This is a genomic window from Pseudoalteromonas sp. R3 (assembly GCF_004014715.1).
GTDB lineage: Bacteria > Pseudomonadota > Gammaproteobacteria > Enterobacterales > Alteromonadaceae > Pseudoalteromonas.
Genome location: NZ_CP034835.1, coordinates 3,112,751 through 3,170,421, shown reverse-complemented (window position 1 = coordinate 3,170,421; position 57,671 = coordinate 3,112,751). Strand labels below are relative to the sequence as shown.

53 protein-coding genes and 2 pseudogenes (2 of these 55 running past the window's edge) are annotated in these 57,671 nt (G+C 47.7%); 29 read left to right on the top strand and 26 right to left on the bottom strand.

The genetic code is table 11. From position 1 onward, the window contains the following. From ELR70_RS18990 to ELR70_RS18910, 17 genes are all read left to right on the top strand, one after another. A protein-coding gene (locus ELR70_RS18990) for a flagellar basal body rod protein FlgF (RefSeq protein ID WP_054015567.1) crosses the window boundary here: on the top strand, positions 1 to 317 show its end. Its footprint begins 448 nt before the window's first position; only the last 317 of its 765 coding nucleotides appear in the window; the start codon falls outside the window, past its left edge; it ends in the stop codon at positions 315 to 317. 18 nt (positions 318 to 335) lie between these two features. After that, complete coding sequence (gene flgG, locus ELR70_RS18985; RefSeq protein ID WP_054015568.1) at positions 336 to 1,124, top strand: flagellar basal-body rod protein FlgG; 789 nt, start codon at positions 336 to 338, stop codon at positions 1,122 to 1,124. A 15-nt stretch (positions 1,125 to 1,139) separates the two neighbouring features. Next, complete coding sequence (gene flgH, locus ELR70_RS18980; protein ID WP_054015569.1) at positions 1,140 to 1,829, top strand: flagellar basal body L-ring protein FlgH; 690 nt, start codon at positions 1,140 to 1,142, stop codon at positions 1,827 to 1,829. 11 nt (positions 1,830 to 1,840) lie between these two features. Further along, the gene (locus ELR70_RS18975; protein ID WP_054015570.1) at positions 1,841 to 2,935 is read left to right on the top strand and encodes a flagellar basal body P-ring protein FlgI; all 1,095 of its coding nucleotides are present in this window, start codon (positions 1,841 to 1,843) and stop codon (positions 2,933 to 2,935) included. Positions 2,936 to 3,038: 103 nt separating this feature from the next. Beyond that, positions 3,039 to 4,022, top strand: coding sequence for a flagellar assembly peptidoglycan hydrolase FlgJ (flgJ, locus tag ELR70_RS18970; protein ID WP_054015571.1), 984 nt, complete (start codon positions 3,039 to 3,041; stop codon positions 4,020 to 4,022). A 1-nt stretch (position 4,023) separates the two neighbouring features. After that, positions 4,024 to 6,036 (top strand): flagellar hook-associated protein FlgK, encoded by a 2,013-nt coding sequence (flgK, locus tag ELR70_RS18965; protein WP_054015572.1) that lies wholly within the window; start codon positions 4,024 to 4,026, stop codon positions 6,034 to 6,036. 2 nt (positions 6,037 to 6,038) lie between these two features. Then, positions 6,039 to 7,274 (top strand): flagellar hook-associated protein FlgL, encoded by a 1,236-nt coding sequence (gene flgL, locus ELR70_RS18960; RefSeq protein ID WP_054015573.1) that lies wholly within the window; start codon positions 6,039 to 6,041, stop codon positions 7,272 to 7,274. A gap of 379 nt (positions 7,275 to 7,653) precedes the next feature. After that, positions 7,654 to 8,616, top strand: coding sequence for a flagellin (locus ELR70_RS18955; protein WP_046003948.1), 963 nt, complete (start codon positions 7,654 to 7,656; stop codon positions 8,614 to 8,616). A 527-nt stretch (positions 8,617 to 9,143) separates the two neighbouring features. Then, positions 9,144 to 10,109 carry a flagellin gene (locus ELR70_RS18950; protein ID WP_054015574.1) on the top strand — a complete coding sequence of 322 codons (966 nt, stop codon included), beginning with the start codon at positions 9,144 to 9,146 and terminating at the stop codon, positions 10,107 to 10,109. Between the two features lie 163 nt (positions 10,110 to 10,272). Beyond that, complete coding sequence (locus ELR70_RS18945; RefSeq protein ID WP_054015575.1) at positions 10,273 to 11,235, top strand: flagellin; 963 nt, start codon at positions 10,273 to 10,275, stop codon at positions 11,233 to 11,235. 82 nt (positions 11,236 to 11,317) lie between these two features. Then, the gene (locus ELR70_RS18940; protein WP_054015576.1) at positions 11,318 to 11,749 is read left to right on the top strand and encodes a flagellar protein FlaG; all 432 of its coding nucleotides are present in this window, start codon (positions 11,318 to 11,320) and stop codon (positions 11,747 to 11,749) included. A gap of 24 nt (positions 11,750 to 11,773) precedes the next feature. After that, the gene (gene fliD / locus ELR70_RS18935; RefSeq protein ID WP_054015577.1) at positions 11,774 to 13,180 is read left to right on the top strand and encodes a flagellar filament capping protein FliD; all 1,407 of its coding nucleotides are present in this window, start codon (positions 11,774 to 11,776) and stop codon (positions 13,178 to 13,180) included. 9 nt (positions 13,181 to 13,189) lie between these two features. Next, positions 13,190 to 13,618, top strand: coding sequence for a flagellar export chaperone FliS (fliS, locus tag ELR70_RS18930; protein WP_054015578.1), 429 nt, complete (start codon positions 13,190 to 13,192; stop codon positions 13,616 to 13,618). After that, positions 13,593 to 13,904, top strand: a complete 312-nt coding sequence (locus ELR70_RS18925) for a hypothetical protein (protein ID WP_235577098.1) — start codon at positions 13,593 to 13,595, stop codon at positions 13,902 to 13,904. The genes fliS and ELR70_RS18925 overlap by 26 nt, the downstream gene beginning before the upstream one ends. Positions 13,905 to 13,922: 18 nt before the next feature. Further along, positions 13,923 to 16,004 carry a 6-hydroxymethylpterin diphosphokinase MptE-like protein gene (locus tag ELR70_RS18920; RefSeq protein ID WP_054015580.1) on the top strand — a complete coding sequence of 694 codons (2,082 nt, stop codon included), beginning with the start codon at positions 13,923 to 13,925 and terminating at the stop codon, positions 16,002 to 16,004. Between the two features lie 5 nt (positions 16,005 to 16,009). Beyond that, complete coding sequence (locus ELR70_RS18915; RefSeq protein WP_054015836.1) at positions 16,010 to 17,338, top strand: DUF4910 domain-containing protein; 1,329 nt, start codon at positions 16,010 to 16,012, stop codon at positions 17,336 to 17,338. Positions 17,339 to 17,340: 2 nt separating this feature from the next. Beyond that, complete coding sequence (locus tag ELR70_RS18910; protein ID WP_054015581.1) at positions 17,341 to 18,717, top strand: FAD-dependent oxidoreductase; 1,377 nt, start codon at positions 17,341 to 17,343, stop codon at positions 18,715 to 18,717. Here ELR70_RS18910 and ELR70_RS18905 read toward each other — a convergent pair. The 22 genes from ELR70_RS18905 to ELR70_RS18795 form a co-directional block, all read right to left on the bottom strand. Further along, positions 18,714 to 19,703 carry a GNAT family N-acetyltransferase gene (locus ELR70_RS18905; protein ID WP_054015582.1) on the bottom strand — a complete coding sequence of 330 codons (990 nt, stop codon included), beginning with the start codon at positions 19,701 to 19,703 and terminating at the stop codon, positions 18,714 to 18,716. The genes ELR70_RS18910 and ELR70_RS18905 overlap by 4 nt on opposite strands. Beyond that, positions 19,693 to 20,370, bottom strand: coding sequence for a class I SAM-dependent methyltransferase (locus tag ELR70_RS18900; RefSeq protein WP_054015583.1), 678 nt, complete (start codon positions 20,368 to 20,370; stop codon positions 19,693 to 19,695). Before ELR70_RS18900 ends, ELR70_RS18905 begins: the two co-directional genes overlap by 11 nt. 30 nt (positions 20,371 to 20,400) lie before the next feature. After that, positions 20,401 to 21,144, bottom strand: coding sequence for a nucleotidyltransferase family protein (locus ELR70_RS18895; RefSeq protein ID WP_054015584.1), 744 nt, complete (start codon positions 21,142 to 21,144; stop codon positions 20,401 to 20,403). A 1-nt stretch (position 21,145) separates the two neighbouring features. After that, the gene (locus tag ELR70_RS18890) at positions 21,146 to 22,615 is read right to left on the bottom strand and encodes a PfkB family carbohydrate kinase (RefSeq protein ID WP_054015585.1); all 1,470 of its coding nucleotides are present in this window, start codon (positions 22,613 to 22,615) and stop codon (positions 21,146 to 21,148) included. Then, positions 22,605 to 23,810, bottom strand: coding sequence for a DegT/DnrJ/EryC1/StrS family aminotransferase (locus tag ELR70_RS18885; RefSeq protein WP_054015586.1), 1,206 nt, complete (start codon positions 23,808 to 23,810; stop codon positions 22,605 to 22,607). Before ELR70_RS18885 ends, ELR70_RS18890 begins: the two co-directional genes overlap by 11 nt. Beyond that, the gene (locus ELR70_RS18880; RefSeq protein ID WP_054015587.1) at positions 23,807 to 24,775 is read right to left on the bottom strand and encodes a Gfo/Idh/MocA family oxidoreductase; all 969 of its coding nucleotides are present in this window, start codon (positions 24,773 to 24,775) and stop codon (positions 23,807 to 23,809) included. Before ELR70_RS18880 ends, ELR70_RS18885 begins: the two co-directional genes overlap by 4 nt. A 3-nt stretch (positions 24,776 to 24,778) precedes the next feature. Then, entirely contained in the window at positions 24,779 to 26,101 is a 1,323-nt protein-coding gene (locus tag ELR70_RS18875; RefSeq protein WP_054015588.1) for a hypothetical protein, read from the bottom strand. Beyond that, positions 26,101 to 26,595, bottom strand: a complete 495-nt coding sequence (locus ELR70_RS18870) for a WbuC family cupin fold metalloprotein (protein ID WP_054015589.1) — start codon at positions 26,593 to 26,595, stop codon at positions 26,101 to 26,103. The genes ELR70_RS18875 and ELR70_RS18870 overlap by 1 nt, the downstream gene beginning before the upstream one ends. After that, complete coding sequence (locus tag ELR70_RS18865) at positions 26,595 to 27,614, bottom strand: TylF/MycF/NovP-related O-methyltransferase (protein WP_054015590.1); 1,020 nt, start codon at positions 27,612 to 27,614, stop codon at positions 26,595 to 26,597. The genes ELR70_RS18870 and ELR70_RS18865 overlap by 1 nt, the downstream gene beginning before the upstream one ends. Continuing rightward, positions 27,611 to 29,098, bottom strand: a complete 1,488-nt coding sequence (locus ELR70_RS18860; RefSeq protein ID WP_200908209.1) for a hypothetical protein — start codon at positions 29,096 to 29,098, stop codon at positions 27,611 to 27,613. Before ELR70_RS18860 ends, ELR70_RS18865 begins: the two co-directional genes overlap by 4 nt. A gap of 31 nt (positions 29,099 to 29,129) precedes the next feature. Continuing rightward, entirely contained in the window at positions 29,130 to 29,837 is a 708-nt protein-coding gene (locus ELR70_RS18850; RefSeq protein WP_054015592.1) for a formyltransferase family protein, read from the bottom strand. Positions 29,838 to 29,844: 7 nt separating this feature from the next. After that, the gene (locus tag ELR70_RS18845) at positions 29,845 to 30,567 is read right to left on the bottom strand and encodes a methyltransferase domain-containing protein (protein WP_054015593.1); all 723 of its coding nucleotides are present in this window, start codon (positions 30,565 to 30,567) and stop codon (positions 29,845 to 29,847) included. A gap of 23 nt (positions 30,568 to 30,590) precedes the next feature. Beyond that, positions 30,591 to 31,625: a zinc-binding dehydrogenase gene (locus ELR70_RS18840; RefSeq protein WP_054015594.1), complete on the bottom strand. Its 1,035-nt coding sequence runs from the start codon at positions 31,623 to 31,625 to the stop codon at positions 30,591 to 30,593. A 1-nt stretch (position 31,626) separates the two neighbouring features. Next, positions 31,627 to 32,631, bottom strand: coding sequence for a phosphotransferase (locus ELR70_RS18835; protein ID WP_235577099.1), 1,005 nt, complete (start codon positions 32,629 to 32,631; stop codon positions 31,627 to 31,629). After that, the gene (locus ELR70_RS18830) at positions 32,613 to 33,221 is read right to left on the bottom strand and encodes an HAD family hydrolase (RefSeq protein ID WP_054015595.1); all 609 of its coding nucleotides are present in this window, start codon (positions 33,219 to 33,221) and stop codon (positions 32,613 to 32,615) included. The genes ELR70_RS18835 and ELR70_RS18830 overlap by 19 nt, the downstream gene beginning before the upstream one ends. Continuing rightward, positions 33,218 to 34,138, bottom strand: coding sequence for a transketolase C-terminal domain-containing protein (locus ELR70_RS18825; RefSeq protein WP_054015596.1), 921 nt, complete (start codon positions 34,136 to 34,138; stop codon positions 33,218 to 33,220). Before ELR70_RS18825 ends, ELR70_RS18830 begins: the two co-directional genes overlap by 4 nt. Next, positions 34,135 to 34,938 (bottom strand): transketolase, encoded by an 804-nt coding sequence (locus ELR70_RS18820; RefSeq protein WP_082353203.1) that lies wholly within the window; start codon positions 34,936 to 34,938, stop codon positions 34,135 to 34,137. Before ELR70_RS18820 ends, ELR70_RS18825 begins: the two co-directional genes overlap by 4 nt. A 7-nt stretch (positions 34,939 to 34,945) precedes the next feature. Next, positions 34,946 to 35,638: a class I SAM-dependent methyltransferase gene (locus ELR70_RS18815; protein ID WP_235577100.1), complete on the bottom strand. Its 693-nt coding sequence runs from the start codon at positions 35,636 to 35,638 to the stop codon at positions 34,946 to 34,948. Continuing rightward, positions 35,616 to 36,605, bottom strand: coding sequence for a GDP-mannose 4,6-dehydratase (locus tag ELR70_RS18810; RefSeq protein ID WP_054015598.1), 990 nt, complete (start codon positions 36,603 to 36,605; stop codon positions 35,616 to 35,618). Before ELR70_RS18810 ends, ELR70_RS18815 begins: the two co-directional genes overlap by 23 nt. Then, positions 36,598 to 37,209 (bottom strand): SIS domain-containing protein, encoded by a 612-nt coding sequence (locus ELR70_RS18805; RefSeq protein WP_054015599.1) that lies wholly within the window; start codon positions 37,207 to 37,209, stop codon positions 36,598 to 36,600. The genes ELR70_RS18810 and ELR70_RS18805 overlap by 8 nt, the downstream gene beginning before the upstream one ends. Next, positions 37,206 to 38,153: an SDR family oxidoreductase gene (locus ELR70_RS18800; protein WP_054015600.1), complete on the bottom strand. Its 948-nt coding sequence runs from the start codon at positions 38,151 to 38,153 to the stop codon at positions 37,206 to 37,208. The genes ELR70_RS18805 and ELR70_RS18800 overlap by 4 nt, the downstream gene beginning before the upstream one ends. Positions 38,154 to 38,247: 94 nt before the next feature. Further along, positions 38,248 to 38,973 carry a glycosyltransferase family protein gene (locus ELR70_RS18795; protein WP_128064674.1) on the bottom strand — a complete coding sequence of 242 codons (726 nt, stop codon included), beginning with the start codon at positions 38,971 to 38,973 and terminating at the stop codon, positions 38,248 to 38,250. Between the two features lie 272 nt (positions 38,974 to 39,245). Here ELR70_RS18795 and ELR70_RS18790 point away from each other — a divergent pair, with 272 nt between their 5' ends. From ELR70_RS18790 to ELR70_RS18770, 5 genes are read left to right on the top strand one after another with little or no spacing between them, the layout of a single operon-like run. Further along, positions 39,246 to 40,355, top strand: coding sequence for an FkbM family methyltransferase (locus ELR70_RS18790; RefSeq protein WP_054015602.1), 1,110 nt, complete (start codon positions 39,246 to 39,248; stop codon positions 40,353 to 40,355). 38 nt (positions 40,356 to 40,393) lie between these two features. Further along, positions 40,394 to 41,479, top strand: a complete 1,086-nt coding sequence (pseI, locus tag ELR70_RS18785; protein WP_128064673.1) for a pseudaminic acid synthase — start codon at positions 40,394 to 40,396, stop codon at positions 41,477 to 41,479. Next, positions 41,430 to 41,681: a phosphopantetheine-binding protein gene (locus ELR70_RS18780; RefSeq protein ID WP_054015604.1), complete on the top strand. Its 252-nt coding sequence runs from the start codon at positions 41,430 to 41,432 to the stop codon at positions 41,679 to 41,681. Before pseI ends, ELR70_RS18780 begins: the two co-directional genes overlap by 50 nt. Then, positions 41,678 to 43,276: a hypothetical protein gene (locus ELR70_RS18775; RefSeq protein ID WP_054015605.1), complete on the top strand. Its 1,599-nt coding sequence runs from the start codon at positions 41,678 to 41,680 to the stop codon at positions 43,274 to 43,276. Before ELR70_RS18780 ends, ELR70_RS18775 begins: the two co-directional genes overlap by 4 nt. Next, positions 43,269 to 44,786: a class I adenylate-forming enzyme family protein gene (locus tag ELR70_RS18770; protein ID WP_054015606.1), complete on the top strand. Its 1,518-nt coding sequence runs from the start codon at positions 43,269 to 43,271 to the stop codon at positions 44,784 to 44,786. Before ELR70_RS18775 ends, ELR70_RS18770 begins: the two co-directional genes overlap by 8 nt. A gap of 11 nt (positions 44,787 to 44,797) precedes the next feature. Here the strand turns inward: ELR70_RS18770 and ELR70_RS18765 are convergent, their stop codons facing one another. From ELR70_RS18765 to pseB, 3 genes and pseudogenes are all read right to left on the bottom strand, one after another. Next, the gene (locus ELR70_RS18765; RefSeq protein ID WP_054015607.1) at positions 44,798 to 45,934 is read right to left on the bottom strand and encodes a Gfo/Idh/MocA family oxidoreductase; all 1,137 of its coding nucleotides are present in this window, start codon (positions 45,932 to 45,934) and stop codon (positions 44,798 to 44,800) included. Between the two features lie 5 nt (positions 45,935 to 45,939). Further along, the gene (gene pseC / locus ELR70_RS18760; protein WP_054015608.1) at positions 45,940 to 47,130 is read right to left on the bottom strand and encodes a UDP-4-amino-4,6-dideoxy-N-acetyl-beta-L-altrosamine transaminase; all 1,191 of its coding nucleotides are present in this window, start codon (positions 47,128 to 47,130) and stop codon (positions 45,940 to 45,942) included. A gap of 17 nt (positions 47,131 to 47,147) precedes the next feature. Continuing rightward, positions 47,148 to 48,148, bottom strand: a pseudogene (gene pseB / locus ELR70_RS18755) (UDP-N-acetylglucosamine 4,6-dehydratase (inverting)). A 224-nt stretch (positions 48,149 to 48,372) separates the two neighbouring features. Between pseB and ELR70_RS18750 the strand changes: the two are divergent. Next, positions 48,373 to 49,158, top strand: coding sequence for a flagellin (locus ELR70_RS18750; RefSeq protein ID WP_054015610.1), 786 nt, complete (start codon positions 48,373 to 48,375; stop codon positions 49,156 to 49,158). A 360-nt stretch (positions 49,159 to 49,518) separates the two neighbouring features. Beyond that, positions 49,519 to 50,961 carry a sigma-54 dependent transcriptional regulator gene (locus tag ELR70_RS18745; protein ID WP_054015611.1) on the top strand — a complete coding sequence of 481 codons (1,443 nt, stop codon included), beginning with the start codon at positions 49,519 to 49,521 and terminating at the stop codon, positions 50,959 to 50,961. Positions 50,962 to 51,105: 144 nt separating this feature from the next. Here the strand turns inward: ELR70_RS18745 and ELR70_RS18740 are convergent, their stop codons facing one another. Next, positions 51,106 to 51,720 (bottom strand): DNA-3-methyladenine glycosylase I, encoded by a 615-nt coding sequence (locus ELR70_RS18740; protein ID WP_054015612.1) that lies wholly within the window; start codon positions 51,718 to 51,720, stop codon positions 51,106 to 51,108. 183 nt (positions 51,721 to 51,903) lie between these two features. Between ELR70_RS18740 and ELR70_RS18735 the strand changes: the two genes are divergently transcribed. The 5 genes and pseudogenes from ELR70_RS18735 to fliG all read left to right on the top strand — a co-directional run. Continuing rightward, positions 51,904 to 53,016, top strand: coding sequence for an ATP-binding protein (locus ELR70_RS18735; protein WP_054015613.1), 1,113 nt, complete (start codon positions 51,904 to 51,906; stop codon positions 53,014 to 53,016). Further along, positions 53,013 to 54,424: pseudogene (locus tag ELR70_RS18730) on the top strand (sigma-54 dependent transcriptional regulator). Before ELR70_RS18735 ends, ELR70_RS18730 begins: the two are co-directional and overlap by 4 nt. 230 nt (positions 54,425 to 54,654) lie before the next feature. Continuing rightward, positions 54,655 to 54,996 (top strand): flagellar hook-basal body complex protein FliE, encoded by a 342-nt coding sequence (gene fliE, locus ELR70_RS18725; protein WP_054015615.1) that lies wholly within the window; start codon positions 54,655 to 54,657, stop codon positions 54,994 to 54,996. Between the two features lie 20 nt (positions 54,997 to 55,016). Beyond that, positions 55,017 to 56,738 (top strand): flagellar basal-body MS-ring/collar protein FliF, encoded by a 1,722-nt coding sequence (gene fliF / locus ELR70_RS18720; protein WP_128064672.1) that lies wholly within the window; start codon positions 55,017 to 55,019, stop codon positions 56,736 to 56,738. Then, positions 56,731 to 57,671, top strand: partial view of a flagellar motor switch protein FliG gene (gene fliG / locus ELR70_RS18715; RefSeq protein ID WP_054015617.1) — the 5' portion only. 100 nt of this gene lie beyond the right edge of the window; 941 of the gene's 1,041 nt are visible here — the first part of the coding sequence; it begins with the start codon at positions 56,731 to 56,733; the stop codon falls past the right edge of the window. Before fliF ends, fliG begins: the two co-directional genes overlap by 8 nt.

Here is a 57,671-nt window from a genome sequence, read left to right as displayed (position 1 = left end):
AGGGTGCACCTGCCAACTTTTTGGAAGTGGTCGACCGATTGAAGATTATTAGCGCAGACAATAGCAAACTTGAAAAAGGCAATGACGGTTTGTTCAGACCAAAAGAAGAGCTACTAGAAGATGGAGTGTGTGGGTTTTGTGAAATCTCCCCTACCGCCAAGGTAATGAGTGGCTATCTGGAAATGTCTAATGTAAATCCAGTTCATGAGATGGTGGACATGGTAAACCTTCAGCGCCAGTTTGAAATGCAGATGAAACTGATGAAAACAGCTGAAGAAATTGATGAGCGACACACTTCGCTCCTGCGTATCGTTTAAGAGAGTGAGGTAAAGATTATGAACCCAGCATTATGGATCAGTAAAACCGGCTTAGATGCCCAGCAGACTGATATATCAGTTATTTCAAATAACCTGGCGAATGCTAGTACGGTCGGCTATAAAAAGAGCCGCGCGATATTTGAAGACTTACTCTATCAGAATATTAACCAACCCGGTGGGCGCTCCTCTCAGGATACCGAACTGCCATCAGGTTTGATGCTAGGCGCCGGTGCCAAAGTCGTGGCAAACCAAAAAAACTTTTCGCAAGGTAATATGCTGAGTACAGAGAACTCATTGGACTGGATGGTTCAGGGACCGGGATTCTTTGAAATTCAGATGCCTGACGGCACAATCGCATACACGCGTAATGGTCAGTTCACCACAGATGAAGAAGGTCGTATTGTGACTTCTGGTGCAGGTTTCCCGTTACAGCCGGAAATGAATGTGCCGGATAACGCCAATTCCATCACCATCTCCCAAGATGGTGAAGTGTCTGTCAGTATTCAGGGTGAAGCGGCTAACACGGTCATCGGCCAGTTAGTGATTAGCGATTTCATTAACCCGTCAGGTCTTGAGCCGATTGGCCAAAACCTTTACACCGAAACGGCGGTTAGTGGTGCACCGGTACAAGGCAACCCTGGCGTTGAGGGGCTTGGCTCAATTGTGCAAGGGGCATTGGAAACATCTAACGTTAACGTAACTGAAGAACTGGTCAATCTGATAGAAACGCAACGAGTTTACGAAATGAACTCTAAAGTGATCAACTCAGTCGATGAGATGCTTAGTTACATTAATCAACAGCTTTAATTGATTGGGGGTAGTATGGATAAGTTACGTACAATTGGCCTGATAGCGGCAGGCTGTATAGCACTGAGTGGTTGTACAACGACGCAGAATAAAGATGTTAAGCGGGACGATCCTTACTACGCGCCCATGTACCCAGAAGCGGAGGCTGCGCCAGTCGTGCCAACAGGCTCGTTGTTTAATGCCTATGCCAACGATCTGTATTCAGACAAAAAGGCACTTCGAACAGGCGATATTATTACGGTTGTGCTGCGAGAGTCGACGCAGGCTTCAAAGGCTGCAAATTCCAAGCTGGATAAAGACAGTGAAGTGAATGTTGATCCCATACTTGGTTTAGGGGGCGCAGCAGTCAACTGGGGAAGCAAAAGTATTCAGTTGGATGCTGGCTCAAACTCGTCCTTCCAGGGCGACGCGCAGGCCAACCAGTCAAATAGTCTGATTGGTAATATTTCTGTCAATGTGATGCGAGTTTTACCAAATGGTAACTTAGTGATCCGAGGCGAAAAGTGGCTAACACTGAACACCGGTGAGGAATTCATCCGTCTTGAAGGCCTGGTCAGGCCGCAAGATGTCAATGCTGATAATACGGTGGAGTCAAATCGTATCGCCAATGCGCGTATTCAGTATTCAGGAAAAGGTGATACTCAGGAAGTACAAAGTGCAGGCTGGCTGACCAAGTTCTTTATGAGCGCCATCATGCCATTTTGAGGTAAAAGACGATGAGATTATTCAACATGCTTGTTCTGGCCGTGTCACTTGTTACAAGCCAGTTTGTACATGCAGAGCGGATCAAAGATGTAACTATGGTTGAGGGCGTACGCTCAAACCAGTTAGTTGGCTATGGTCTGGTCGTGGGTTTACCGGGAACTGGCGAACAAACGCGCTTTACCGAGCAAAGCTTTAAAGGCATGCTGAATAGCTTTGGCATTACCATGCCCGCCAACCTCAAGCCTAAAATTAAAAATGTCGCAGCGGTCGCCGTGCATGCTGAGTTACCCGCGTTTGTAAAGCCTGGTCAAACAATTGACGTTACCGTGTCTTCTATAGGTAGTGCCGGGAGCCTGCGTGGCGGGACTCTGTTACAGACCTTCCTTAAAGGGGTAGATGGTAATGTCTATGCCATTGCACAGGGCAGTATGATTGTAGGTGGTTTAGGGGCAGAAGGGTTAGATGGGAGCCGTGTGGTCATTAACACGCCAACGGTAGGGCGGATCCCAAATGGCGGTACTGTTGAGCGTGCAGTCAGAAGTCCGTTTACGCAGGGCGATCACATTACGTTTAACCTTAACCGCCCGGATTTTACTACGGCGAAACGCCTGGCGGATACTATCAATGATCTGGTTGGCCCGCAAAGTGCGCAGGCTATGGATGCGGCATCTGTACGAGTTATAGCTCCGCGCGATCCATCACAGCGTGTTGCCTATCTATCGACCCTGGAGAATTTAGAGTTCACTCCAGCAGATACCTCAGCCAAAATTATCGTTAATTCACGCACCGGTACTATTGTCATTGGTAAAGAAGTGAAATTGCAACCAGCGGCCATCACCCATGGTGGACTAACCGTGACCATTGCGGAGCAGGTGAATGTGTCTCAGCCACAGCCTTTGTCTGATGGAGAAACGGCTGTTACGCGTCAAAGCATTGTCGATGTTGACCAAGATGATTCTCGTGCGTTTGTATTTGACCCCGGTTCAAGCCTGGATGACTTAGTGCGTGCAATCAATGCTGTGGGAGCAGCACCAGGTGATTTGATGGCGATACTTGAAGCGCTAAAAGAAGCTGGCGCGATACATGGTCAATTAGTCGTCATCTGATGCTTCTTTTATAATCAAACAGTTAGCCCCGTTTTACGGGGCTTTTTTATTGGCTCAATAATTGCATTGTAATTGGTTATGTATATTGATGTGATTTTGAGCAATGAATACTGATCCGACTCGCAACCAAAGTTTCTATGACTTAACCGATTTGAACTCGTTAAGACAGGACGCGCTGAAAAGTACCGGAGATGCCGATGCCTCTGAGGAAGCGTTGCGCAAAGCGGCTCAACAATTCGAATCTATTTTCACACAAATGATGTTAACCAGTATGCGTAAAGCGAATGAAGTGCTGGAAGACAAAGACAGTCCGTTTAACTCCAGCAGTGTCAAATTCTATCGTGATATGCATGATCAGCAGATGTCTATGCAGCTTTCAAGTGAAGGGAGCCTGGGTCTTGCTGATCTTATTGTGCAGCAATTGTCACCGAATCGCGACGGGTATATGCCAGGCTCGGTGCTGCGCACTGGTGCCGAGTTGCAAAGTGATCGTATCGCCAATGGTGAAGCGAGCCAAGCGAACGTAGAAAAAGAACGCAAAGCCGAGAAACAGCCAGAAGTGAAAGAGAGTGCGCCTGACGACGTGCGATTCGATGATCCTGAATCTTTCATTAGTCAGCTATGGGACTATGCCAAATCTGCGGCAGAGAAGATAGGCCTTAATCCAGCCGTCATGGTTGCACAGGCAGCGCTGGAAACAGGCTGGGGCAAGCATATTATTACGCGTCAGGACGGTGAAAGCAGCTTTAACCTTTTTAACATCAAAGCAGATAAGCGGTGGCAGGGTGACAGCGCCAGTAAAATGACACTGGAGTTTGAACAGGGCCTGCCGGTGAAAAAACAAGCTAACTTCAGAGCCTATGAGTCGCTCAAAGATAGCATCAATGATTATGTCGATTTCCTGCAGTCAAATCCCAGGTATCAGGATGCCTTGAATAAGACAGACAATCCGGAGCAATACCTGGATGCGCTGCAGCAGGCCGGATACGCAACAGATCCAGATTATGCAGAGAAAATTAAACGTGTGTTGGGCAGAGGAGAGTTTCAGTCCATGTTGTCAGCGTCAGTGCATCAGGGAGTAAATTAAGATGTCCTTTAATCTTATGAATATTGGTACGTCGGGAGTCAGAGCCAGCTCTGAGCTACTTCAGACTACCAGTAAAAATATCGCAAACCTGAATACCAAAGGCTACGTTCGCGAGCGGACAGAGCATACTACTATGATTAACAATCAGGTAGGCCGTGGTGAAACGGTACGTTTGCTCAATGAGTTTGCCCAGAAACAGCTAAATCGAGATTTATCGAGTCAGGCTTATTATGATCAGTTTGTAACGGAAGCCACTCGGGTTGATACCTTATTTGGTGAGGAATCAAATAATCTTAATCAGAGCATTAACTCCCTGTTCAATAATATGCAAGAGGCGATGAATTTACCCTCTTCAACGGTTGCGCGTTCTTTGTTTTTGACTGATGCTCAGAACCTGATCGACCAGATGGACCGGTTATCCGGTATTGTGTTTGATCAGAGCAATATCGTGAACGAGCAATTGTCCATCTATTCTGATGAGGCCAATAATCTCATTCAGAAGATCAGTGATATGAATGGTCAGGTTGCTGCGCTCAATGGTAATAACAGTGATGGTAGCGGCAGTTCATTGCTTAACCAACGTGATCAGGCCATCAGAGACTTAGCCGAGCTGGTGGATATAGAGACCTTAGACGGAGCCAACGGTGAGAAGTTGGTTTTTCTGGGGTCTGGTCAGTCTCTGGTGATGGAGAATGGCAGTTTTAGCCTTTTTTCGATGGATGGCGACCCCGATCCCAATCATAAAACACTGACACTTGACGTCAAAGATGGCTCAGCCGTCGCACTTGAAGTAGATCATACGACGCTGCGAGGTAAAATCGGCGGGCTGATGGCTTTTCGTGATGACATTCTGGTACCCGCTCAGACTCAGCTGGGCCAGATTGGCTTGTCACTGGCCGATGCTTTTAATCAGCAAAACCAATTGGGGATGGACTTAGACGGTAATCTGGGTGGCAATATATTCGAGCTGCCGACCGTCGGTGGGTATCCTTATGCCAGCAACACCAGCACGGCACAGTTAACGGCTACGGTTGAGCCAGGTAAAGGTAAAGAAGTTCCAGCGACGGATTTCAGAGTCACCTATACCGCGGCAAACACTGTCGAAATTGCAGCGGTGGACAGTAAGGGCAATGTGCAGGGAACTCCCGTAACCGCAAACGTGATTGGAGGAGTAATAGATTCAAACTCAGTTGCGGCAGGCGTTGACATGTTTGGTTTGCAAATGAACCTGACAGGGACCGCCAATGTCGGGGATAGCTTTTTAGTTAAGCTTAATTCAGGCACCGCAGGTAACCTTCAGCTGGCAACAGACCGCCCGGAAAGTCTTGCATTAGCCTCTCCTATTCGTACAGAGACCGCAGCAAATAATGTCAGTAATGCGACTATTTCAGTGGGTTCTGTCACTAACACTGACCCCGCTACCAGTAACTTTACGGCGGCACCACCGAGTCTTACCAATGGCACTATTACATTAACTAAGACGGCAAATGCCAACGAATATCAGATTGTGGATGGTAATGGTACTAATACCTTTACTATTACACCGCCAGCTGAAAACATCCTTGCACAGGCAGGCGGTGCGTATGCCAGTTATGGTTTCGATTTCAATATAGAGGGAACACCCTCAACGGGTGATACCTACACCATTGAGTTCAATACGGGCGGTTTCGATGATAATCGAAATGGCCTGGAGTTAAGTAAATTGCAAAGCGCAGAGTTGGTTCGTCAAAATGTAGTTACTACTGCAACAGCAGACAATCTGAAGACGTTCAATGAAGCTTATGCCGGCCTGGTGACAGAAATAGGGGTTGTGGCCAATCAGGCAAAAACTAATGGCGCAGCGTATGAAGCGCTGGCTGCACAATCTGAAGCCTGGTATGAGTCGATGGCTGGTGTAAACCTGGATGAAGAGGCGGCCAATTTATTACGTTTTCAACAATCTTACTCAGCAGCTGCGCAAGTATTAAGCGCGGCAAGAACTGTGTTTGACACCTTATTAAGTGCGGCGAGGTAATTATGCGTTTATCTCAAAATATGATGTATCAGAACAACCTGAACTCCATACTAGATAGTCAGCAAGACGTGAATAAAGCTATGCAGCAGGTTAATACCCAAAAGCGCGTATTGACTGCATCCGATGATCCTTCTGCGATGGCGCGAGCTTTATTGTATACAGATAGGATCCAGACTAACGAACAGTACACAAAAAACCTGACCATGCTTAAAGGTCGTTTGGATACTCAAGAGGGTGTGCTAGATAATATTAAAGACTCGTTAACGCGGGCTTTGACTCTCACAGTTCAGGCTGGTAATGGCTCCTTGGTAGATGTAGACCGGGCTTCGCTTTCAGAAGAGTTGAGTGCAATTCAAACGGCAGTGCACGATCTTATGAATGCAAAGACGGAAGATGGTCGATATATTTTCTCCGGCTATCAGGATAATACAGAAGCCTATTCGTATAACAGTACGCAACAACGTTATCAATATAATGGAGATCAAGGTCAGCATAAAATTAAGGTTGCCGAAGGGGTTGAAATTAAGTCCAGTGACAACGGCTTCGATGTATTTGAAAGTGTGCAAACCCGGCTAAATGTTGCATCTAATACAGCAACTGTCTCAGGCAGTGTCGTGAGTTCCGATGTATATGTGACCAAACAAGGTCCTTTTGATGAGTTTCACAAAGCGAACTACAATCCTGATCCGACAGCACCTGCCGGCTCGAATACCTTTAGTCTGGTACTTACTGCAGGTACGCCTAATACCTATACTTTGCAGCAAGGTGCAACAGTATTGGCAACCGGAAGTTATGAAGAAAACCATATTGAAGTGGCGGGAATGGAGTTTAGCTTCACGGGGAGTGCGCCTGCACAAATCGACTTTGACCTCGAAGCGCCAGAAAAAGATAACGTGCTAAATATGCTGGATGATCTGGTCGCTGCATTGAATGACCCGACCCTAAGCGAAAAAGACTACCGTCAGGTACTGGCTGATTCCATGATTGGCATTGATAACGCAAAAAATAGGGTTTCGCAGACACAGTCGGGTTTAGGTGGCAGGCTCAATACGGCAACACGTATTACTGATGCCAACGCAGACCTGGACATTAATAACAAGATTGCCAAAGCTGAGCTGGTTGAACTGGATATGGCAGAAGCCATCACCGATCTGACCAAACATGAAACCGCACTTCAGGCATCGCAGGCCACCTTTGGCCGGTTGTCTAATCTATCTCTACTCGACTACATCAGGTAATCCGTCCTGGAAGCGGCTTTTGGGAGTTATTCCTGTCGCTTCCATTTTACTTCTTTTTTATCCAGTTTAGATTCTAACTTACTAACTTTTATATGCTTTGCTGCTCTGCATCAGAATTCTGAGGGAATCTTGGGGTGGCAATTTATTTCCCATTTTCTGCCGCTTTAGAAAGTAAATTTCAAATAAAAACAAAAGGATGAGATTTTTTTAGAAAATTTTCTAAAGTATTTTTCCCACTGCCCGATAACTTAAGTAACCAAGCCGGAGAGTGAAAACAAACCTTGAAGGCTAAGAGAGTAAGTTTTAGAAGTTTGAGAGTGGGCACTTACAGAGTAAGCACTCAAAGAGTAAGCACTCAGATTACAGTGGGAGAATCACCATGGCACTTTATGTAAATACTAACGTAAGTTCATTGAATGCTCAAAGACAATTAAACAATTCAGGCAACTCGCTTGATGTTTCCTTCAAGCGTTTATCATCGGGCTTCCGTATCAACAGCGCTGCTGACGATGCAGCAGGTCTACAAATTTCAGACCGTTTGACTTCGCAAATCAACGGTTTAAACCAAGGTAACCGTAACGCCAACGACGGTATCTCGCTAGCTCAGACAGCTGAAGGCGCGATGGACGAAGTTACCTCAATGTTCCAGCGTATTCGTACTCTGGCACAGCAAGCATCAAACGGCTCAAACACAGATGAAGACCGTTTGGCAATTCAGGAAGAAATCCGCTCACTATCTTCAGAGGTGAACCGGGTAGCTGCAGATACAACCTTTGGTGGCCAAAACCTACTAGATGGTTCTTACTCTGCAAACTTCCAGGTTGGTGCTGATGCAGTACAAACTATTGGCTTCAGTATGCAAAATGTTGCCGGTACAACCAATGATATGCAGGCAAACGGCGGTTTCACCCTGTCAGGTATCGCAGGTATCGCCAGTGGTGTAACGGGTGTTGCTCTGAGTACCACCACAGAAACCATCAGTACTAACATCGGTACTGAAGCGGATGCGAAGGTTTTCTCTAACGTGTTCACTGAAACAGGTATCTCAGTATCATCTCAGGCAAACGCGCAGGCAGTATTGGCTGGTATGGACAACCTGATTGCAGTAGTTGATAAGAAGCGTGCAGAGCTAGGTGCGGTTCAAAACCGGTTCCAGTCTACGATTCGTAACCAATCGAACATCTCTGAGAACCTGTCAGCTGCGAAATCACGTATCAAAGATACTGACTTCGCACAGGAAACTGCAAGCTTAACTAAAATGCAGATCCTACAACAGGCGAGCCAGACAATCCTGAGTCAGGCTAACCAGCGTCCACAGGCTGCACTAAGTCTACTGGGATAAGATAGGTAGGAAAACAGGTGCCCGGACTTGATGGGGTATTAGCCAGGGCACCTAATTGGATGATAAAGCGGAGGAGCTTAAATCCAATTCAGTTCATCAAAACAATGAACACGTTAATATTAGCACTTTCCGTGCCAATATTATGAAAAAATATTGACACCCACTCTCAAACTTCAAAAAAGAGGCTGCCAGGCCTCTTTTTCTTTATACTTTTTATTTAGATATGCGGTTTGGTTTGGCAATATTACACTTTTAAAACACCTGAAGGCCCTTCCTTACAGGTATCGCGTCGATGTCAGCTTTATAAACAGTATAGCTCAGAGCACAATGTAACGAGTCCAAGATGCTATTTACGCATTGTCAAAATTTCTTGGCACGCCCCTTGCTTTATTCACTCCAGAAGAAATTAAGTTTGTACAAGCGGCATTGGATTGCCCCTTCACTGAGCCCCGGCCAGTGATAACAATTGCCTCCTTGTACACCAATGAACAGCTCAATGCTGAGCATTTGTATAGAGAGAGTGAATCATGGCTTTATTTGTAAATACCAATGTCAGTTCCATTAATGCGCAACGACAACTACAACAGTCCGGTGTTGAGCTGGATACGTCCTTCAAACGCTTGTCATCAGGTTTACGCATCAACAGCGCAGCAGATGATGCTGCAGGTCTGCAAATCTCCGACCGACTACAGTCGCAGATCTTAGGTCTTAACCAGGGTAACCGAAATGCTAACGACGGTATTTCTCTTGCTCAGACTGCTGAAGGTGCGATGGACGAAATTACCTCTATGTTCCAGCGCATCCGAACTTTGTCACAGCAAGCAGCTAACGGTTCAAACACCGATGAAGACCGACTGGCAATTCAGGAAGAAATACGCCAGCTGGCGGCAGAAGTGAATCGGGTAGCCAGCGATACCACGTTTGGTGGTCAAAACCTATTGGATGGCTCGTATTCAGCAAACTTCCAGGTTGGGGCTGATGCAGTTCAGACCATCGGCTTTAGTATGCAGTATGTGGGTGCCACGACTAACTCTATGGCTGATAATGGTGGTTTCACCCTTTCAGGTGTTGCAGGGGTTGCCAGTGGTGTGTCAGGCGCAGCCCTGAGTGCGACCACAGCAACCATCAGTACAAATATCGGTACTGAAGCCGATGCTAAAGTGTTCTCTAACGTATTTACTGCTTCAGGTATTTCTGTGTCTTCACAGGCGAATGCACAGGCGGTCATGGCGGGGATGGATGCTTTAATTGCAGTGGTCGATAAAAAGCGTGCTGAACTGGGTGCGGTACAAAACCGTTTCCAGTCGACAATTCGAAACCAGGCGAATGTTTCAGAAAACCTGTCTGCAGCAAAATCTCGGATCAAAGATGCGGACTTTGCGATGGAAACCGCTAAACTGACTAAAAACCAGATCTTGCAACAGGCTAGCCAGACCATTCTTGGTCAGGCAAATCAGCGTCCACAGGCCGCACTGAGTCTGCTACAGGGTTAATGACACAAAAAAATTAAAATAATTTGCAAATAAGGCTAAAGCTTTCGCTTTATCAGTCGATAGCGGATTTAGAGAACTATAAATCTAGGACTCTAAATCATCGCTGCTGGCAGGGTAGGGGTATCCCGTCTCAGCGAGTTATATTGATAAAGCGGAGGCTATTATGGCTTTATATGTAAACACCAATGTGAGTTCATTGAACGCACAGCGGCAATTAAACAAATCCTCAGGTGCGTTAGATACGTCTTTCCAACGCCTATCATCGGGTTTGCGCATTAACAGTGCAAAAGACGATGCTGCAGGTATGCAAATCACCAACCGTCTGAACGGTCAGATCAACGGTTTGAATCAAGGTATCCGAAACGCAAATGATGGTATCTCATTGGCGCAAACTGCTGAAGGTGCGCTGGACGAAACCACTCAAATGTTCCAACGGATCAGAACGCTTGCACAACAGGCATCTAACGGTTCAAACACCGATGAAGATAGACTGGCACTGCAAGAAGAAATTCGCTCTCTTTCTCAGGAAGTAAACCGAGTTGCAGCCGACACCACCTTTGGTGGTCAGAACCTGCTTGATGGTTCATACGACGCGAACTTCCAGGTGGGTGCGGATGCAGTACAAACCATCGGCTTCAGTATGCAAAACGTTGCCGCCACAACCAACGACCTGCAAGCGAACGGTGGCTTCACGCTGTCTGGTATTGCTGGTATCGCCAGTGGGGTAACCGGGGTTGCTCTAAGTACCACTACAGAAACCATCAGTACAACGATAGGCACAGAAGCTGACGCTAAAGTGTTCTCTAACGTATTCACTGAAACGGGTATTTCGGTTTCTTCGCAAGCCAATGCGCAGGCGGTACTTGCCGGTATGGATCAGCTCATTGCGGTAGTGGATAAGAAACGTGCGGAGCTGGGTGCGGTACAAAACCGGTTCCAGTCAACCATTCGTAACCAGTCAAATGTTGCGGAAAACCTGACAGCTGCGCGTTCTCGTATTCAGGACACTGACTTTGCGGCTGAAACAGCCAGTTTGACTAAGATGCAGATCCTGCAACAGGCAAGTAGTTCAATCCTGAGTCAGGCTAATCAGCGTCCTCAGGTCGCCCTGTCGCTCTTAGGCTAATAATAGTGTAGCGTCAAGTTTGCATGAGAAATCGCAAAACTTGGCGTATACTTATAGTTAGACTAGTGATTGGAGGTGTATTGTGAAAGAGATTCAGGCAACATTAGGGCTTGGCTCAAATAATGCGGTGCTCACTCCTGGTCAAATTAAGCCTGAGGAAAACGCAGAAACGCTTCGGGCTGTAGAGAAGTTAACCAAGCTGGTTGATAACCCTGCAGTTCGTGCTCAGGACAAGCAAAAGGAAGAAGCTGACCCTGATGCGCAGGACAAATTGTTCGCCCAGGTGAAATCTGATCTGGCGAAGCTGAATGACTTTATACCGGTCACCGCAACCAATTTGTCGTTTGAGTTTGATGATAAAGGCAATCCGCCATTCATCAGAGTCATTGACAAAGGCAGTGATGAAGTGATCCGTGAGATCCCCTCAGAGGAATTTCGTGAAGTCGCTAAGGCTTTGGAAGAATTTGCCGATAAAGTATCAGGAAAAGGTTTGCTGTTTGACAGGACAGCATAAATGAAAGTGAATTGGAGGTAGCAAATGCCACTTATAACGTCTGCAGGCGTCGGCTCAGGTCTGGATTTGGAGAGTATTATTAAAGCATCTGTTGATGCTGAAAATATTCCCAAAATGCAGGCCTTCGTCAAGAAAGAAGAGTCTTTGAAAGTAGAACTCTCTGCCTTGGGCGAGGTTAAGTCTGCTATCTCCAAACTCAACGATACAGTTAAAAAATTGGCCGACCCTGATAACTTCGGTAAAAGGGTTGCCAACATTACACAACCTACATCTGGCGACATTATCAGTGTAACGCCCACGTCAGACATATCAGTTGGTAATTTTGATATTGCCGTCAAACAATTGGCACAGGGCAGTCGGGCTGTCTCGGCAGATGGCGCCTATACGTCAATTGATGATGTAGTAAGTGCCACTGGAGGGACACTGACCTTCGGCGCAGGCTTAGATAATAATTTTACTCTGGATGTCACCGCGGGTATGACGCTAGGTGAGCTGCGAGATGCAATTAATGCCTCGGAATCAAACTTCGGGGTGACAGCCAACATTGTAAACACGGGTACAACGGCTGGCTCAAAGCTGATACTGACATCTAACGTGAGCGGTAAAGATAACGATCTTACTGTAACCAATGACAATGCAGAGCTTGATAAAGTCTCGATAGGCACAACTGGCGGAATGACCATCGCTGGAGACGATGCAGCGCGTAACGCCATCATTACTGTTGATGGCTTGGAAGTTCAAAGCGATACCAATACGTTTAAAGACGCGGTGCAAGACATGACCATCAAAGCGCTGGCAAAAAGTGCAGGGAACGACACCGATGGTTATGATACTGCCAGCTTGAATGTTGACTACGACAGAGAATCAGTCAACACGCTCATAGATGAGTTTATCTCGAATTATAACAATCTGGTTGGCAACATCGGCTTCCAGACGCGTATAGGCAAACCCTTAAATGGTGACTCGTCCATGCGTACCCTGAGCGACCAGCTGATCACCACATTGTCGACCAACTTAACCAATGCCGGACCCTTTGAAACCATCTTTGATATTGGTCTAGGGGTAGACAATGACGGGTACTTAGAAAAATCGTCTCTGGTTCGCAGTCTGAATGATGCCATGGACAGTAACTACGATGATATTGGCACAGCGTTTGCAGGAGAAAATGGAGTCGCGAAACAACTTGAGACCTTGCTTGATAACTATGCAAGTTCGAGTGGTTTGATTAAAGATCGTGAAGATGGCCTTAATGGCCAGATCAGTGATTTAGAAGACGATGTTGAAAATCATGAATTTCGAATGGCGTCTTTGGAAGAACGGCTGAGAAAACAGTATGCAGGGCTTGATGTATTGATTGCCCAGATGCAACAAACCCAGTCCTATCTGGGCGCTCAGCTCGCGAATTTGCCAGGGTTCACCAAGTCTAAGTAAGGAGCCATTATGTATAACGCAAGAGTTAAAAATTACCAAAAAGAAGCACTGAAAACCCGAGTGGCAGGTGCGGATCGTTACGAAATTATTCAGATGCTAATGGCTGGCGCAGTCGAGAAGATGGTACTTGCCAAGGTATCTATTGAAAAACGTCACCTCGAAGCAAAGGCAGAACATATCTCAAAAGCTTCTGCGATTTTAGAAGCGCTGCGCGGTTGCCTGGACTTTGAAGTTGGTGGCGAAGTAACCGAGAATCTGTATGCATTGTATTCTTACATGATAGATCGATTGCTGGATGCCAGTATTCAGAACGATCCGGCGATCGTTGACGAAGTATCAAACCTGTTAAAGGAAATTAAATCAGCCTGGGACGCAATCCCTGTTGATGTGCGTCAGCAGACATTGACTGCAAATGGCGCTGACGCAAATGTCGGTTGATTTTGCGCAAATAGAAGCAACCCTGAATGAGTTAGATGTTGCTTGCCAGGCTGGTGAACTGGAAGAGGCGCAACGTCTCTTCAAGCAAGCAGATGCGCAGATCCGCGCAACATTGACCCGAGAGATACTGGCAGAATCGGAACTGTGTCAGCGCTCTGCTGCTAACATTTACCATCATATCCAAGAGTTAACCACCCAATTGCACCTAAACAGAACGTCAGTTGCGAAAGAACTGTCGCAGTTTGTCGGTAATCAAAAAAAGATCAAAGCGTATAAAAACACTTAATACGACATTGGCTGATGTATGAACAAAGATCCTTTATCACAACAACTAGAGTCGCTCAGTGAAAAGCTCTCTGAAACAACGGCTCATCAGGCCCGCGAAGCGGAATTCGCAAAAGAAGCTAACGAGCGTTTCAGCAAAAACCTACAGAGTTTCGAAAAATATTATCCAGACATTGCCAGGGCAATTACCAATCATAGTGTACGTGAAGATTTCTGCCTTCATGTGACCACATCTGGCCATGGAAATTTTGTTCCTCAGGGCAGTAGTGCACCCATTTATTCTCAATCACCCATAGAGCAAACCGCAGAGCAGGTGGAGCGACAACTCAGTAAGCCTGTTATGAGTCTGACGGATTATACGGGGTATGGCCAAAACCAGGAAGATGAGCGTTTACATGTGCGCTATATGACAGAGCTGACAAATCTGATGATCGATATCCGCGATCAGGGACAAGCGCCGCTCAGCAAAATTCCTGAACACTTTCCAAGCGCCGTTATTTTTGGTATTGGCTTGGGTTACCATATTCCTCTGCTGCTTGAACGCACTCAGTTTGATTATATATTTTTGATTGAACCTGATTTTGAGCAGTTTTTTGCCAGTCTGTTTTGTACTGACTGGTATAAAGTGATTGCCGATATAGACGAGCAAGGTGGCTGTCTGTTCTTTCACTTAGGCGTAGATCACAGCCTATTCATACAGGATATCGAAAAGGTCGCAGAAGATGTGGGGGCATTTGCGCTGGTACGCAGTTTTTGTTACCAGCACACACCTGGCGCCCAATTGAATACGTTGATCCAGCAATGGGCGAAAGACTATTTCAGATTCCAGTTTGGGCACGGTTTTTATAATGATGCAGTGACAGGGTTGGCGCACAGTATTCATCATGTCAGAAACAAGGCAGCCTGGCTGACGAGAAGTACATCGAACGTAAATAAAGACACCCCCGTTTTTATCATTGGCAATGGCCCTTCTTTGGATGAAGCCGAAGCGTTTATAAAGCGTAACCATAAAAAAGCCATTGTGATTGCAGCGGGTACCTCAATTGCAACCTTACATAACAAGGGTATCCCAGTTGACTTCCATGCACTGGTAGAGAGACCGTATTCAAATTACAAGATCTTTGGCGACATTGTTCCGCCTGAGGTATACCAAAACACCAACTTGATTGGATTAAGCACTCTTTACCCTGATACTAACCATCGTTATAAGTGGGCTGGTATTACAGCAAAAGGTGCAGAAGCAGGAACTTCAATGATGGACTTGCTGGCGTTGCGCTATATGTCACAAACCTTGCCCAAAATTCCTTACAGCAATCCGGTGGTGGCTAATACAGCGCTGTCCTTTGCGCTTTACCTTGGTTTTCGCAATGTTTATTTGTTCGGGGTGGATAATGGTAAAGACCCCAGAGGGGCGCACCATAGTAAAGACAGTATCTATCGGGCCCGAAACGAGGATGATGAATCCCAGGGGTTCGGTCATCTGGAGATTAAAGGGCATACACTGCCGGCTAATTTCGGTGGGCTTGTCGTATCCAATGACTTATTTATGATTGCCCATGCCCAGCTTGAAAAACTACTCAGATACTATGATGTAGACACGTGTCTGAATGTCGGCAGCGGTGCGAAAATAGCAAAAGCGCTGCCTGTAAAAGCAGAGGATTTACTTGATATTGAGCAAGAGTTTGATATCCATGCCACGGTTGAAGCCATCAAATCTGAATGCTTTGATGTATTTCCACTGGATGACGTCAGCGATGAAGTAATAGCACTAGATGGCTTGAAAGAGCTGGTGGATCACATTTGTTCCATTGCATCTGAGCCTGTGCACACCCGTCAGGAAGCCGCGGATCAGCTGAGACGTCAGGCACGATATGTGTTTGCTTACCGAGACTCCAAATGGGGACATCTGTTCCATGTGCTGAAAGGCTCACTGCTGTATTACCACTGTCCCTTGATTACACTTTTGTATACCTACGAGGATGAGGCATTTTGCCTTGAGCAATACCAGCGTTTAAATCAGCTGTGGATGAGCTATATCAAAGAAATATATGCACATTTTTGTGAGCATTACACTGAGAAGTGTGACCTAGGACGGGAGTAGTGATTGTGCCATATCAAGAAACAGAATCCTTTTATAGCGACCTTTATGATGAGCTGTTTCCAATCCTGAGATCGATCACCGGACCTGGTCTGAGAAAAAGCTACGACATTTTTGAACGCTATATGCCTCTGGAACGGCTTGCTATTCCCTCGGGCACGGCTCTGTTTGACTGGCAGGCGCCTCAGGAGTGGCACTGTGAAGAAGCTTATCTGTTAGGGCCTGATGGCGAGCTTGTAGCAGACATGCGCAGGCTTAATCTCGAGGTCGTCAATTACTCCGAACCGGTTGACATCACTCTGTCTTTGGAAGAGCTGCAGGCGCATTTGTACAGTTTACCTGAGCTGCCTGAAGCGGTGCCTTATGTGACCAGCTATTATAAAAAGCGCTGGGGCTTTTGCTTGAGTCATTCGCGTCGTGAACAGCTTAAACCAGGCCAATATCGCGCGGTGATTAAGAGCCGTTTTGTCGATGGACACCTGGATATTGCGCAAGCGGTACTTGACGGTCAGTCAAAGCAGGAAGTTCTGCTCAGCTCTTATTTGTGTCACCCTTCAATGGCCAATAATGAACTCAGTGGGCCACTGGTGTTACTGGGTTTGTATCACAGGATCAAACAGTGGCCGAACCGCCGCTATACATACCGTTTTATGCTTCACCCTGAAACGATAGGGAGCCTGGGGGTGCTACACCTGATGCAGGACCATTTTCGGCAAAATTTGGTGTCAGGTTTGGTATTGAACTGTTTAGGGGGAGACCCGCAGGAACTGGTATTTAAACATAGCCGCAATGACAACAGCTTGTTAGACAAATTGTTGTACCACCTGAATGGGCAAGGTCATGGTCATAGTAATATCCCATTTAGTCCGCTCAGTGGCTCTGATGAACGCCAGTACAATGCGCCTGGCTTCCAGTTCCCCGTATGCTGTGTGAGCCGTAGTTTTCATACTGGCTACAAGGAATATCACACATCACTGGATAACAAAGACTATATGGGCATCAAACCATTGCTGGACAGTATTGATAAGCTCGAAAAAATCTTTTTGGCGTTTGAACAAAGCGCGCGGTTTGAAAATACCCACCCTTATGGTGAACCTAACCTGGGTAATCGAGGTTTGTATCCGACGCTGAGTTTTTTCAGTGAAGAGCGAACCCGTCAGCTCGACGAGCTCAACCACATTAAGATGTTACTGTGTTACAGCGATGGCCAGCATGACACCATCGACATTGCAGAAAAGTACAATCAATCTGTCACAGAATTTGCAAGTGCAATTATGAAGCTGGAGGCACATGGGTTATTGAAAATGTTGTCACCAGAGGATCAGTTGGAGACGTAGTTATGGCAAATAATCAGGCGGTTGTTGTTGGTGGCGGTATTTGTGGCATGGTTGCGGCCTTGCTCTTAAAGCAACGCTTTACTGACGTGGTGCTGATCGAGCAAGCCGATACGGTTGGTGGCTTGTTTTGCTCTGTCAAAGACAGTTCAGGTGCTGCTTATGATATGGGCTCACATATACCCAACGCCACCGGTGTGGCAGAGTTGGACGAGATATTATTCGCAGATGCGGATACAAGCAGTTGGCATAAAATTGCCAGGCTATGCTCGGGCAACTACTTTGGCGGCAGCTGGGACTTGAACAGTCCATTTCCGGACGCGTCTAAGTTACCACACGATATCTATCAGCAAGGATGTGGTGAGCTGATCAACCACGCCAGCTTGCCAGAGTCAAACTTGATTTATGAATATTGCGCCAATTCTCTGGGGATTGTTTTCACTGAGAGTATCGTTGTACCTATATTACGCAAGTTATATGGCCAGGATGCACCGCTAAAGTCATTGACTATGGCTGCGGGATTATTTGGTTTTACCCGTATTCTGGCATTGCCCGCTGATGTAACAGCGACTCTTAAGCGGCTACCTGCCTTCGACGCCAAGCTGGGTTATCAGCGGGAAGCCGATTTTCAGCAGCGTAAAGCACAGGACAACCTTAGCGAGGTGACTTACTACTACCCAACGACAGGAGAGGGTATTGGCTATTGGGTTACTCAACTGCAAAAGCGCGTTGAGCGCGCAGGTGTTGAAATTATCACCTCTGAACGTGTGGCAAGCATTGCACATCATGATAAAAAGGTGACCAGCCTGGTGTTGGCCAACAGCGAGCGTGTGCTTGACTGCGATTTTCTTTTCTGGAGTGCACCGCCTTTTATTGCTTTAGCCGCGATGGGTCTGACGCCAGCCAGAGGCCAGGTAACCTTGCGCACAGCGCTTATTTTTCATCTTAACTTTGACAGGCCTTTGCTTGATAAGAAGTCACACTATCTCTGGGTCTGGGACCCGAGCAGTGCGATTTTTCGTCTGACCTTGTATCCAAACTTAACCGGGCAAAGTAACCATAATCACTTATCCGCGGAAATCTTGTGCAGTCCCGACGAGATAGACTCCTTTACACAGTCGGAGATCATCGAGCAGCTTGTGTCGATGGGGGTAGTTGACCCACAGGCAAAGTGTGTCAGTGGGCAGACTCAGGTGATTAACAACACGTTTCCGGTACCCACCACAGAGTTTCAGGCTATTAATCAGCAAAACTACGAGACATTGTCAAACTGTGTTGACAACGTCATCGTATCAGGTCGGTTCAGCGGAAAGTGCTGGCGTCAGGCTGAGGTGTTGATCGAGGCCTACGAGTCGATTATGCAAGCAACCGACGCTATTTAAGCGTCGGTCTTTGCCAGCTGAATATGAAAATATGGCTCTACATTGCCGCCAAAACTCAGTTTGAACCAACCTCTCTGAGGGCTGTTGATCCCCTCTAAATCTAACCGTGATACGCCTTTTTGTGCGAGCAAAGGGAAAGCCTGCCAAAGCACAGCAGTACCTGTATGGCTGTCACGCATATCTGGGTGATTTGCGCCGTAAAAATAATAAGCCGTGTTCTGATGCATCAAGTAGGTGGCAAAACTGCCAATTTGCTGGTCGCGAGTTTGTGCCTGATACATGCAAAGCAGCCCATGTTGTGCCAGCCTTTTGACTCTGAATGCAAGTGCATCCAGTTGCTCTGTACTTATTTCAATTCCCTGGCGTGCCATGGTCATTCCATAGTACTTGGCAAACAAAGTGAAGTCTTGCGATTCACTGAGGGTCACCTCTTTTTTAATACCGTAGCGGATCTCCTGACGTCTCGACACAGAGCTGTTGTTATAGTTGTCAGAGCGTTCTAGTGTATCCAGTGGTGCGGCAAACTCGTCCAGCTCAAGTATGGAGGTATAGCGCGGGGTTACAGCGTATTTGGGTCCATTGTTATGATAGTTGACCCACAAAAAAGCACGAATATCCTTAATGGCCGGGTGCAATTTGAGCTGCACCTGAGTGTAGTGCTCAGCGAGGTACTCAGCAATATATTCTTGCGCGGCGAACAACTCGGAATGGCCCTGGGCACGATTAAGATGACTGATGTTGCGATGCATTATGCCATCATGGATCACATCGTGGTGGCCGATTACCTGGGTTTCGCTTTCATCTACGATCAGCAGCACCGCAGCAATTCTCTCTTTGCCTTTACAACAGTAATAGGCGTGATATTTCACACCCAGTTGGGCAATAAACTGGCTATGAACAAACGGGGTACCATGGGGAGATGTGGCAATGAAGCTGTCCCATTTTGGGTCCAGCTCACAGCGTTCAAGGCTAAACTTATTCTTCATGGGCTGGCTTTTTCAGTACCATACTCCACGCCGCATGGACGCCATCACTACCATACTCGCTTGACTGAGAATGGCTCAGAGAAACTATCTCAAATTTTGATACCAGTTGATGAATAAGGTCAGCGTCAAAGAAATTAACATTACCGACGCCTGCAAACGGGCCCCAGGTGTAACCGGTTTTAGTGTATTTATCGACCGATTCTGGCGCTTTTTCATAGTCAGAATGCTCAGTGCTAAACCAGTCTGTGATCAGAATTACACCGCCGGGCTTAAGTTGAGCGTACGCCTGATCCAGATAGCGCTGAATGCTACTGGCCGGGTTATGCACAGATGCGCCCCGATCGACGATTAAGTCGAATTGTGCCTCAAAGGGCCAGGGCTGAGTAAAGTCGCCCACATATAAGTTACCGGCAATATCAGTGAATCGATTCTTCAGTTCACCGATAATGAAGTCACTGCCATCAATGCCATAGACGTTTGGACAATAACTCAAGAAAAAGGGGAAATTCGCACCCGCCCCACAGCCCACTTCCAGTATGGTGAACGATGGATCGCCGTCGCGCAGACGGGTATTACGTAGTGCACCGCTGACGACTTCGCTCCACGGCCATACGGACATGTGCTGATTGCTGCGGTACAGTTGATCCCAGTTTTGACAAAATGACATATATAAATCCTTCGAAGTAACTGTGCTTTATTAAGCAAGGTTTGAGCCAGTATCGCTAGAAAGACGGGCCGCTGTTTGGGCCATATTTTGTGCCTGTGCGTAGCTGTCTGGCGTGCCAATATCTATGTAATGATCATCTACCAGCCAGCCTTGTAACTTACCTATCATATTTGGTACGACATCCAGGCTAAGCTCATAGTGCCGCTGTGCTTCCAGGTGTGAGAAGTAGCGTTCATAGACCTCAGGTGAAAATATAAAGAGGGCACCACTGGCAAGGTTGCCAGGCGGGTGCTCGACCTTTTCATGAAACTCCTGAATAACCTGATTGGCGTCTAATTTTACAATACCACAGCTACGGGGCGTCGGGGTTTCGAATAACAGTAACGTCGCATCGGTCTGTGTCTGGCGTTGGTTATGTGCCTCAAGCATGCCTGCTAACGAGCTTTGACAGTAGTTGTCAGCATGGATCACCATGCAAGTCTGGCCTTGCCAGAAAGTTCGATTGCGTACCAGTGTACCTGCAGTGCCCATCAATTCAGGTTCGTAACTCAGGGTAATGCGGTCGTGGTACGGGCTGGCGGCCACAAAGGCTTCAACCTGTTCATTAAAATAATGGGTATTGATGAGGATCTCTTCGACCCCAAGCTGAGCGAGTTTATCTATCCATAAGCCCAGCAGGGGCTGTCCATTGATTGGAACAAGGCACTTTGGCAAAGTATCTGTGATTGGCCGCAGGCGGGTGCCAAGGCCCGCGGCAAGCAAAATGGCTTTCATATTAACTAAATGAATCCTTAACGGCTTGTTCAAGGATCTGACAAGACAAAGGGGTATTACCCAGTGACGCAACCTGACATGCGGCAGCCAGGCTACCCAGGTAGCAGGCCTGCCAAATGTTTGCACCGGCAACCAGCGCCAGTGAACTGGCAGCTAAAAAGCAGTCACCCGCACCGGCAGGGTCGACAGCGTTGGTGTTCAACGCGGGCAGACGATCGTTCTCCCAGTCATCAAATGTGTGATTGGGTTTGTGAATGAGGATCCCTTCTTCAGCGAGTGTAATCACCAGATTTTTTGGCTGCGACACCTCTGTGAGTTTCTGCGCCAGGATAACCAGGCCGTCATCCGGATTATTCAGAGATACGCGCACCTCTCGCTCTGTTGGGGTTAACAGATCCATATTGCAGTAGCGGGCAATATCTCCCACTTGTGAAGAGGTCTGGGAGTCTGCAACCAGTCTGATCCCACCCTGGTGGCAGGCAGCAGCAATTTTCTCGACCAGTGGTTGTGGCAGCAAGCCGTAGTTGAAATCAGAAAAGACCAACAGGTCAATGTGATTGAGCTGGCTTTCGATTGCCTGATATATTTGCGCCTGCAACTCCTGTGATATTTTGTGTTGACGTACCTGATTAACCCGCAGCAAGGTTTTATTGCTGGCGCGGTAACGTGTCTTCAAAGGGGTCGGTCGACTTTGATCGCTAAAGAACAAAGGTTCAACCTGATAGTTTGCAATTTGCGAGCGTGTATAATCCGCGGTCTGATCCTCGCCCAATACCGAAGCCAGCACAACATGCTCAGCTCCCAGTGCTTTTATGTGTCCTGCTGTGATGGCTGCGCCGCCGAGGAATGTGTCTTTGCGGTTTGGGGTGATCACGATAGTCGGATCTTCCTGTGACAACCCTACGGCTGTGCCTTGTACATACTCGTCGACGATGACTTCGCCAATGACCAGGACACGCAGGGATTTCATTGCATCAAACAACTCATATAAATCGTCAGCTGCTATGTTATGACGGTTGGCAAACCCTCGAGCCTCGGCAAAATCCATTCCCGGCGCCGGCTTTTTACTGCGGCGGAAAAAGTGCTCAGAATTACTTTCAAACTCACCTGAGCCAAAAATAAGCTTACCCCCGTAACTGTTTATAACCGCGAGTTCAGGATTTGAACGTGATTCAAACTCTTTCCCCTTAACCACGATTTGGGGTTTGAACTGTGCAACCTCTTGCTCTGGAGTGGCCGTGGTTATATGCGCTTCATCAACACACTCTAAGGAGCGCACCACTTCTAGTCTAAGCTCTTCACTGACACGGCTGCGCACAGCCATAGATTTATCTGCGTTGACAGCGACAATCAATCTGTCACCGCATTCTTTGGCAAATTTTAGCAGCCGGATGTGCCCGGCGTGCAAGACATCAAAATTGCCTTGCACCAGGACGGTTCTTGTGTGCTTTTGTGGTGTGTCATTTGGCATAGTGTTGTTCGACTTTAGCAATGGCAGTGCAAATATCCGTTACTTCCTGCTGGGTATATTGTTCATTTAAGTACAGGTTAAACGATCTGTCCCGCGCAGACACGGTATTTGGCGTCGATAATGGGGGCTTGATGTAGGGCAGTGCCCATTTCCAGTCACTGATCAGGAATTTATAGTCCGGATTCAGATCTACTCCCTCAGCTTGCAGTGCCTGACAAAATGTCAGTTTATCTACGCTGAGTGTCTCTTCGCGAATAAATACCTGAAGGAAAAACGGCGACGCACTGCCAGAGAACTTGGCAACATAACAGCATGTCGATTGTGTGTTAATCCATTCAATTAGCGCATTTTGCACCGCATTACGCGCAGCGATGGTCTCATCAAGACGAGACAAAGAAGCATGGGCAACCGCACAGGAAAGCTCGTTGGTGTTCCAGTTAAGGGCAGGAAACAGGTTAAGCGACGGGTCCCGCTCTGCGTATCCTTCTTGCCATACAGGTTTTCCTCTGTCCGCATGCGCTAAAGCCATGTGATATAAAGACTGGCTCTTAGTGTAAACAATGCCGCCGCTGCCCGGGGCGGCAATATTTTTACGATACATAGTCGAGGTTGCCATGATATCGCCAAACCCACCGACTTTTTGACCATTCCATCTGGCGCCAGGTGCCTGAGAGCAATCTTCAATGACCTTGATACCGCGCCGGTGCGCCTGAGTCACTATGGTTTCGACATCGGTTGGGATACCCGCACAGTGGACAAGAATAATCGCGCCGGTTTTGTCGGTGATTAGCGGCTCTATTTGTTCCCAGGTGCTGTTGTAGCTATCCACAGCCGCATCGGCTATCACAGGCACATATCCCTGGTGAATAATAGATGCGAGAGGGCCCGAGTCGGTCACTGGTGAGAGAATGACTTCTTGTCCTTTTGGCAGCATCAGCGCTGCAAGGGCAACGAATACGGATGCCGTGCCGGTGGCAACGGCTACGCTGTAACCGCCACCCATATACTCTGAAAAGGCGTTGCAATAAGCTTGTTCAAAGTCGCCGCCGTAGGGAGGATCAGATTCACTGTGCTGATAATGTGCAATCACCTTATTGAGCGCGTCTATCTCACTCGTGCCAAACGCCTTTCGGGCAGGCATAGGTGTGGTGCGTACCGGGTTACCGCCCAAGATAGCAAGGGGTTGTTCACTCATAATGCACTCCACCTGACAGGTTGCTTAGTCTGACGTGATAAATCTGCGCCAGTGAGTATTTTCACCACATTGAGGCCCAGTTCAAACTCTTCACAACAAGGCTGACCGCGTTGGATCTTAGCGATGAAAGACTCAAGAGACAGCCCAAGTGGCATTCGATTAGGCGAGCTCAGCGGCTGACTTTGCCTGCCATCCAGGTGTTCGACATACAGATCAGGGTCTTCTCTGTCTGCGAAATGGTAGACATCGGTGCCATAGGTCACCGCCATTTGTCTGGTTTTCTTGGCCATCCCATTCCCTCCAACGACGGTCGCCGTGCTGCCATTACTAAAGGTCATAGTCACTTCAATATTTTCTCTTAATACATCCTGTGACAGACCGGTGTCGACAGGGAGTGCCCGACTGGAGATGGTGTCTGGCAATTCGTCGCAAAACTCCAGTGCTGCGGCAATAAAGTGCGGTGCATACTCCCAAAGTGGCGGCCAGTTTTCTCTGGGATTGTAGGCCGCCCCTATTTTGGCCTCAAGATGTTTGGGCACACCAGGTTGCAGGTGGCGCAGTTGTGTAATCGCACTGTGATGCAGGTCGATGTGATCGACAGCCACAATGGCTTTATGTGCTCTGGCGAAGTCAAGCATCTCGGTTGCATCTGCAATGCTCATAGCCATAGGCTTTTCGATAAATAAAGGAATACCAGCGGCCATAATTTTCAGTGACACAGCTTTGTTGAGATGCGGAGGCAGGGCCAAAATCACGCCATCTACTTTTACATCACTGCTCAGTAGCACATCTACAGAATTAAACACCTGGCAATGCGGTAATACAAAGTCGTGAGGGTTTTCGTTGCTTGTGACCACAAAATCCAGAGACGCGCTGGTGACTTCCTCATTGAGTGTACGGGCAATTTTTTGTCCCCAACTGCCGAGTCCAACCAGTGCCAGTGAAAGTGAAGTGTGTGCACTCATTAATTAGCTTTGCTCCATATCAGCGGGATCGTCAAAAAGGTCGGAGAAGTCTTGCAGCTCGCCGGTTTGTATCTGACGATGGAGTTTTAAGAAGGCACCATGGATGGTTTCAGTGGTACCACTGTGCCAGATAACGACCTGATTCTCATGAGCTCTAAATTCTGGTTGTTCACCAAAGAAATAGCCACCGGTGGCAACATTTTTGACGCTGTTTGAAAAATGCTCCCGGCTGGTGGGAATAAACATGATCGAATTGACGTTTTCGGTAAAGAAGTAGGTATAGCTGGTACCGCCATTGATGCTCATGTTGATGTGAGCACGACGGTACAGGGCAAAACGGACATGCATGTCGATAGAAGCCAGCGGCAAGGTATCACAATGACTCAGGCACTCAGGCAGAGCTTCGCATGCTTTGCTGGTATCGCGCACGACGATAATGTGGAATTCATCACTATCGACCCGCTTAGTAAATTCAGCCCATTCTTCCACCGGACTATTACGGTGCTCATGCAGAGGGTACTCGCGTAGCGTGATGACCAGTAACTTTTTATCGCCAATATTACGGTCCTGAACAAAGCTATCAACTAATGCTTCGGCATGGGCGTGCGGTCTGAAACGTGCGGTGTCTATACCAGCTCGCTTATATTTAAGTACTTGTTCAATTTTCAGGTGGATGCCTCTATGTGTTTCGCGGAATGACTCGGGAAAGACATGGGGCTGATGTTGCAACATCTCGACCGCTTGTTGGCGGTAGGACATTTTAGACACTCCCGAGCAGGCTGGAAGCGCTTCAAAAACAGGAATAACGATGTGATTTAGTCGCCATTCAACATCATCCAGCTCATGAGAAGTAGTGAAACTCAGGGAGTCAGGATCCGCAGAGCGCTTCGGCTGGATAACAAAATGGATGGAATCGTATTGATGCTCTTCTCGGTACAATTCAGCTTGTATGGCAAAACAGCAGCAATCAAATGTCGCAACGTTGCGAGATAAATCAAAGACAGCGTAGAGTACTTTGTCTTTGCGCACAGTGGGGATAATAACGTCCTTGCAGGCTACGATGATGCTTTGCATCTGGTTGTAAAAGTAGATTTTTTCCAGGTCTATACCGTGTTTAACTAAATCATGTGCGATCTCATCGACAAACATAGAGCAAATGATGATCCGATCAACCTCTGTCTGGACTAACTCAGGCAAAGATAAAGTAGGGTGGGATTCAAACTGCTCTTGTCCCGATGTGCAGGCATAAATAATTTCGTGCTCACCTGCTAGTGCTGAGGTAAGTTGTTCGGTGACTGTATTAATACCGTATAAAGCTATTTTCATTACTGACCTGTTATTCTTCTATAATACTCTTGTAATTCGTCAGGTTTATCTTCTGACGGCGCCCAGGGGGCGTATTCAACATCTATGTCTTTGTCAAATGGTCCGACATAACATTCGTGATAAACAACCCACTCTGAGCGGGCAATTGGCAGGTGCCACAAAGGCGCGCTAAGGCGATACATAAAGGCATCCTGACCGTTATCTGACATGGGGATACGCTGTGATACCTGGCCCTTGTCGTCAAAAATAAATACCTCCATTTCCCCTTCAATCAGATGATAGGACTCCGACTTATGTTGGGGGTGGCGATGAGGCGTCATTAACGCGCTGCGATGTAACACAATAATCATTTCCTGGATAGGGTCTTGATTATCTCTATGACAACACAATCTAAAGCGCTTAGTGGGAGAAGCCAGTGCCCGCGCTTTCAACATGTTTAAGGTACTGCTGTCGACAGTCAGTACGTCTTTGTCGTTGAAGATAGCGACACTCATCAGGAGTTGCTCGCTGATTTTTTGCTGTAGCCGCGTATCGCAAGGATATATGAGCCGAGACCATAGTGGCCACGCGGCTCAAACTGAATGTCGTATTTATCGCAGATATCGGCCCAGGCTCTTTGCTGTCCAAACTCAGGGAGGTTGCCGTTGCAGCTCCAGTCATCAAACAGCAAGATGGCGCCCTTGGAGAGCAGCTCGTGGGTAAACAAATAATCGAGTACCTGATAGGTAGATTCGTATAGATCGCAGTCAAGGTGCACCAGTGCAAAGCGCTCTTCGGGTTTGATTTGCACCATAGTTTCTTCGAACCAACCCTGATAAATACTAAAATCTGAAAACTTTAGCTGAGAATTGAGTGTATCTGCCAGCTGTTGTGCACTGATGTCTGCACAGGCGCCTTCTCCCCAGACGTTACTCTGCACAAGAGGGGACTCCAGATCGATATCATGGGTAGAAGCTGGCAAGCCCTCAAAACTGTCAAACAGGTGCAGGTGCTTAGCCGGCATATTGTAATACAGGCTACAGTCTCTGAGGGTTCTGGCAAGCATGTAGCTGGATTGGCCTGTGCCACATCCGAACTCAGCAATGTGACCTGCAACCTGATTGGCCATGACTAACTCAACTTGCATTGCCAGCGTTCGCAGTACGTCTTCACGAAAGCTAAAATAGGTGTGAATATCGGGCGCTTTGCCTTGTGGGTAGCCAGTGAAAATGCCAAACTCCAGGCTAAATCCGTTCATCATATTATGATGCGCGACATAGATTTTTTCTTCCGGGACACCTAAAGAGAGCAGTTGGGGCTTAATCTCCTTATGGTACTGACTGGCAATGATGATCTGGTCATAGGACAAAGACGGTAAAACGTCAGGTCCTTTTATTTCTACTCCTTCACGCATCGAGCCCCAAAGTGCAGCGTTGTTATCCATCAGGCATACCACCTCGTGCCCTTGCTGATTTAAGAATAGCTGCAGGGTATTTTGCCCGCCTTTTCCTGTGCCAAAAATGATCACTCTCATAGAAGGTCTCCCTTAGGCTTTTTAAATAATAAAATATGTGTGTCGGTTGCATTAAGCGTCGTTACATCGTTGTAGATACTTTTCAGTAACGCCTGCTCCGAGCTAATAAACGTGAATCCAAGCTCTATTGCTGCGTGTTCTAGTAACGCCGCCTGGTTTGACTGTGTTTGTTTGTTCACTTGTAACAGCAGATCCCCATCGGGCTTAAGTACGCGCAATGACTCTGCCAGTAATGCATGTAAACGGTTGTGCTCAAGATTGAGTGTGCGGGGTGTCAGATAAATCAACGCGACACTGTTGGCGTCATGATAAAGGTGGACTGGTTGCTCATTCTCCGGGCTGAGTGTGTTGTAAAACAGCGATGGCGAGTCTGCATAGATTGCCCAGTTGTCGTTTTCCAGTGAGCCGATTGGATAAACACACACTTTGAGTTCACTACAACGTTGCCACGGCATAAGGGGGTAATGTGAGACGATCCCCTTTATGGTGGCAGTGGTGTTGCGACGACGGCTGGGCGTAATGGTTAGCTCGCAGACGATGCGCTGTGCTGAGGCACTTGATATGCCTCTGTGTAGCAGCTGACTGACCTCCAGTAATGCCCAGGTGCCGGTAGGCCCGGTCACGAAAATTTCCTGGCCTTGCTCCGTTTTTATTGCTGTTGTACCAAGCTCTTTGCTTGGTGGTGTCAAAAAGAGTAGCAGTTTTATGACTGTGTCTGGCAAACTGTCGGTGTGATAGGCGTTTGAGCCCAATTGAGAGTCCGATATTTGCGCCAGGCGGGTGATACGGCCATTGACGACCTGCCAGTTATAGCCAAGTTGAGTGCTTACATCGTCATACACATGAGCCAGAAACTCATCGATATGCTGTCTGGCCTCATGCGTTAATTCTAATCGCTGTACCTCCGCATCATCGTTCAGCGAGGTGAAATTGCGGTAATAGGTGTAGTCTGACTGACTGGCAGTCGTATCATAGCCTGAACGGACCAAAGACTCGGCAACTCGTTTGAAGCGGTTAGCAAAAGTTTGTTCGACTTGGCCAATAAAAAACTTGTTTTTACCAAAGTCGTTTACAGTCGCACCCTGATAATCACGACGGGCCAGTCGAGTGTGCTCTTTCCATGCCTGCTCTGAGCGATATAGTGGGTTATCAAAGCTGGTTTGATAATCAAGCAGCGAGATTATCTCAAGCTCTGCCGGAGCGAAACGATCGAGTAATTTATCTTTAATGGCATAAAAAAACGTTTGTGATGACACAACTATCTTATATTGCTGCAAATCTTCACGCGTTAAGTCGGTCAATCCGGTGACAGTCTCTGTCCCGGGTTTGTCATCGATGATCATTGCCGGAGCGGTTAAGGCATCTTGTTTAATCTGAGCCATAATTTGCTCACATCCGCCACCACTGCCGTAAATAGCATAGGGTGCGCTAGCTAGATTGTGTTTGTGGTACTGCTCGAGAAACCTGGTTTTTATCTCACTCATAAGGACTTCCTGGATCAGACAAGCTGAAACATTATTGGCTCACATCACTGCATAGCGCTTTAAGGTAGCGTGCAAATACCTGATCGAAATCAGCATCGACTTCAGCTGGGATTTTTTGTCGGCTTAATGGTGTTTCGGGGTCTACTGTACAGTGACCCGAGGTTTGATCCAGATACAGAGCAAATTGTGTGAGCAGGTCACACTCCATGTTGTAAGCTCTCTCACAAACCTGTGCATATGTATCTGACGGCATAACCGGTATGGTCATTTTTTTGATTACTGTGCCTGCATCAATGTGTTTATCAATTTTATGCAGGGTAATACCGATTGGTTGCTGTCTGACAATCGCCCATTTAAAAGAATCTAATCCTCTATTTTCTGGAATTAACCCGGGGTGACAGTTGAAAATGGTGTGGCCATCAATAAAGTGTTCTGGGATGATTTTTGCAATGGCTGTCACAAAGTAATCTGGCTTGTTGTCCAGTGCATTCAGCCGCTCAGAAGATACGGTTGTCCAGCAATCCATGACATGGTACTGCACGCCACTGGCACGGCAAAACGTCTCTATATCTAGATCTATGAGTTGAAACGGCCGCTCCTCAAAAGGGCGCGGCTGGCTTGGGCGGTATGAAAAAGGAAACGCAAAAAGCGAGATTTCATACCCCATAGTTAAAAATTTTTGTATTAACTGGTAGGTCATTAAATGACCTGTTTGATAGGTGAAAATACCAACGTGCATAACTAACTCATTCTTTTTTGGGCGCCACACACAGCATGATCAGGTACTGACACATTGGAAAGAAGCCGGTGTGAACTACTTCATCATTCATCCCAAAGGGATAGACATTGTGAAAATACTGTTCACAAAATGCCTTTAGATCCGCGCCTGACATACAGTTTATATGACCCTCTTTTGATGCTTTTGATGCGTACTTCTGTGACTCTAGCGAGGGGATCCCCAAGATTAAAGTACCCTGAGGAGTCATTGAAGCAACTATATTTTCCATGAACAAACCAGCTTGCTGGGGATCGATGTGCTCAAACACATCCATCGTAAATACACCGTCAAATGTGCCTTCAACCGGACCACCAATAATGTCGTGGCCCTGAAAAGTCACATTGTCCAGATTCTTCCCCATATATTTCTGTGCATCCTGGATATGTGGTTTGTAAAAGTCTACGGAAGTAAGCTTTTTCACAGTCTGAGAAACGATCAAAGATCCCATCCCCTCCTGGCAACCAATTTCAAGCACATTATCGAAGTCTGCAAACATTTTAGAAACAAATTTATGGCGAGACATCAAGAAGCCAAAGCGTTTGGGGTCTTGTAAAATCCCCTGGCTGTTATAAGGACCGAGTGTCAGTAGGTCCTGTTCTTCGATGTCAACATTCTCATCCTGTTTAAGCCAAGTCTCTTTAGCCATCTGAGATGAGCCGGTACCAAAAAATGTTTTATCTTGTTTGTTCATGTTTTTCCCTTGTTACATAGTTTCTATTCCATCCTAATTACTGCTCGGATAATTTTTTTGTTTGCGAGGTCGTCCAGAGCGTCGTTGATCTGGTCGAGCTCATAAGTCTTACTGATCAAAGAGTGCAGATCCAGCTTATTTTGTTTGAATAATTCGACAAAGACAGGAATGTCTTTGTCTGGCTGGCTGCCACCCCCCCAGCTGCCGCGAAGAGATTTGCCACGGTGAAAGGCATGGGGCTCCAGCTGGATCTTGAGTTCATTGCTTGGGTGAGAGGCAAAGACGCACTGACCGCCTCCATCTCTCACAGATTCAAAAGCTTGTTCTATGGTGGTTGTGGTTCCGCCGGCTTCCAGGCTATAGTCAACGCCCAGGCCCTCAGTGATGTCATAGATGGTACTGACAGGGTCTGAATCGTTGGCATTGATGGTGTGCGTGGCACCCAGTTGCTTGGCTATGGCGAGTTTTTCTTCGCTAACATCAACAGCGATTAGTTTGGTTGGGTTGCTCAGTTTTGCGGCGAGCAGTGCGCTCATGCCGATCCCGCCAAGTCCAAAAATGGCCAGAGTCTTTTCAGTCTCAGGCTTCAGCTCGTTAAACACCAGACCAAGCCCGGTGGGTAAGGCGCAGCCAAGCAGTATGGCGAGTTTGTCCGGAAAGCCTTCAGGCAGCTTAACAACCCGGTTTTCAGCCACTATGGTTTGCTCGCACAGCGTCGTCGCGCTCCCCGAATTAATGAGGTATCCGTCATGTGGATATTTTCCGCCCGGAGCATCCTGACCTTCACCTTTGATCCAGCCTATTACGACTTTGTCGCCGACCTGTACTTTGGTGACGCCATCACCCACCGCCTCGACAATACCTACACCTTCATGTCCCAGCAAGTGAGGCAAATATTTGTCTTCACCCCGACCACCATTGACTTCCATCAACTGGGAGTGACATAAGCCGCTGTAGAGGATTTTGACCTGCACCTGGCCTGTGATTAGCGCCGGCAGTTGAATGTTGTCAACTATCTTAAGAGGCTGACCTGTTTCAAATAGTACTGCTGCTTTCATTCTATTTGTCTCTTAATTGGGTTTGTAACGCATGCATTTTATCGTTTATTTGAGCAAAGTAGCGTTGACTCTTGTCAAGTTGCTGCGCCTGCATGTGTTGTAATTTTGCATTCCTCTCTTCCAAGCAAGAAATGTTCCAAGAAAACAATCTTCTGGCCTGAACATCAGGTAAAAATTCGTTGAGCATGATTAAGCACCACTTGAGCAGCGTGAGCTCATAGACGCACTTTAGAGTGTTCCCGGCGGATGCTTGTGCTGCAAAGAGTGGCGAGCGCAAAAACTGTGGTAAGTAAGACAGTGGCACAGGCAGGGCAGGCTGGGCAAAAAAATCGCATAACAGCTTCCAGGCACTATCATTTCCAGCATATTCGAAATCAATAAAATACACGTCATCGCGATATTTCAGTGCGTTATGAAAGCCAAAGTCAGAAGGGGAGACCACGTCTTTTGGACAGGGCTGTTGCCAGTCTATACCAGGTGTTGTGCTGATAACTCTGGTGCGTAGTTCTATTGCTGTCAGCAGAGTATTGAGTTCAGCGTTATCACGCAGAGATTCGAATCGTGCCAGACGCAGTGTGACTAATTGAATAAAGTCTTCCAGTTTAGCCGGGCTATCCGCTGCCGCATTGAGCGCCGTGCGCTCAACCTGATGACTGTTGATGGCTGCAATGAAATTGTATGCTGCACTGACATCCTGTGCTGTCACTGTGTCAAAGGTGTGGCCGTCGATAAACTCGTATATGGCAGACAAGGTGTTAGAACAATAACCGATAGGCCTGGCGATATTTGAGATACCGGCCTTGTGTAGCTGCTGACTAAACTGAAATTCATTGTAAAGCTTGTCGAATGCCCTTGCGCCTGGCGCAAAGCATTTCAGAAAATAGGCTTTGTTATCTGAAAAGAGCTTATGTCCCTGATTATTTGCTCCCTGGGGCAAGCTGGAACTGCGCCAGTGGGTTTGCCCCAGAGTAGATGAGATAAAGTTTGTTAGTTCAGCTGAGAACATAGCCAGGCATCCAATGCTTGCCAGTGGTTGATTTGCGGGCCATTGAACTCTTCAAGTGCATTGGGTGCAAACAACAGCCCCTGACACTGTGCTGGAAAATCGCTATGAGTCAGAATATTGGGCAGGTCATCAATAAATACGTCACACTTGAGCTGTGAGATGCGCGTGACCTTTTGCGCCTTGGTCTCGTTAAAAAAGACCAAATCAGAGTCAATGGGCGCATTGACTGAGCCGATAAAGCCGTGGCTGAGGAGCCACTGTGTGGCTGCGTCATGAAAGTCAACACGCTCCCCAATAATCGGGTATTTAGTTTTATGCGAAACGATGGCCAGTTGATGTCCTTGTTCGTGAAGGCGTTGCATTGCTGCTAGTGCACCTGGGTAGGGGCGTGCCTGGGTGATTTCTTTCCCGTAGACGATACCCTGTAGCTCGGTCCATCTGGCTTCATTGTCCTGGTCAATAAAATACTGTTTTACTTCATTTTTGCTTTGACCGACCGACTCTGGTAGCCAGCCAAGTGCACAACCGACGCGATAAAACACGCCGGTGTAGTCGGCAATGGTGTTATCAAAATCTATACCTATGATCACACCACACCTCGCTCTGATAAGGTACTCATAATATCGGCAACAGTCAGGCCAGCCTTGGCTCTGGCATCTGCGGTGGAATGCACCTGATCGATAAAGCGGTCCGGGATCCCGAAACGGTGCACCCGCGGCCAGTTTGCCTGCTCACTAACATACTCCAGTACAGCGCTACCAAAACCACCACTGACATTGTGTTCTTCGAGTGTGATCACATGGTCAAAGCGGGTTATCGCATCGTTTAAATATGCTTCGTCGAGCGGTTTTACGGTATGGAAACTCACCAGTTCTGGCGATAATCCGTGCTCCGTCAGTTCGCTTACTAATTCTTGTGCAAGAGGCATAATGGTACCCGTACTCAGTACGGCAATGCGCTCACCCGGTCGCATCACATGCACTTTACCAAAGGTAAGGACAGGGTTTCCTTCATGGACTGCAGGCTCGTTTTTCTTACCAATTCTGAAATAGCAAGGAGCGTCAAGCTCTATCAGCTGTGGCATCAGTTGCTCAAGCTCGTATGCGTCAGCCGGGCAGATAACGTGCATATTTGGCAGTGCACGCATCAGCGCAATATCTTCGAACGAGTGATGAGTGGGTCCCAGGTTAGCGTAAGATAAGCCAGAGCCGGTGCCAACGATGATCACGGGCTGATTCTGATAAGCGATATCAATTTTGATCTGTTCAAAGTTACGTGATGTGGTAAACGGGGTAATAGTATAAATGAAGGGCTTGTGGCCCATCATGGCACTACCGGCGGCCATAGAGGCCATATTAGCCTCCGCAATGCCCGCGTTGATAGCGCGCTCTTCGGCAAACTCCTTTAACGGGTTAAACAACCGATTACCTATATCTGCGTAAAAGAGCAACAGTGATTCGTCGTCTTTGGCAAGCTCAGTCAGGACTCGTGCAAATGCGTTTCTCATGATATTCCCAGCTCCTGTTTTGCCTGAGCAACTTCTTCTTCAGTCGGAATGCGGTAGTGCCAGTTGTTGTCGTTTTCCATAAATGACACGCCTTTGCCTTTAACCGTATCGGCCACAATGCACACAGGTTGTTGGATGGATTTTGCGGCTTCCAAAGCTTGTTCCAGCGCACTAATATCATGACCATCGACGCGCATTGTGTGCCAGCCGAAGGCACGCCATTTTTCTTCAAGCGGCTCCAGATGCATAATTTCGGTACTTTCACCGGTACCTTGTAATTTGTTAAAGTCGACAATGGCAACCAGGTTACTTAGGCGCTTTCCCGCTGCAAACATCGCTGCTTCCCAGACTGTACCTTCATTTATCTCTCCATCGCCCATGAGCACGTAAAAGCGGTTCTTAGCGCCTTGTAACTGTTTGCTCAGTGCCATGCCGGTTGCTAACGATAAAGCGTGGCCCAGAGACCCTGAAACCGTTTCTACGCCTGCCGGGGCGTGTATTCCCGGGTGCTCTTCAAACTGGCTGCCAGTCTGACCATGTTCGTACAGTGCCGTTGGAGAAAAGTAATCACGATAGGCAAGCGTTGTGTACAGCGCGCTGGCGGCATGCCCTTTACCCAACAAAAAGTAATCGCGCTCAGGATCAGCCGGGTTGTTGGGTGTGATATGCATCGTGCGCCAATACAACACGGTCAGAATATCAACACAGGACAAACAGCTGCCCAGGTGTGGTGTTTTAGTCTGGCTGGATACGTCACATAAAGTGTAACGGATCTGCGCTGCGATGGAGTTCAGAGTCATAATATGCCTACGGAATAAACCAATAAAAATCGCCAGTGTAACCGTTATCACGGAAAAATTGCTTCCAGTCATCCACGTGCATAATGGTTTTGGCCGTTAGAGCCCACTCCATCATACGTTCCTTTTCTTCATCGTTACGGTAGGCATCGACGGTAATAAAAGATTTGCCACGACTGACGCGCTCGATTTCACGCAATGCCATGGCACATTCATTTTCTTCCAGGTTGTGAATGGTGTTGATTGACATCACCACATCAAAGCTGTTGTCTTCATAGGGCAGCGCTTTGGCATTGCCTAAAGTCAGCAGCTCTTTGACTTCTTCTTTGGCATTTTCCAGGGCATATTGAGAAATATCCAGTCCGCGCAATGTCATACCCGGGATCATCTGCTGCAGGTCATACAGCATAAAGCCTTTTGCACATCCTACATCCAGCAGGCTAGAGCTTTCATTAAGGCCGAAGTGTGCCTTGAGATCCGGTACAACAGGCTGCCAAAAACGCGGGAAGTAACTAAAGCCACCGTAACCATAGGTACGGTCACCATCAAAAAAGTCTTTGCCATATTGTCTGGCAATTTCGCGATCTGCTTCGGTGATCACGTTGGCACGGCCCTTAGTATCGCGCTTAGACTTAGGGTAATTTTTTAATAAATCGATTTCTTGTCCGAACATAGGGAACTCACGCTTTATGAATGTAGTCATGGGGTAATGTGCTTAGTTCGCTCTGGTACTGTTTGACCCAGGCAATGGTACGCTCCAGGCCGTTTTCCAGAGAGACTTGATCCTGCCAGTTCAGTTCTGAGCGGACTTTGTTACTGTCAAGCAGGTAGGCTGCGTCTTTGCCGAGGCGATCCTCGGTGACGGCACAGACCTGTTCAAAAGGCACTTGCAGCATATCGCAGATCAGCTCAACCAGGGTGCGAATGGTGATCATGCGTTCGGTTGAGATATGATATGTCTCACCCAATGTGCCGTGTGTGCCAATCTTCAGTGTCGCGTCTGACACGTCATCGATGTGGATAAACGAGCGGGTTGAGTGACCACCGCCATGCAGAGGTAATACCTTACCAAGCAGCGCAAACAAAATGGTTCTGGGGATGATGCGATAGAGTTGCTGACCTTCACCATAAACATTCGCAGCGCGGGTAAATAACACTGGGAATTTGTAGACATCAAAAAAGGTATGCAAGCTCATGTCTGCCGCAGCACGCGACACCGCATAAGGGGTGCTGGGCTGGTAGTTACGATGCTCTTTCACCAGACCTTCGCAGCTCCCGTACACTTCAGGTGTAGAGATGTGTACGTATTTGTCCAGGTTATCCAGGTCTTTTAGCTGATTGTGTAGCTTGATGGTTGACACTGCATTGGTCATAAACCAGTGTTCCGGATATTGCCAGCTTTGTCCTACCATGCTCTGCGCCGCAAAGTTATAGACAGTACTGACCTTATGGCGCTTGATAAGAGCCATAATGTCGTCCAACTGGTGGTTCAGGTCGAGCTGATGAAAATCAGGCTGATTAGCCTGCCATTTGTAGGGCAGCAGAGCGGTGTGTGGTTCTGCTGAGCGACTGACAGCCAGCACTGAATGTTCTTGTTTTAGTAAATGGGCGCAAAAAGACGCGCCCGAAAAGGAGTTACTACCGAGTACAAGGATTGGCGCATTAGCCATGGTTGAGCTCCTGATAAAGGGCTTTCATTAGAATGTGTCCGATCACCACCTGGGTATCTTCAGAGATCTGCATGTCCTGAATAGCAAAGTGAAATGCCTGGTCGAGCAATGGTTTGGCTTTACCGCCATCAAATCCAAGAATCCCTACAGTGTGCATACCTAAAGCCTGAGCTTGCTCAATGGCTCGGATGATGTTGCCTGAATTGCCACTGCCTGACAGCACCAGCAACACATCCTGCGCTGATGCTTTGACCTTGAGCTGGTGAGCAAAAATGTTGTCGTAGCCTATGTCATTGCCAAGGCAGGTTAACACTGAACTGTTTGCTGCCAGTGCTTCCACTTTCAGGGCATCGCCCTGAGGGTGAACACCAAATGTAAAGTCATTTGCAAGGTGGATAGCATTAGCGGCTGACCCACCATTGCCACACAAATACAAGGTACCGCCGTTGGCTTTCATATCCAGCAAAGTGCTGACCAGCTGCTTGACTTCATTGCCATCGAGCTGCGTCAGCACCCGACTCAACGTATCTACATAGTCTTCAGTCAGGGCGACAATGGGATCCCGGCGTGGGATAGGGGCGACGATGCCTTGTTGTTTACTCATAATACTTCTCGCTGCATCCATTTAAGGTTGTAGAAGCGATCTTCATTTTTCAACTGACCTGCGCGATAGGCAGCGATCAGCTCTTCAATCGCAGTGGCGACATTTTTGGTGGGTTTAAATCCACTCGCCAGCAGTTTATCTGAGTTGATCCGATAACATCTCGGGTCGTTTGATGGCGTCACTTCAATCTCACAGTCAATCTGAGCTTTGACCATGTTAGCAATGTCCATAATAGAGATATTCTCAAACCCGGCATTGAAAATACCGCTGGTTTTTTCTGGATGTTCCAGCATGAAAATGTACAGGTCAGTGATATCGTCGATATGGATGTTTGGTCGTACCTGGGCACCACCAAATACGGTGATCTTGCCATTCTCAAGGGCCTGCATCGTCAACATATTGACGGATACATCCAGGCGTTGACGGGGAGATAAACCACAAACTGTTGCAGGACGGACAATTTGTACGGCCATATCATCGGCGTAGCTCAGCAATACACGCTCGGCAACCATTTTAGTTTTGTTATACTCTGAGATTGGCTCTAAGGTTAAATCTTCAGTAACCTGGGCTTCATCTTTGACACCGTACACACTGCCCGAGGAAGCGTAGATAAATTGCTTGATCCCGGCGCGTTTGGCTTTATCTGCCAGTTGCATCGTGGCTAGTGCGCTTACTTCCCAGGTCAGTTTAGGGTCCAGGTCACCGCATGGATCATTGGCAATAGAGGCCAGGTGAATGATGCTATCTACACCACTCAGTTCGATGTCTGAGGTGTGGCGCACATCACCTTTTATCACGGTCAGGTTTTCATGTTCAGGCAGGAAATTACCAAACCACTGTGTGTCCAGCGCGATAACCTGATAGCCTTTGGCGAGCAGCTTAGGCACTAATACCGTGCCCTTATATCCGGTGGCACCGGTCACTAAAACAGTTTTATTGCTCATTTTTCTCTCTTTTTGAATACTTTAATCACCCGGCATGACAATGCTCTAGCAAAAATTGCGCCTACGTTTGCAGGCGCCATTGACTTACGCTGTGCTAGACAGTTTTTTGTTCAACGTGCTTATTTATATCGGCAAGGTGGGGGTGATTCTTTAATGTTTCTAATAATTCGCTGTAATCAAAGTCAATGATATTATTAAATTGCTGATAAATTGCCTGGATTGCTGTGTAGTCATCGGGTTCATCCAGTGTCAGGCGGTAGTGGCTGTAATCGTCACCAGCGCTAATGGTGTGGCTGGTCATGGTATTGAATTTAGCCATCCCTAAAGTGACGTGTTCTCTGTCTGGGGCGCTGCGGGCAAATTGGTGCGTTTGCGCGAGCAAACGAAAGGCAAACACACAGGTGTCCAGACCGCGAGGAAAACCGCTGTGAGGTCCCAGGCTAACCATATCAACATCATGAGTTTGGTAATAAGTGATGGCCTGGCGAACCAGTTGGGAATCAATGAGGGGGCAATCACTGGTCAGACGCACGATAGCGGTATTGTCTTGGGCACCAAACTGACGGGCGGCCAGGTAGTAGCGGCTAAGCACATCCTCTGTACTGCCTTTAAAGTACTTTACACCAAGGCGTTGACACAGCGTGACTATTGGCTGTTCACTGCCATCATCTGTAGTTGCAATGATTACGTTATTGGTTAAATCACCAAGGCGCTCCAACATCACTTGTAGTACTGTGCTATCACAAAGGGGTAGCATAACTTTCCCAGGCAGCCGGGTTGATGTCATTCTGGCCTGAATTATTATTTGCAAGTCCTTCAAGATAAACCTATTTGTTGGCGCTTAATAGTACCTTGGATAATATATGAGTGACATCAGGCAAGTAAAGCCGAATTGTAACATCTCATAAGGCAGTTGTTTGTTATGTATGCAACTAAGCCAACAGTTGCACAATTTTTAAAGATAATCAGTGGTTGTCACCCCACACCCTTGCAGCAAGTTAATGTTATGCTTACAGTAGCCGATAAAAAGAAAGGTCCATTTATTGCTTTATACATTACTGTCAACTTACGGGCAGGCAACAGGGAGCTGCGGTGAACTTAGCAGATAATCAATTTTATATTTATGGCGCAAGTCATTTTGGACAAGCGCTGACCGCTCATTTGGTTAGCGTAGGCCTCAGGCCCCGCGCAATTCTTGATAAGGCACCGAAAGCCGCTCAGTATTCTGGTGTATCATGCCTGACTTTTCCCGAGCATAACTTAGAGACTCATTACCCAGTCATAGTCACAATTCTCGGCTACTCAGGTGTTGAATCAAGCTTACATGAAGCTGGTTTCTCCGAGGTAATCGATACTCTGAGTGCTTTTGAGTTGTTCCCCACGGCACTGAAATTGCTGAACGAATGCGGCGTTTTATGGATGCAGGCTCCAAGGAGCCAACAGGTTGATGAAACCCAGTGTCAGGACTTATTGCACCTGCTGTCAGACAGCAAGTCGCGGAACGTTTTTGGGTCAATTGTCAATTACAGGCTGAACCCTAGTCGTGCGCATTACCCCTTGCCAGAGCAATACGAAATGTATTTTCCCGAGGATATACCGCAGCTGTACCAGTATGAGGAGTTACGAGTGTTAGACGTTGGCGCGTTCGATGGCGACACTTTTGCTGGTTTTTTTCAGCGATACCCTGAGGCTCTCAAGGGTTATACAGCGCTCGAGGCCAGTGCGAAAAACATTCAGCAGTTTCAAACTCGCTTAGATAGCATGGGTATTACTCAGCCTAATCTAGTGAATATACATCGTCTGGCGGTAGGTCTCCCTGCAGGGCAAAAACTTAAAGTTGAAGAAAATGCCTCAGCAACTGTGGTCTCTGTCGTTGAACCACATGAGCAGGTAGTTCCAGATTGTCTGGTGGAGAGTATAAACCTTGGGGACATGATGGCTAAGGTACAGTGCAACGTATTGAAAATGGACATCGAAGGGGCTGATTATGATGCCTTATGTCAGGGGGCCGATTATATTCGTGAGCACACCCCCACATTGGCTTTATCTTTGTATCACAAGCCAGAGGACTTGTGGCGTATTCCCTTGTTGATCGAGTCGTATGCGCCCGGTCGTTATCATTATTACGTAAGACAAGAAGGTCACTGGCTGCTGGAAACCCAGTTTTATGCCGTGCCTAAAGACATGCTTAAACAGCAATAATAACTTACCGTACAGATTAAATTGAATTTGAGAACATCATGACGTTTCAATCAGGTTTCAACATTGCAGGACAAAGTGTCGGCCATGACCAACCTTGCTACATCATTGCAGAGATGTCTGCAAATCATGGCCAGTCATTAAGTAAAGCCAAAGAGCTGGTTTATGCAGCGAAAGAAGCCGGTGCTGATGCAATTAAGTTGCAAACTTACACCGCAGATACGCTAACTATGGACTGTAGACTGCCGCACTTTGAGGCAACCGGCCCGTGGCAGGGGCAGTATTTATATGATCTCTACAAAGGGGCCTATATGCCCTGGGATTTTCATGCTGAGCTGTTTGAGTTGGCTGAAAAAATTGGCATCACCTGCTTTTCTTCACCCTTTGATAAAACCGCAGTCGATCTGTTGGCTCAATTAAATGCGCCGGCCTATAAAATTGCCTCTCCGGAACTGATTGACCATCAACTTATCCGTGATGTGGCGGCCACCAATAAGCCGGTGATCATGTCAACGGGCGGCGCCACCCTGGTAGAGATTGCCGAGGCGGTGAAGGTAGCCGAAGACGCGGGTATTAGAGAGTTATGCCTGATGAAGTGTACCAGCACCTATCCTGCTCCGGCCGACAGCATAAACCTGCGCACTATCCCGCATATGCGAGAGGCATTTGGTTGTCCAGTGGGCTTGTCTGACCATACCTTAGGAAATGATGTACCGCTGGCTTCAGTGGCGGTCGGTGCCTGTATGATTGAAAAGCATTTTGTGATGAGCAAAGAGGATAACACCGCAGACAGTTTCTTCTCAATGACACCGGATGACCTGGCTGCGTTAGTGCATGGCGTTCGGCAAATTGAACTGGCAATGGGGCGGGTTCATTACCCCAGCGAGGCGTCTAAAGCACGCCGCTGTGTGTATATCGTCAAAGACATCAAAGCGGGGGAGCGGATCACGCCAGAACATGTTGCACAGATGCGACCTGGTGGCGGAGAAATTATGCCCAAATCCTTACCGGATGTTATTGGCCGCACAGTCAACAAGGCGCTGACGCGTGGCATGCAACTAAGCTGGGGGACTTGCTATGAGTGTACAACGCGACGCTGTCCTGGCTCTGCTGAAAGAGTTTTTTGAAGCACGTGCTGTGGTGGTCTGCGAGGCTGATTTTGAGTCTTTCGATTTTATCGCCGCCGGTGTGCTGGATTCCTTTGAGGTGTTGTCGATGATCATGCACATCGAAGCGCATTTTGGCTTGTCAGTCCCACCCGAACTGCTGCTGGATACGCGCAATGCGCAAGTGGGGCGTTTCGCTGATGCCATAGTGGCTCTGGCATGATAGCCATTCGTGTAGACACGCGCTGTGGTCTGGGTCACTTTATGCGTATGAAGTGGTTGGCTAAAGCGTTGCTCGAGCAGCAGCAACGAGTGATGATGCTGGTGGATGCGGATACAGTGCCAGCGCGTTTTTATCACGATCTGGACATCGAGTTAGTCGAAGTACCGCAGCAACCAGATACCTCCTGTGATGCCCGGTTTGCCCTGGATGCCCTCGCACAGCGAGCAGAAACAGCCAGCCGCTGGGTGGTCGATGGTTATGGCTTTGACGTGCAATGGGAGCAACTTATTCGACAAACCGGGGCGCCCTTGTTGGCCATGGATGATTTAGCCCGGGCGCATGTGGCCGACCTGGTGGTGGATGCCAAATGGCAGGGGGCACAGACTGCTGTGCGTTACGATGGCAAACTTGCTCAGCACAGCCAGACTTTACTGGGCCCCGATTATTGTATTCTGGCACCCGAGTACAGCCAGCCAATGGCTGACGTGCGCGATGGCGGGCTGTTATTTTCACTGGGCGGAGGCGGAGACTGGCATGTGCCTGCGCAATGGATTTCCCGCCTACTCGATACGCCGCCCGCCGGACTGGAAAACACACCAATACAAGTGGTGATAGGCCCCAAGGCCACGAACACCGAGCAGCTATACACACTGGCCTCACAACACAGCCGCTTAGTTTTGATTGAACAGGCAACCAGTTTGATTAGCTACTATCAGCGTTGTGGCTTTTTTGTCGGCGCGCTGGGCACATCTTTGTATGAACTGGCTGCGACACACACGCCAGCGCTGAGCTTTAGCCTGGCAGCCAACCAGGATAATGCATTAGCCGATCTTGAAGCGCTGGGTCATTACCTGCATATTCCGGACTTGCTGGCGCAGGATACACACAAGGTGACCGAGCTAATCGCAACTTTGTACAGTGAGCGTAAACGGGTTCATCAGCTTTGCACAAAAGCGGCTATAAAGGTGGACGGGCAGGGCGCGCAGCGTATTGCCGCCGCTTTGTTAAATGGAACCAACGCAGGGTTGACCGCACTCAGAGACGTCAATGAACAGCCACAAATCAGCTGGACACTGGCGGATAACTTGCGATTGCTGCCGGTGACAGATCTGCATATCAACCGTTATCTCAGTGCCCGTAACCGCAGTGATAACGCCTGGCGTATGACTATTACCGATCGAATTAATGAAGTGGATCATTATCGTTGGTGGTTCCGGCAAACACGCGACTCATTTGTGCTGTTGCAGGACGATGAACCGCTACTCTATGTCTGGCACCAATGTACCACAATAGACGGACAGGCCTATCTGTTTGGTGGTTGGTTTGCAGCCAGTGACGCGGTTAATTTTGTCCATGCTCAGCTCATTTTGCAGTGGCAGCTGACACTCACGCTTGAGGCTTTCCCTGATGCTACTTGGGTTGCGGTGATCAATAAACAAAATCGATTTGTTAACCTGCTCAATGAGCGGGCAGGCTTTGTAGCGCTGGCAGAAGATGAGCCCGGTTATAAAGCTGCGCAGCAGCTCTTTCCTAGTGCCAGCCACCAGGACTTTAATTTTGTCGCCAAATACCCAATGAGGACAGACTGTGAGTAATATCTATCAAATTTTTGCGCAGCATGTGGAGTCTCAGCCAGATAAAGCCGCTTTGGTGTTTGAGCAACAGGCAGTGAGTTATCAGGCGCTGAATATCAAAGTATTGAAGCTGTGTGCCCATTTTTACCGCTTAGGGTTACAGCCCGGTCAGCGGGTAGCTTTATTTGCGCCGAACGGCCTGGAATACCCGATTGTGATGCTGGCAGCGGCACGTCTGGGCCTTGCTATTGTACCTTTGCCTATCAGTCTCAAGGGCGATGCGCTGTCGGTGGCGTTAAAGAAAACCCCTGTTGCAGCGGTAATAGCCTGGCCTTCTATCGGGCGGGCTCTATTGGCTGATGCAGTCATAGAGCCTGCAAACCTGATCAGCCTTTCACAGCCCGTTGCAGATGAACCGTGTTGGCAGGATATTATGTCAGAAGAGTTGCCCGCACAGGCAGCGAATACTCCCGAGCCAGTGGTGGATATCAATGCGCCTTTTATACTCACTATGACATCCGGCTCTACAGGTCAGCCCAAACCTATCGTTCTGAGCCAGCATTGTAAAATCACTCGTGCGTTTGACGCCACAATCCACTATTACGGGTTAACCCCGGATGAAGTTGTGCTGGTCGCCACACCGCTTTATCATTCACTGGCCCAGCGTGGGGTGCTGATGCCGCTGATGCTGGGTGCAACCAGTGTGATCTTGCCCAAGTTTACTTTGCCGAAATGGCTGGAAGCCATCAAAACCCATAAAGTCAGTTTTTTGTTTGCCGTATCAGCTCAATTAGAGAGTTTGCTGAGCTGTGACGAAGAAATGGACCTGAGCTCGCTACGCTGCGTGGTGTCGTCCTCTGCAGTGCTCGCTGGGGAATCCAAACAAGCGTTATTAAAAAAATTACCCTGTCACTTGCATGAATGTTACGGCGCCTCAGAAGTGGGTGTTGTCAGTGACTTTTGTGTCAGCGAGCGTCGCGACAAAAACGGCGCTGTCGGTGCGGCTTTGCCCTTTGTTCAGGTTAAAATTTTGGACAAACAGGGGCATGCTTTGGATTCGGGTGAAGTGGGTGAGATTGCCTGTCAGACGACAACCGGGTTCAGTGGCTATTTAAAAATGCCACAGCAGACGCAAGATGCTTATGACTCTGAAGGGTATTTTCTAACGGGCGACTTGGGGTATCTGGATGAAGACGGCTTTTTGTATTATGTCGGACGTAAAAAAGAGGTGATCTCCAGTGGTGGCATCAATATCTTTCCGCAGGATATCGAAGCGGTCTTTAAGAAGCACCCCAAGGTAGTGGACTGCGTGGCGTTTGGTTGCGCAGACAGGCAACTGGGAGAATACATTAAGGTTGTATACGAGCAACAAGATGGGGTCGATATCAGCCGAGAGCTGCGGTTACTATGTTTATCTGAGCTTACTGACTACCAACAGCCGCGCACGCTCGAACGCCTCAGTGCTTTGCCCAGAAACCCGATGGGCAAAGTGCTTAGAAATGACGTAAAAACGCGTTATTCAGAAATGTAAAAGAGGGGGTGTCAGGAGGAAACCTGACACCAGCTATGTTGCTCGTCAGAGGTCACAGCCGCTTCAAATAATGCCATCCCTGCTTGAGCCTGAGCAAAACCAAATACATATTCATTTTTAGGAGTGATACCTGCCTGATAGGCCGTCAGACCCTGATGAATATCTGTGTACAAATTGGCAAACGCTTCGACAAACCCAGTTGGATGACCCGGCTTCATGCGGTTGTAACGAAACTGATTGGCATATTGGCATTGTCCTGCACGGTCCAGAATTTCTCTTCTGCCGTCACTAAATTGCAGTTGTAGCTCGTCAGGGTTGAGCTGTACCCAGGTAGCACTGCCGGCCGTACCATATACTCTGATTTGCAAGCCATTACGATGACCTATGGCGGTTTTTGACATCCACATACTGCCACGGATCCCATTAGGGTATTTGAGCAGCATTTGTACATCGTCGACTAACCCCGGATAGTCGGAGTGATTGGCAAACTGCGCACAGGTCTCCGTTGGTTCAAGTTCCAGTAAATAACTCGATAGATGGTGTAAATGTACGCCCAAATCAAGGCAGATAGTGGGTACCTGATAGTCCTGAAGTCGCCACGCCTGCGGTTTAGCGGGTTTACCCGCAATATCAGGTGGACGCTTAAAGCCTTCCTGCGGCATTTCCAGGTGAATTTTTTGGACTTGGCCCAGCTTACCCTGAGCGATCAGGTGTTTGAGCTCACGGACCATAGCATAACCACTGTAGTTGTAAGTCACCGCCAGAAAGTGTTTTGCGGGGTCATACAGTTTTGCCAACGCTTGTGTTTCAGCGGTTCCACAGACCAAAGACTTTTCACAAATGATCGGAATATTTTTATTCAGTAAGGCCGTCAATACATCCAAGTGATGAGGTGTAGGTGTGAGAACCACCACAGCGTCTACTTGGTCTTGTTCTTGCTCGATAAGGGTGTGCCAGTCACTGTAAGTGCGCTCAGGGGCGATATCCCACTGTTGTGCGGTCGCTGTATTGGTATCCTGATCACGACTGAAAGCACCGGCTACCACTTTGAAACGATTATCCAGTTGTGCAGCACTAAAGTGCACGTAGCCGACGGCCGAATTCATGCCTCCGCCGATAAAAGCAAGGTGTAAGGGCTTGGTTGTCATGGCTGCTACTCCTTTAGTGCAGAGTGGTTTTTTTGCCAATCGCTGAGCAGCTGGCAAAGGGTATCGACGACATGCTGCTGTTGTGCAGTCGTCAAAGACGGAAACAGTGGCAAGGTAATCGCACTGTGATAATAGGCTTCGCTGGCAGGACAATATCCGGGCTCGAAACCTAATTGTTGATAGTAAGGCTGTAAATAGATAGGAATATAATGCACATGAGCAAAGACCCCCTGGGCTCTTAACTGAGTAACAAGATACTCATGTAATTGCTCGGTGCAGTGAGCAACTCTGACCACATATAAATGATAAGCACTGTACTGATTATCGGATTGGGATAACGGCGTGACATCTTCAACTTTTGCAAACAAAGCATCATAGTGTTGCGCAAGCTGATTGCGAGTGGCCACAAATTGGTCAAGTTGTGCTAACTGACTCAGGCCCAGCGCGGCATGCAGGTCCGTCATGCGATAGTTGAATCCCAGCGCTTGTTGCTGATAGTACCAGGGCCCATGACTGGGTTCTGTTAACAAGCTTGGATCCGCAGTAATACCATGGCTTCTTAATGAGCGCATGCGCTGTGCAAGCTGCTCATTTTGCGTGACGGCCATCCCGCCTTCAGCTGAGGTGATTATTTTAACGGGATGGAAGCTGAACACACAAATATCCGAATAACCACAATGTCCGACAGGTTTATCCTGATAGCGCCCGCCAATAGCGTGCGATGCATCTTCGATGACTTTAAAGTGATATTGTTTCGCCAGCTTAGCGATTGCTTTCATATCGCAAGACTGCCCAGCAAAGTGAACGGGGATAACCACATCGGGTAGTTTATCGGCTGCCTGGGCGCGTTTCAGTTTGTCTTCCAGTGCGCTGATACATATATTACCTGTTGCGGCATTAATGTCTGTAAAGTCTACCGAAGCGCCGCAATACAGGGCGCAATTTGATGAAGCCACAAAGGAATTCGGTACAGTCCATACCAAACTATCCGCGGTGACATCCAGTGCCATGCAGGCAATGTGCAAAGCAGAGGTTGCACTATTCACTGCCACGGCATGTGCCGCCTGACAGTACTGTGCAACAGCTTCTTCAAATTGCGGTACAACCGGGCCCTGAGTCAGAAAATCAGACTGCAGTACCGCTACAACAGCATCTATGTCTTGTTGTGCGATACTCTGCTTGCCATAAGGGATCATCTTATCCTCCAGGCAATTTAAGCCAATGCCTGGGCATTAAAGGCTTTAATGGCTTCGACAGACAGATAGTCTGGGTTACTGAGTGAGTTATATTCGAATCCGGGAGCAACCGCCTGACCTTGCTCGCCCAGTGCATTGGTGTCAAAGTCATTACTGCGACTACTGAACTTAATACCAGGCGCTATTACAAAGTGATCGCTAAACTCAAAGGTGTCAAAACACAGGTCTTCGGGGCACATTACTTCGTGCAGCTTCTCCCCAGGACGAATACCGATGATTTTATGTGGCAGCTGAGGTGCCATTGCTGTGGCGAGGTCAACAATTCGAATGGAAGGTATCTTAGGCACGAAGATTTCCCCCCCAACATACGCTCAAAGTTCTTCAGGACGAAGTCGACGCCCTGTTGGAGACTTATCCAGAAACGCGTCATATCGGCATGGGTAATAGGGATATGGTCGCAACCTTCATCGATAAAGCGTTGAAATACAGGAACAACCGAGCCTCTCGAACACACCACATTGCCGTATCGAACGACAGAGAACAGGGTTTTATGTCCACCTGCGATGTTATTTGCTGCAACAAACAATTTATCGGAAGCCAGCTTAGTGGCACCGTACAGGTTGATCGGGTTAGCTGCCTTATCCGTTGACAGGGCAATCACCTTTTCAACGTTGTTATCGAGCGCAGCCTCAATCACGTTCTCGGCGCCATTGATATTGGTCTTGATGCATTCCATGGGGTTATATTCAGCAGCCGGCACTTGTTTTAGCGCAGCAGCATGAATCACATAGTCGACGCCTTGCATGGCACGGTAAAGGCGGCTTTTGTCTCGGACGTCACCGATAAAGTAACGCATACAGGGATCGTTGAATACCTGTTGCATCTCAAACTGTTTAAGCTCATCACGAGAAAACACAATGATTTTCTTTGGCTTATAACGAGTCAATAAGGTGTTGACGTACTTTTTACCGAAAGAACCGGTTCCGCCTGTGATGAGAATAGTTTTGTTATCAAACATAAAGCCAACCTAAAGGTGCATTGAATTCTTTACAGTATAGAAAAAGGTATGACTGCAAGAAAGTGCATAACTAAAGATAAAAAAGTGATTACTCAACACTTTATATCAGTTATGGAGTTTTTGCAGTAAATATACCAAGTGTAGTATTCAATTTCTCACAATAGATGACTTTTTGAACACAAAGGAGTAGACTAATTGTATATAACACCTGATGGGGAGGCGTTATGCAGATAAAATCTCAAAGTAACAGTTTTTTTAATCAGGTTGATCAAACCAACAACAAGTTGAATCAACAGCTTGCTAGCGGTAAAAAGGTCAACTCGGCAGCAGATGATGCAGCTGCACTGCAGATCATCAACCGTCTGACATCGCAACAGGAAGGATATAACCAATCTATCCGTAATGCGTACGACGGCATTTCTTACTCACAAACGACAGAGTCAGCTTTGTCTGGAGTGAATGACGCTGTGTCGCGGATCCGAGAGCTATCACTTCAGGCAGGAAGCGGCGCGCTAACTGACAGCGACAGGCAAGCTCTGCAAGAAGAGGTGACGCAGTTGCAGTCACAGATCACGGACACGTTTGAGAATACGACGTTTGGTGGACAGGCGCTGTTTGATGGTAATCAAACCAGCTTTCAGGTTGGACCCGACGCGAATACCACACAGGGCTTTACCGCGTCGGACGGCAGCTTTGCAAACCCAATACTGAGTGTTGACATATCAACTCAGGCTGGTGCACAAACAGCTATTGACGCGGCTGACCAGGTGTCTGAAGCACTTAACACCCAAAGGACTCAGTTAGGTGCATTTGAAAATACCCTTAACAGCACCATACGTGGTTTGGGGACTCAAAGAGACAATATCGCTGAGAGCCAAAGCAGGATCCAGGATACGGACTATGCCAGTGCCGTAGCTGAACAAACGGCCAATGACATCTTATCTCAGGCATCTATTGCACTGCGCGGTCAGGCTAACCAGTCTGCTTCGTCCGTGTTAGGCCTTTTGTAGATACATTGTCGTTTTAATAAGTACTTGAAGAAGCCAGCGCTGAATAGCTGGCTTTTTTATTGTCGATTCGCCAGAGGCCTAGTTTTTCTATCTGGCCGTGGATTCTGTAGCCATAGCCAGTCACAGAGGCTTATATCTGCCACAATAGAAGTCAATCAGCGTGCTTGCACACATGTCCCTTTAAAATCTACAGACTTCTGATTTTTCACTATTTTAATCCTTAAGTATTGATTTAGCGCATAGGCGGTGGCGTTTTTTTGGCGTTGATGTCAAAAACTTGCCACTTAGGTATTGCATCCCCATGTCACTGACTTACAATCAATACCATCAATATAAACGAAGAAGTTGGATCTTGCGGGCATGATTACGATCCTCGATAACAATAATAACAGAGCATCTGGACTGGCAGCGGCATTGGGCTTTGTTGGCCAGCCAGCTCAGGTGGTTGCGGAGTCTGATTTTACTCCAGAGCTGTTTAGCAATCTGCAGGAGCCGGTGGTCATCCTGGGTGCTTTGTCTCAATTAGAGCATGAGGCTTTAATTAAGTCTTTGCCCGCCGTCCCGTTCCTGTTGATTGGGGAAACGCTAAGGCCGCTACTTGCTCTGGCCAACGTCATTGGCCTCATCACTGAGCCTTTCGGGCAGGAAGTGACAATGCAATTGTTACACGACTGCCAGCAATACCTGCGCATGCTGCCCGGGAAGTCGACCCAACTAAACGATGCTAAATCGTTTGATGGCCTGGTCGGGGATACTAAAGCCGTTAAAGAAGTGCGCTTTTTGATCTCTCAGGTTGCGAAAACAGACGCTAACGTTCTGATCCTGGGCGAGTCCGGAACCGGTAAAGAAGTCGTTGCGCGTAATGTGCATTTGCTCTCCAACCGTAATAGCGGTCCATTTGTTCCGGTCAATTGTGGCGCCATTCCTGGTGAGCTCCTTGAAAGCGAGTTATTTGGACATGAGAAGGGGGCGTTTACGGGGGCAATTTCTGCGCGTAAAGGACGCTTTGAACTGGCGCAAGGCGGCACACTCTTCCTTGATGAAATTGGTGATATGCCATTGCAAATGCAGGTTAAGTTGTTGCGTGTTTTGCAAGAACGCAGCTATGAACGCGTTGGCGGGACCAAGCCAATTCAGGCTGATGTCCGTGTGATCGCAGCGACACACCGTAATTTGGAAATCATGATTGAAGAGGGCAAGTTCCGTGAGGATTTGTTCTATCGCCTAAATGTGTTTCCCATCGAGAACCCGTCATTGCGAGAGCGTGCTGACGATATTCCCTTACTTTTAAAAGAATTGCTGCGTCGCGTGGGTGAGCAAGGTGGTAGCTCAGTCAAATTTACCGATCGCGCAATTGAAAGTCTCAAGGCACATGGCTGGCCAGGCAACATTCGCGAGCTGGCTAATCTGGTAGAACGTATGGCCATTATGTTCCCTGAAAAAGTAGTGGATGTGACGGATCTGCCCGGTAAGTATCGCTACATCGACGTTGAAGCCTATGAGCCTGAATATCCTGAAGAACTGCTGGAAAAAGATGTCTTTAACGAATTATTCAGTGACGGATTCAGCGATTTTGAGGATGAAGAGGAAACGCAGGATCTGGGCGGTGCAGAAACGAGTCTGGGACTGTTACCGGATGAAGGGATTGAGCTCAAAGAGTACCTGGCTGAAATGGAAATTAGCCTTATCACCCAGGCACTAGAGCGCTATGATTATGTGGTTGCCAGAGCCGCAGAGATATTGGGTGTGCGTCGCACAACCTTGGTTGAAAAAATGAAAAAATACAACCTAAACAGAGACTAGCTCTAACCTCACAACACTGAAAAATGGCGCTCTTAACGCGCCGTTTTTGATCCTGAATAAGCTGCCAGCTCGTCATAGTGGCTTTGGCGAAAATGCAAAAATCACGATGTTTTTGCATCCTTAGTTAAGGCATTCTGGTTTACTTTAGCTTTGAGTGCTCAGCTGCGCTTTAATATCCAACTGCTGATATGCTGCTAAAATAGGGGCCTTGCAAAAGCAGTCGTCGTGATGATCATTGACCATGCCACAGGCCTGCATATGGGCATAAACGGTGGTGGGTCCAAGAAACTTAAAGCCACGTTTTTTTAAATCTTTTGCAAATTGTGTGCTTATTTCAGTGGTTGCCTGATAGTCTTCAGGACTGTGGATTGTGCTTACGATTGGCGTAAAATCAACAAACTGCCATTGGTAGTATGCAAAGCTGCCAAATTCCTGCTGTATTTCAATGAAGCGTTTTGCATTATTAATGGTTGCCTGGATTTTGAGTTTATTGCGAATGATCCCCGTATCTTCCATCAGCCTGCTGACGTCATTGTCTGTCATCGCTGCAACTTTGTGTGGATCAAACTGATGAAACGCCTTACGGTAATTATCACGTTTTTTTAAAATTGTGTACCAGCTCAGGCCCGCCTGGGCTGACTCCAGTGTAATAAACTCGAACAATTTAATGTCTTCGAGAACTGGCTTTCCCCATTCATCGTCATGGTAAGCCACGTAATCCGGCTTACTTAAATCGACCCAGTGGCAGCGTGTATGCATGATATTTTCCTTTAACTTGACTACGTGTAATCACCAGTTTAGCGCATAATATAGTGCTGTACAAATAAACAGTGTCAAACTTTTGAATGTGTTTTCATTTTTGTAATCTAATGAATTCAAAGGAAAATAAAGTTGGCATGTCAATTGCTTTTACTGAGTATCTAGGTTTAAGAGAGCAATATCATGGCATTAGCAAAAGTGATTAATCCACAATTTGTGCCGACAACTCAGTACAACCCTTGTTTGCTGCAAGAAGCGTATATGGGTGAGCTGAGCGATCTGCGGCAGCAGGCCAGTTGGTTGGGTCATCTGGTTGATACCATGCCTGCGGGTGTGGTGGTTCTGGATGGTCAGGGCATGATAGCCAAAGCTAATCAGATAGCAATTGATATGCTGGGCGAACCACTGGAAGGTGAAAAGTGGTTCAACATTATCCAGCGCTCTTTTAGTCCACAACAGGATGATGGCCATGAAGTCTCCCTTAAAGATGGGCGCCTTATCAAGCTTGATATTACAGCACTAACACCGGAACCCGGCCAGTTGATCCTGATGACTGATCTAACCGAAACCAGACGTCTGCAGGCACGAGTTGCACATATGCAGCGCCTGAGCGCACTGGGTAAGATGGTTGCATCTTTGGCTCATCAGGTGCGCACACCTTTATCTGCAGCCATGCTGTATGGTGCCAACTTGGGCAGTAGTAAACTACCGGCTCAGTCTCGAGATAAATTTCACACTAAACTGATGTCTCGCCTGAAAGACCTTGAAAATCAGGTCAATGATATGTTGTTGTTCGCAAAAAGTGGCGAGCAACAGGTAATTGAACGTGTGTCAATGCAGCAGTTGTTGAGTGAAGTCAAAACGGGAGCAGATGCTATGGTGTTGCTACATAAAGCACAGTTAGCTGTTGAACTCCCCGAGCCGGACATCGAAATACTGGGCAATAAAACAGCGCTGGCTAGTGCTATTCAGAACCTGATCCACAACAGTGTTCAACATATTGGTGCGGGTGCCAAGATAGAGGTTTGCGCTCAGCGAGAGCCTGGCACAGACACTGTTCGCATCAGTGTTTCCGATAATGGACCTGGTGTTGACTTGAGCCAGGCAAGCAAATTATTTGAACCCTTTTTCACAACTAAATCTCAGGGCACTGGCTTGGGGTTAGCTGTTGTGAACTCCGTCGCCCATTCTCACAAAGGTCGGGTCGACGTCATCAATAATGAAAGCGGAGGAGCATGCTTTAGCATGTTACTGCCTATTTCCAGCGAACATTCATCATTACAGGAGGCCGTATGAGCAACAAGATTCTGGTTGTAGAAGACGATGCCGGGTTGCGCGAAGCACTAATAGACACCCTTGAAATGTCTGGGTTTGAGTGCGTCGAAGCAGATAGCGCTGAGCGGGCTGTTATATTGCTAAAAGAGCAGGTATTTTCCTTGTTGGTCAGCGATGTACAAATGGGGGCTATGAGTGGCCTGGATCTGCTCAGAACCGTGAAGCTCAATTACCCTGAGCTACCTGTGTTGATGATGACCGCCTATGCCACGATAGATGACGCGGTAGAAGCCATGCGTCTGGGGGCAATTGATTATATGGCTAAGCCATTTGCACCTGAGGTGTTACTGAATATGGTCAGCCGTTATATGCCGGAGAAAGAGAAAGAAACTGAAGGTCCGGTGGTTGCTGACAGTAAAAGCCTCGAGCTGCTGGAGTTAGCCAAAAAAGTAGCGCGCTCTGATGCCAGTGTGATGGTACTGGGCCCTAGCGGTTCTGGTAAAGAAGTACTTGCACGCTATATCCACGACCGCTCGGATCGTGCTGAGCAACCGTTTGTGGCAATTAACTGTGCCGCTATCCCTGAGAATATGCTTGAAGCAACATTGTTTGGCTACGAAAAAGGGGCGTTTACTGGCGCTATTGCAGCTTGCCCGGGTAAGTTTGAGCAAGCGCAGAAAGGCACTATCCTCCTTGATGAAATCACCGAAATGGACCTGGGCTTGCAAGCCAAGTTACTGCGGGTATTACAGGAAAGAGAAGTCGAACGCCTGGGTGGCAGAAAGACCATTGAACTGGATGTCAGAGTTTTGGCAACCAGTAACCGAGATCTTAAAGAAGCCGTCAATGATGGCGTATTCCGAGAAGACCTATACTATCGCTTGAATGTCTTTCCTTTGACTTGGCTTCCACTAGCGGAGCGTGGTGGGGATATTGTCCCGCTTGCTGAGCACCTGTTACAGCGCCATTGTGACAAATCCGGCAAATTGGCACCTGTGTTATCACAATGCGCGCAGGATAAGTTGCTTAGTCATCGTTGGCCGGGTAATGTCAGAGAGCTGGATAATGTGGTACAACGTGCCTTGATTTGCAGCAGGGCACGGAGATCACTGCTGACGACATTTTTATTGAGAACTTTTCACCGCGATCAGTAAGCACACTGCAGCAGCCTGTTGATCAGGCTCCTACACCAGCGCGCAACGATGCTGATGATGCCAGTTCAATTGCCATTAATGTTAATAATGAAGATGCTGAGGGGCTCAGTTATAAAGAAGAACTCCAGGACAAAGAGCATCAAATCATTCTGGACACACTGACCCGGTGTAATGGCAAACGTAAGGATGTAGCCGAGTTGCTGGGGATAAGCCCCAGGACGCTTCGATATAAACTCGCCAGAATGCGTGATCTGGGTTTACCTGTCCCAGCCTAAGTGGAATACCAAATCCACTGAATTAAGCAAATTGGTATACAATTCCATTGTCCGGGCATTGAATATGTCCGGATACTGGAGCCTTTTTGGTGATAAGATCGCACAATTACCCCGCTGTCAAAAAACCGACCTTTCACAAACTCACCTAAGTGATTGAAATTTAATTGAATTATATTGGCACACTTTGTGCTTTGTAATGGTTATGTACAACTCACAAAGTGAGCCAGACCATGAAAATTCAATCTACCGGACTTTATCAGGAAATGCAGGCTATGGCCTCAGAGGCCGGCCGTGTTAGACCACAGGATCCGAACAAGCTGCCAGTTCAGGCAACGGCAGCTACATCAAGCGCTCAGTTTGGTGATTTACTCAGTGATGCTCTTAATACGGTCGCGGGGTTACAACGTGACGCCAAAGAAAAGGTAACCGCGGTTGAAATGGGTGACCGCAGTGTATCACTTGCTGAAGCAATGATTGCCAAGAACAAATCTTCAGTGGCATTTGATGCTACAGTACAGGTCAGAAATAAGCTGATAGAAGCTTATAAAGACATCATGAGCATGCCAGTATAATCAGAGTTTAGCGGAGAGTAATCGTGGCTACTAATCAATCAACCGATCTGGCACTTGCTGATGGACAAACAGTTCCCGGCGCAGGTGGTGAAGCAGATACGCAACAAGAGCAAAAATCGGGCTACTTTAGTGCTTTGAGCGGTGTTGATATGCTCCGCCAGGTTACCTTGGTGATAGCACTGGCCATTTGTCTGGCAATCGCGATTTTTATTATTATTTGGGCACGTCAGCCAGATATGCGTCCGTTAGGTCAATATCCTACCGAAGAGCTGGTTCAGACGCTGGACTTTCTGGATGCACAGAAAATTGAATATGAACTGGATGGTAACACCATCATGGTGGCTGAGTCAGATTATCAAGACATCAAGCTGAGAATGGCCCGTGATGGATTTAGCCAGGCACCTAGCAGTGGCACTGATATTCTGATGCAGGATATGGGCTTTGGCGTGAGTCAACGTTTGGAGCGTGAGCGTCTTAAGCACAGCCGTGAGCAACAGCTGGCTCGCACCATTGAAGAACTGCAGGATATTAACCGCGCTAAAGTTCTACTGGCTATTCCAAAAGAGAATGTATTTGCACGACGCGAAAAACAACCGTCAGCGACTGTAGTCGTAACGCTTAAGCGTGGTCGGACACTGGATAGTGAAGAAGTAGATTCAATTGTTGACATCGTTGCTTCTGCGGTACAGGGATTAACACCAGCACGTGTCACAGTGACAGATCAGAATGGCCGTTTGCTTAACTCTGGCTCTCAGGATTCTCTGGCAGCACGTTCTCGCAAAGAATATGAGATAGAACGTAAGCGTGAGCAGGAATACCTGGAAAAAATCGACAGTATCATGATCCCTGTTGTCGGCTTGGGTAAGTACACCGCACAGGTTGACCTGACCATGGACTTCAGCGCGATAGAAGAAACTCAGAAACGTTTTAACCCGGATTTACCCGCGGTACGCAGTGAAACCACGTTTGAAGAGAATAATGTGGGTGGTCTGGCGGTGGGTATTCCTGGTGCGTTAACAAACCAGCCTCCGGTGAACTCGAATATCCCTGAAGTAGCCGGACAAGGCAATGGCTCGGGCACAACCCCGTCGCGTGTGCACAAAGAAGCGACACGTAACTATGAACTGGACACCACAATCTCTCATAAGCGTCAACAAACTGGCGTGATACGTCGCATCAGTGTGTCGGTTGCTGTGGACTACATGAACAAGCCCGATGCCGAAGGCAATATGGTCATGACACCGCGCTCTCAGGAAGAGCTGAATAACATTCGTCGCTTACTACAAGGTGGGGTGGGTTTTGATATGCAGCGTGGTGACGCGCTGGAAGTGGTGACTGTACCGTTTGTACGCGAAAATATTTTAGAAGAAGGCGACTTGCCCCTTTGGGAGCAGGAATGGTTCATGAAAACCATCCGTCTGGTTATGGGCGCGCTGGTCATCATAGTGCTGATTCTGGCGGTCGTGAGACCTATGCTGAAACGCCTGATTTACCCAGAAGATACGCTTGAAGAATATGATGAAGATGCACTAACCTCTGGAGTAGACCTTGGTGACAGCACTTTAGATATGTTAAACAATGACTTTGATGAATCAGCAGTTGGCTTCTCTTCCGATGGTACATTACAATTGCCAGACTTACATGGTGATGAAGATTTGCTTAAAGCGGTTCGTGCACTGGTTGCGAATGAGCCAGAGCTGTCTTCTCAAGTAGTCAAAGCATGGTTAACCGAAGATGAGTGATGAAGAACAAAAACAACTGCCGCCGGCGTTTGATGTAGACAAACTGGATGGGGTCGACAAGGCCGCCATCCTGCTACTGAGCCTGACGGAAGAAGATGCTGCCCAGATCCTTAAGCATCTTGAACCTAAGCAGGTGCAAAAAGTGGGTATGGCAATGGCGGCACTCGATGACTTATCGCAGGCCAAAATCAGTGCGGTCCACAACCTGTTTATCGAGCAAATTCAGAGTTTCAGTACTATCGGCTTCCAGTCTGAGGACTTTATTAAGAAGGCGCTGACTGCGGCACTGGGTGAAGATAAAGCTGCCAGCCTGATCGACCAGATTGTCATGGGGTCGGGCGCTAAAGGTCTGGACTCACTGAAGTGGATGGATTCCAAGCAGGTTGCCAACATTATTCGTAATGAGCACCCTCAGATCCAGACAATTGTATTGTCTTATCTCGAACCAGAGCAATCCGCTGAAATCCTCTCTCAGTTCCCTGAGAAAGTTCGTCTCGATCTGACAATGCGGATCGCAAACCTCGAAGAAGTACAGCCGGCAGCACTGCAAGAGCTGAATGAAATCATGGAGAAACAGTTCGCAGGTCAAGCTGGTGCGCAAGCTGCGAAAATGGGTGGCCTGAAAGCCGCTGCGGATATCATGAACTACCTGGATACCAATATCGAAGGTCAGCTGATGGACTCTATCCGTGAACATGATGAAGAGATGTCGCAGCAAATTCAGGATCTGATGTTTGTCTTCGAAAACCTCATGGATGTGGAAGATCGTGGTATTCAGGCGATTCTGCGTGAGGTACAACAGGATGTACTGATGAAAGCCATCAAAGGCGCCGACGATTCATTGAAAGACAAGATTATGAAGAACATGTCTAAACGTGCGGCTGAGATGATGGCGGATGATTTAGAAGCCATGCCGCCAGTGCGGATCAGTGA

What these genes read in the sequence shown, in the direction of transcription:
- ELR70_RS18910 (WP_054015581.1), top strand. Translation starts at nt 17,341, where the DNA reads ATGGCAAATAATCAGGCGGTTGTTGTTGGTGGCGGTATTTGTGGCATG.
- ELR70_RS18815 (WP_235577100.1), bottom strand. Translation starts at nt 35,638, where the DNA reads ATGACTACATTCATAAAGCGTGAGTTCCCTATGTTCGGACAAGAAATC.
- ELR70_RS18950 (WP_054015574.1), top strand. Translation starts at nt 9,144, where the DNA reads ATGGCTTTATTTGTAAATACCAATGTCAGTTCCATTAATGCGCAACGA.
- ELR70_RS18920 (WP_054015580.1), top strand. Translation starts at nt 13,923, where the DNA reads ATGAACAAAGATCCTTTATCACAACAACTAGAGTCGCTCAGTGAAAAG.
- fliD (WP_054015577.1), top strand. Translation starts at nt 11,774, where the DNA reads ATGCCACTTATAACGTCTGCAGGCGTCGGCTCAGGTCTGGATTTGGAG.
- ELR70_RS18865 (WP_054015590.1), bottom strand. Translation starts at nt 27,614, where the DNA reads ATGAGAGTGATCATTTTTGGCACAGGAAAAGGCGGGCAAAATACCCTG.
- ELR70_RS18775 (WP_054015605.1), top strand. Translation starts at nt 41,678, where the DNA reads ATGATAGCCATTCGTGTAGACACGCGCTGTGGTCTGGGTCACTTTATG.
- pseC (WP_054015608.1), bottom strand. Translation starts at nt 47,130, where the DNA reads ATGATCCCTTATGGCAAGCAGAGTATCGCACAACAAGACATAGATGCT.
- ELR70_RS18895 (WP_054015584.1), bottom strand. Translation starts at nt 21,144, where the DNA reads ATGAAAGCCATTTTGCTTGCCGCGGGCCTTGGCACCCGCCTGCGGCCA.
- ELR70_RS18820 (WP_082353203.1), bottom strand. Translation starts at nt 34,938, where the DNA reads ATGACTCTGAACTCCATCGCAGCGCAGATCCGTTACACTTTATGTGAC.
- ELR70_RS18955 (WP_046003948.1), top strand. Translation starts at nt 7,654, where the DNA reads ATGGCACTTTATGTAAATACTAACGTAAGTTCATTGAATGCTCAAAGA.
- ELR70_RS18835 (WP_235577099.1), bottom strand. Translation starts at nt 32,631, where the DNA reads ATGTTCTCAGCTGAACTAACAAACTTTATCTCATCTACTCTGGGGCAA.
- ELR70_RS18750 (WP_054015610.1), top strand. Translation starts at nt 48,373, where the DNA reads ATGCAGATAAAATCTCAAAGTAACAGTTTTTTTAATCAGGTTGATCAA.
- ELR70_RS18925 (WP_235577098.1), top strand. Translation starts at nt 13,593, where the DNA reads ATGGCGCTGACGCAAATGTCGGTTGATTTTGCGCAAATAGAAGCAACC.
- ELR70_RS18945 (WP_054015575.1), top strand. Translation starts at nt 10,273, where the DNA reads ATGGCTTTATATGTAAACACCAATGTGAGTTCATTGAACGCACAGCGG.
- ELR70_RS18745 (WP_054015611.1), top strand. Translation starts at nt 49,519, where the DNA reads ATGATTACGATCCTCGATAACAATAATAACAGAGCATCTGGACTGGCA.
- ELR70_RS18810 (WP_054015598.1), bottom strand. Translation starts at nt 36,605, where the DNA reads ATGGCTAATGCGCCAATCCTTGTACTCGGTAGTAACTCCTTTTCGGGC.
- pseI (WP_128064673.1), top strand. Translation starts at nt 40,394, where the DNA reads ATGACGTTTCAATCAGGTTTCAACATTGCAGGACAAAGTGTCGGCCAT.
- ELR70_RS18845 (WP_054015593.1), bottom strand. Translation starts at nt 30,567, where the DNA reads ATGAACAAACAAGATAAAACATTTTTTGGTACCGGCTCATCTCAGATG.
- ELR70_RS18860 (WP_200908209.1), bottom strand. Translation starts at nt 29,098, where the DNA reads ATGAGTGAGATAAAAACCAGGTTTCTCGAGCAGTACCACAAACACAAT.
- ELR70_RS18735 (WP_054015613.1), top strand. Translation starts at nt 51,904, where the DNA reads ATGGCATTAGCAAAAGTGATTAATCCACAATTTGTGCCGACAACTCAG.
- ELR70_RS18765 (WP_054015607.1), bottom strand. Translation starts at nt 45,934, where the DNA reads ATGACAACCAAGCCCTTACACCTTGCTTTTATCGGCGGAGGCATGAAT.
- ELR70_RS18825 (WP_054015596.1), bottom strand. Translation starts at nt 34,138, where the DNA reads ATGAGAAACGCATTTGCACGAGTCCTGACTGAGCTTGCCAAAGACGAC.
- flgK (WP_054015572.1), top strand. Translation starts at nt 4,024, where the DNA reads ATGTCCTTTAATCTTATGAATATTGGTACGTCGGGAGTCAGAGCCAGC.
- ELR70_RS18870 (WP_054015589.1), bottom strand. Translation starts at nt 26,595, where the DNA reads ATGAGTGTCGCTATCTTCAACGACAAAGACGTACTGACTGTCGACAGC.
- ELR70_RS18875 (WP_054015588.1), bottom strand. Translation starts at nt 26,101, where the DNA reads ATGAAAATAGCTTTATACGGTATTAATACAGTCACCGAACAACTTACC.
- fliE (WP_054015615.1), top strand. Translation starts at nt 54,655, where the DNA reads ATGAAAATTCAATCTACCGGACTTTATCAGGAAATGCAGGCTATGGCC.
- ELR70_RS18900 (WP_054015583.1), bottom strand. Translation starts at nt 20,370, where the DNA reads ATGTCATTTTGTCAAAACTGGGATCAACTGTACCGCAGCAATCAGCAC.
- ELR70_RS18740 (WP_054015612.1), bottom strand. Translation starts at nt 51,720, where the DNA reads ATGCATACACGCTGCCACTGGGTCGATTTAAGTAAGCCGGATTACGTG.
- ELR70_RS18805 (WP_054015599.1), bottom strand. Translation starts at nt 37,209, where the DNA reads ATGAGTAAACAACAAGGCATCGTCGCCCCTATCCCACGCCGGGATCCC.
- flgH (WP_054015569.1), top strand. Translation starts at nt 1,140, where the DNA reads ATGGATAAGTTACGTACAATTGGCCTGATAGCGGCAGGCTGTATAGCA.
- flgJ (WP_054015571.1), top strand. Translation starts at nt 3,039, where the DNA reads ATGAATACTGATCCGACTCGCAACCAAAGTTTCTATGACTTAACCGAT.
- ELR70_RS18885 (WP_054015586.1), bottom strand. Translation starts at nt 23,810, where the DNA reads ATGAGTGAACAACCCCTTGCTATCTTGGGCGGTAACCCGGTACGCACC.
- ELR70_RS18890 (WP_054015585.1), bottom strand. Translation starts at nt 22,615, where the DNA reads ATGCCAAATGACACACCACAAAAGCACACAAGAACCGTCCTGGTGCAA.
- ELR70_RS18840 (WP_054015594.1), bottom strand. Translation starts at nt 31,625, where the DNA reads ATGAAAGCAGCAGTACTATTTGAAACAGGTCAGCCTCTTAAGATAGTT.
- flgL (WP_054015573.1), top strand. Translation starts at nt 6,039, where the DNA reads ATGCGTTTATCTCAAAATATGATGTATCAGAACAACCTGAACTCCATA.
- ELR70_RS18780 (WP_054015604.1), top strand. Translation starts at nt 41,430, where the DNA reads ATGAGTGTACAACGCGACGCTGTCCTGGCTCTGCTGAAAGAGTTTTTT.
- ELR70_RS18850 (WP_054015592.1), bottom strand. Translation starts at nt 29,837, where the DNA reads ATGCACGTTGGTATTTTCACCTATCAAACAGGTCATTTAATGACCTAC.
- ELR70_RS18905 (WP_054015582.1), bottom strand. Translation starts at nt 19,703, where the DNA reads ATGAAGAATAAGTTTAGCCTTGAACGCTGTGAGCTGGACCCAAAATGG.
- ELR70_RS18800 (WP_054015600.1), bottom strand. Translation starts at nt 38,153, where the DNA reads ATGAGCAATAAAACTGTTTTAGTGACCGGTGCCACCGGATATAAGGGC.
- fliS (WP_054015578.1), top strand. Translation starts at nt 13,190, where the DNA reads ATGTATAACGCAAGAGTTAAAAATTACCAAAAAGAAGCACTGAAAACC.
- flgG (WP_054015568.1), top strand. Translation starts at nt 336, where the DNA reads ATGAACCCAGCATTATGGATCAGTAAAACCGGCTTAGATGCCCAGCAG.
- ELR70_RS18880 (WP_054015587.1), bottom strand. Translation starts at nt 24,775, where the DNA reads ATGAGTGCACACACTTCACTTTCACTGGCACTGGTTGGACTCGGCAGT.
- ELR70_RS18975 (WP_054015570.1), top strand. Translation starts at nt 1,841, where the DNA reads ATGAGATTATTCAACATGCTTGTTCTGGCCGTGTCACTTGTTACAAGC.